Here is a 56,310-nt window from a genome sequence, read left to right as displayed (position 1 = left end):
GGGTTGGGTCGGGTTTGCCATGGGATTCCCGAGGCCTAGCAGCCGGGGGAATGACTGTCAAAGAACCAACCGGGGGATGCCACAGGGAAAAACCATTGGGCAAGGGGCCGGGGGTGTGGTTGCGTGGCGGGAGCAATGCGCTGCTTTTACTCGCAGGACCTGGAACTGAAACTGCCGGCGGGACACCCGTTTCCGATGGAGAAGTTCCGTATTTCCAAGGACATGCTCCTTGAGGGCGGGGTTCTGCGGCCGGAGGAAATCGTGGAGGTGAAGGTCGCCGATTCCCATCTGCTCAAGGCTGTCCATGAGACCGCCTACATCGAGCAGATCTACTCGGGCCTGCTTGGCCGCAAGGAGCAGATCCAGCTTGGCCTGCCGGTCACGCCCGAATTGTACAAGCGCAGCGCGACCGAGGTGGAGGCGACCCGTCAGACCTGCCATGCGGCCTTGGCCGAAGGGGTGGCCGTTTGTCTTGCCGGGGGGACGCATCATGCCTTCCGCGAGCACGGGGAGGGGTATTGTGTTTTCAATGACGTCGCCATTGCCATCCGCGACCTGCAAAACAGGCAGCCGGGGATCAAGGTGATGGTGGTGGATACGGATGCGCATCAGGGTAATGGCACCGCTGCGATCCTTGGTGATGATCCGCGGGTCTTCACCTACTCGATCCACGTTGGCCGCAACTACCCGACGAAGAAGGTAGCGAGCACCATGGACGTGGAGACCGTGCGTTACGTGGAAGGTGAGATGTACCTCAAGCAGCTCTTCAGCTCACTCGCGGCGGCGCTGGATACGTTCGCGCCGGATCTGGTGATCTGGATCGCTGGTGCGGATAATCACAGCAATGACCGCTTCGGGCAGATGCATCTTTCGGTAAAGGACCTGCAGCGCCGCGATGAGGTGTTGCTGCGGGCCTTCATCCGCAACCGGGTGCCGGTGGCTGTTCTTTACGGGGGTGGCTACAATCGCCAGCCGGAGTTTACGGCGAAGATCCACCGCAACACCGTGGCCACGGCCAAGAAGCTCGCGGTGGAGTATCGCGGGTTGTGAGGCTGCTGGGGCGACGCGGAAGGAGAGGCGGTACGGTGAGGTGCTTTGGCGGGCCAGCGGCCCGCGCTCCCAGCAGGGCTGAAGCCCTTATTTCGTTGCCAGGCAGCCGGGGCAATCCTGTACGAAATGCGCGGCGCCGTGCTCCGCTAGCGCCGGGCGCTTGTCGGTGAGGCATAGCTCCGATTTCCCGATGGTATTGCGGGGGCGGAAGGCGCAGCCGGCGGGCGGGTTCGAGAGATCCGGCGGGAGGCCGGGGATGGTGTAGAGGTCCTCTCCCTTCTTGTGGATGGCCGGGATGCTCTTCAGCAGCGAGCGGGTGTAGGCGTGCAGGGGGCGTGAGAAGAGCTCTGCTTTCGGCGCACTTTCGACGATGCGTCCGGCATACATCACGTTCACCTCATCGCAGACCTCGGATACGACTGCGAGGTCGTGGGTGATGAAGATGACCGCGGTACCAAGCTCGCGCTGGCGGTCGCGGATCAGGTCGAGCACTTGCTTCTGCACGGTGACATCGAGCGCGGTGGTCGGCTCGTCGCAGATCAGCAGCTCGGGCCGCGTGATCAGGGCCATGGCGATCATCACGCGCTGGCGCATGCCGCCGGAGAATTCGTGCGGATAGGATTGGATGCGCTTCTCGGGATCGGGGATGCCGACTTCCGCGAGCGATTGGATGGCGCGGTTGAGCGCCTTGGTGCCCTTGATTCCCTCGTGGAGTTCCAGCGGTTCGGTCAATTGATCGGCGATCCGCATGTAGGGATTCAGCGAGGTCATCGGATCCTGGAAGATCATCGAGATGCGCTTGCCGCGGATCCCGCGGAGCTGGCGTTCGCTGGCTTTGAGCAGATCGATGCCGTCGAACATCGCCGTGCCGGCGTGGATGCGTCCCGGCGGCTGCGGGATCAGCCCGAGCAGCGAGTAGCAGGTGACCGACTTGCCCGATCCCGACTCACCGACGATGCCGAGCGTCTCGCCGGCACTGACCGAGAATGATACGTCTTCCACCGCGTGGACGATGCCATTGCGGGTGTGGAAGCGGGTGGTGAGGTTGCGGACGTCGAGAAGCGGCATGGGGTGCTGGGGAAATTCAAACCTCCGGAAGGAAGGATGACACGGATTTTCTCCGAAGCCGTTTCGGTGCCATTCTCAAGGGGTCACCGCGGGGTGATGATCCGGACCGCTTCCTCGATAGCGGCGTTGGCGCGCTGCACGTCGGCGGCGTGGATGCCGGATTTCCGGCCGCGTTCCCAAGTGAAGTCCTTGAGGATGGTGTCGATTTTGGCGAGGGCGGCTTGCTGGGCGGAGGCAGGGGATTTGCCGGCCCATTCGCGGAGAAGGCGGAGCTTCTCGAAGTCTTCCATGCCATCCCGCATGCGCTCGAAGCGGACGGAACTGCGATTGCCGGGGTAGACGAGGAAGCAATCGCCGGAGGGCCACGAGGTGAAGTCGGTGGACTTCAGAGGGTCTTCCACCCACGAGTTGAAAGCCCAGCGGAGGAGGCCATCGAAGCCCTGCGCGTAGGCGAAGAGTCCGAGCCACTCGGATTCGGCGGGCGGGGAGAAGGTGAAGGAATTCGGCACGGGCGGACTCGTGCAAACATAGTAGGTCGTCTTCTTCCCTGCCTCGCGACGTGCGGCCAAGGATGTCGCATCGAATTCCCCGGAGGTCTGGATGCTGGGGGAAACGTCCTGCACCGCGCGGGTGATTTCGCTGGGGTGGTTGATGGCGGAGGCGATCTCCAATTCCGGGGCGTGCTTCTCCAAGGTGGCGATGGCACCGCGCATGAGCGCATCCGGGCGCTCGTCCATGCCGATGAGGGTGCGCTCCAGCCAGCCCTTCGCGCGGAGGTGGGCGGTGAAGTCCTTCAGGAAACGGCCCCAGTGTTCGTCGTATTCCGGCGTGCCGGGCTTCAGTCCGCCATCCACGGTCGCTTGCTTCGCCTCGTCGTAGTAGCGGAATTTCAGCGACCACGGGATCATGGTGTAGCAGTGGATGCGGGCGTCCTTCATCCCCACGTCGGTGCTCATGAAGGTGACCCACTTGTCGAAGGCGGAGTAGTCGTAGGACCAGGTGCCGTCCTTTTTCTTCGTCCACCCCACCATCGCGGGGAAGGCATCGTAGGTCTGGCCGCCCCAAGCCTCGTGGATGAGGGTGGTGGTGATGGTCTTTTGCCCGGCATCGGCGAGGCGCTTCATCAGCGGTTTCATCAGTGCGAAGTGCTCTGGCGACCACGCCGGGACATCATGCCAGCGCGCGACGGATTCCGGATGCTGCCAGAGATCGAGGTGCACTTTCCAATCGGCAGGCTTCGGGATCGCCGCGGGGAGAACCTCGACCGCCAGTGGAAAAGCGAGCGTGCCGGTGTTGCTGCGGACCGTCACGGCACCTTTGTAGAGTCCGGGTTTCGCATCGACCGGGACTTGGACGGAGAGCCAGATCGGGCGGTTGGTACCAGCGGCGAGAGGTAGGCTTTCCGCGGTATCGAGGATGTCACCTTGCGGCTTTCCATCGGCGAGGGTGTAGCGGATGAAGTTCGATGTCACCGGTAGCTGGCCGGGGCCGCGAAGGACGGCGGGCTCCACGTGCAGGTGCTCCTGAGCGGAACCGGCGGACACGACGATCTGGCTGCTCACGCGCTCGCCGCGCCAGGCGGTCAGCTTCAAGCCGGATGCTGCGGGAGAAAGCTCCACCTTGCCCGATGGGGGATAGCGGAGGTCCACGGTTCCGAAGCCACCTGTTAGGCCGGTGTCAGGCTGGGTCGCGTAGCCCTCGATTTCGACGAGATGGCCGCCATTGGCCGCGCCCTTCGAGTTCTTGAGGAAGGTGGTGCGGACGTAGCGCACTTGCTGGGGATCGAACGAGAAGAGATCGCCCTCAGGAGAGGCGGTGATCGAGTTGGCAGTCTTGTCTCCGAGTGTTTTCCAAGCGGTGCCATCGAGGGAGCCTTCGACCTTGTATTGATACACCCGCCCATCGCCCCAGTAGGGATAGGTCCGGATTGCTGAGATCGATTTCGGTGCGCCGAGGTCGATCTGGTGCCAGACCGGGAGATTCTCGCAGGCCCAGTGGTCGTCCGCTTGCTTGATGCCATTGACCGCGTGGTCGGCGGTCTGCTTCGACCACTCGCCGCTGGCGGTGACCTTCGCCTTCAGGAACAGATTTGGCTGCGCGCTCTCCGCCTTGGCCACGATGGCGGGCTCATAGGAAGGATGACGCGCCGGTGCCGCTTGGACGGGGATAAGGCCGGGAAGACTGAAAAGCGTCAGTAAAAGCGTGGATTTGGTCATGAAGGTGACGTGAGCGGACGCGGTTAACGGAGCAGGTTCGCTCCGTCTTTCAAGCTCCATCCGCCTTCGTTGATCCTCCAACTGCCTCGCCGCGGGGATTACCACTTCTCCGGCTCCCGCAGCAACGTCTGATACTAATCCCGGGGAGGGCCGTTCCATGGAAGCGTCGGAGCCGTTCCGGGAAGCAGCCGTCTGACGCATGAGGCGTCACGTTGTGACGCGGTGGTCTCCAGCATTCCACCCGGCACTTCGTGCCGGTCTATTATAAGCCGTCCCGTTGGGACGAAGAACACGTCGCCCCGATGCGACGGTATTTGTTTGGCTCCGCCCGCTTACTTCTTCCTTCGTCCGGGAGGTCCCCCGGAGGGTCTTCTACCAGCGGGCTTATTGCCGGCGGGTTTCTTGGTGGCAGGCTTGCCAGAGGGTTTGCCGGCGGATTTGCCAGAGGGCTTCCTGCTGACGGGCTTCTTACCGACGGGCTGTTTGCCGGGGCGGCCGGTGCCGGGGTCACGGTCTTCCCACTCCCGGCGGTCGCGGGAGCGGATCGAGAAGACGATGGGCACACCTGCTACTGGATTGAACTCGCGCAGGCGGTTCGAGAGATACTGCTCGTAGCTGGTGGGCATCAGCGACTTGTCATTCACGAAGAGGACGAAGGTCGGCACCGGGATGACGCTGTATTTCTCCTCCACCGCGGCGGTGGCGTAGTAGAGCTTCAGGCGCTTGGCGGACCTGCGGTCAGTCGGCGGCGGATTGATCTGGAAGGCATCCTGCAGCATGCGGTTGAGCTTGCCGGTGCTCGGGACTTTCTGTGCGCCCTTGCGGATCTTGAGCACTTCCTTCAGCACCTGATCGACCGCCTGGCCGCTCTTCGCGGAGACGGCGACGAAGGGGGCGTAGGCGAGGAAGAACAGCTCGCGCTTCACGTGCTCGGTGGCTTCTTCCATGCGGGCGCTCTTGGAGGCGCCGGGGTGGTAGAGGTCGAACTTGTTCAGGACGATCAGGCAGGGCTTGTTTTCCTCGAGCACCTTCTGGGCGATCTTGCGATCCTGGGCGCTGACCCCGGCGGCGAGGTCCACCACGAGGATGCAGAGATCGGCGCGACGGATGGCGCGCTCCGAGCGCATCGCGGAGAAAACTTCCACCGAGGTGTCCTGCTTCGAGCGCGGGCGGAGGCCGGCGGTATCGATGAGCGTGAACCTCTCCCCGGCGAATTCGCAGGGCAGGTCGATCGCATCGCGGGTGGTGCCGGCGATCTCGGAAACGATGGTGCGCTGGTCCTGGAGGATGGCATTCACCAGCGAGGACTTGCCGGCGTTCGGCTTGCCGATGATCGCCAGCTTGATGCCGGCGACTTCCGCTTCCGCGACGGCTTGCTCGATCTCCCCGGCGAGGGGCTTCATGAACTCGTCGATCTTCTCGGTGAGGAACTGCATGCCCTTGCCGTGCTCCGCGGAGACGCGGACGGCATCGCCGAAGCCGAGGCGGCTGAATTCATCGGCGTGCTTGGTGTGCTTGTCATCGTCCACCTTGTTGACGACCAGCATCACCGGCGGCTTGGCCTTGCGCAGCTTCGCGCCGAGGTCGAGGTCCACGGGGGTCAGGCCGCTCTGGGCGTCCACGACGAAAAGGATCAGATCCGCCGTCTGCATCGCGATGTCCGCCTCGATGGTCACGGCTTCGGCGAAGCCGTCTTCCAGCGTGCCGCCGATGCCGCCGGTATCGATGAGGGTGCAGGGAATTTCCGTGGCCATGCACGGCGCGGAGATGCGATCCCGCGTCACTCCGGGCTGGTCGTGGACGATCGCGATCTTCCGCTTGGCGAGGCGATTGAAGAGCGCGGACTTCCCGACATTCGGGCGGCCGACGATGGCGACGGTGGGCATGCGACGGGCTTTAGGGCAGCAATTCGCTCGCGGCAAGGGCTTTGCGGGGAGGGATCGACAACGAAACGAGCGAAATGGGCGAAAAAAGGAACGTGGCTGCTCCTTTCGGTGGTTTCGTCGGTTTCGTTGTTCCTCCTATCAAGTCGCCGCTCGCTGCCGGATCTGGCGGGAGGCTTCCAGATAGTAGTTTACTGCCGACCACAAGGTGAACACCGCGGCGAGAATGCATGGATAGAGCGGCGGGAGCACGTTCACCTTCAGCATCACCCAGCCGATCGCGATCATTTGGGTGACGGTGCAGACCTTTCCGGTCCAGTGCGGTGAGTAGTGGACCTCGTGGGCCGCCCGTTTCACCAGGATGATCCCGAGGCCGATCAGCAAGTCCCGCGTGATCACCAGGTACGCGAACCACGGCGGCATCCGCCAGTCTCCCGCGCCCCACGGGAAGGCGCTGAGGAAGATGATCGCGGTGATCAGGAGAAACTTGTCCGCAAGGGGGTCGATGAAGGCGCCGAACTTCGACTTCTGGTTGAAGCGCCGCGCGACCCAGCCGTCCACGCCATCGGTGGCGGAGGCGAAGATGAACAGCGCCAGCGCCGTCCAGCGCAGGTGCTCCTGCGGCGCGCCGTGGGCGACGCTCATGCCGTAGCGCGCCACGTACACGGCAAACACCGGCACCAGGGCGATGCGGCCGAGCGTGATCTTGCTGGCGAGGGTCATCCGCCGCTACTTTGGCACGTGCGGCACGTTTTTGCGAACCGGATCGTCTTCGTGCGTCTCACGGCAGATCGCCGGGCACCTTGGGGTCGGAGCGGTTGGCTTCGGTCCACGAGAGCAGGAAGAGGCCGCCGATGATGGAGACATTCTTCAGGAAGTGGAGGAGCTGCGCGTGCATCTCGGCACCACCATGATTCCAGAACTGGTGGGCGACGAAGGCATCCACCACCAGGAGCACGCCTAACAGCAGCGACAGCCGGCCCGCTTGCCAGCCAGCCATGATCGCGATGCCTGCCAGCACTTCGAAGATCGAAAAGAGAACGCCTGCGACACCCGGCGGATTCCGGCCGGTCAACACGCCGGCCTTTTCTAACAGACGCTCGGTGCCAAGGCCGACAAACACGCTGGCGATCAGCATGCGCGCCACCACATAAGGAATCGGTTGCTTCATGGGAAGGGGAGAGAGGCCGGAAGATATCCCGGCCGATGTGATAGAAAAGCATTCCGCGGGTTCTTAGGCAAACTTGCTTTCTCGGGATGTTTCGAGGTTTTGTCGCGGAATCGATTCAAATGCCGATTTTCCTGCGTATCCGGGCCAATGATCACGACTCTTCGGGTGGCCCTGCTGCTGGCTCTTTCGTCCATCCCTCTTCTCGCAGAGCCTGCCGGAGAAATCCGTGTGATGTCATGGAACCTCCATCACGGGGTGGGGGAGGACGAGAAGCTGGACTTGGAGCGGATCGCAGCGCGGATCCGCGAGCAGAAGCCCGACCTCGTGGTGCTCCAGGAGGTGGACAACAAATGCCGCCGCAGCAAATCGGTCGATCAGGCGGCGGAGCTGGCGAAACTGACCGGGCTAACAGGGGCCTTCGGCAAGGCGATGGACCACGACGGCGGCGAATACGGCCAGGCAGTTCTTTCCAAGCATCCGCTCGGAGAAACCAAGGTTCACCGGCTGCCCGGCGATGGCGAACCGCGCATAGCCTTCGAGGCGGTGGTGGATTTCAAGGGGAAGCCGCTGCGGTTGGTGAGCGTGCATTTGGATCATCAACAGGATGCGCGGCGGCTGAAGCAGGCGGAGACGTTGGTGAAGGAATTGGCGGCTTCCAAGGATCCGCTGATTCTGGCCGGCGACTTCAATGACGTGCCGGACTCGCCGGCGATGAAGGCTTTTGGCGACGGGTGGACGGCGGTGGAGAAGAGCGAACCTCGCCTGACTTGTCCCGCGGCCGAGCCGAAGGTGGAGATCGACCATGTGTTTTTGCGCGGCTTGAAAGCGGCGTCGCCGGTGACGGTGCTGCCGGAAGCGGTGGCCTCGGATCACCGGCCGCTGGTTTGGACGGTGAAGTTTGGGGAGGGCTCCTGAATCCGTATTGTGGCGCGGTGGTGACACCGCGGAAGTCGCTGGCCACGCTGGCATTCAGGGACCATTCCGCGTTGTCACCAACGCGCCTACGGAAGACCTTTAGCCCCCTCCTCAGACTTCCCCGTCTGGATAGAGCTGGTGATACTTGATCGCCTCCACGCCGACGGCGGCGGCGGTGCCGAAGATGGTTTCGACGCTGGCGGTCCGTGGCACTTGGGCGCAGGGCCGGGCGAGGCCGGCGAGGATCTGGCCGTAGTTCAGCGCTCCGGCGCAGTGCTGGAGCAGCTTCAGGGAAATGTGGGCGGCGTCGAGGTTCGGGAAGATCAGCACGTCGGCCGGTTCGCGGTGCGGCGCATCGGGCAGCTTGATTTCCGAGGCAGTCGGATCGAGCGCCACGTCGGCCTGGATTTCGCCGGTGATATTGAAGTCGAGGTAGGCTTCCTTGGCCTTGTCGATCGCCAGCGCGGCAGCGGCGGCCATCTTGCGGGCGTCCTCGGTGCCGGCGGAGCCTTTGGTCGAGTGGCTGAGCAGCGCGATGTGGGGCTCGCGGCCGAGGAAGTGCTTGGCGAGCTTGCCGGTCTCGATGGTAATCGCGGCGAGTTGGTCGACCGTCGGCTGGGGAAGCAGGCCGCAGTCTGCCAAGAAAAGGATGCCGTCCTTGCCGAAGTGCTGCAGGTGCGGTGCGACCAGCACCATCATGCCGAACATCTTCGGCACCGTTGGCAGCGGCTGGATGGTGTGGATGAGCGCGCGGAAAAGCGTGGCGGGCAGCGACTTGTTGCCGCCGACGAGGGCGTCCGCCTGGCCATACTGGATCATCATCGCGCCGAAGTAGTGCGGGCGGGATACCACGTCGGCCGGGTCGGCGGCGGTGTTGTTCCGGTAGCGCTCGACCTTGGCGAAGCGTTGGCAGAAAAGCCCGAGGTCGGACGATTTCGCGGGCTCGATGACGTTGGTGAATTTCAGGCTGATGCGGTTGTCGGCCGCCATCGCGCGGATCTTGTCGCGCGACCCGAGCAGCACGGGCACGGCGGCCTCCGCGGCCACGAGGCGCTCGGCGGCGTGCAGCACCCGCAGGTCCTCGCCCTCGGTGAAAACGATTCGCTTCGGGTGGCTCCGGAGCTTTGCGATCAGGTAGTCGGTGAACGGATTGCCCTCGGCGACGGGGCTGGAAAGGTCTTGGCTCATCGGAAATCCCGGCGGTGCTTGCGTGTGAGCGGCACTTTAGTATCCCTAACGAAAGTCAAGCAACCCGAATCCCTGCGACATTTCCGACGTGCCGGCCGATTATCACACTCACACCCCGCTTTGCCGCCATGCGGAGGGAGAACCGGAGCAATACATCGCCGCCGCGCTCGCCGCGGGATTGACCGAATACGGGATCTCCGATCACGCGCCGGCCCGGCCGGAACCTTTCGACGACTGGAGGATGCTGGAGACCGAGCTGCCGGCTTACTTCGAGTGGATCGACCGCGCCCGCGCCGTCGCCGGGGTGATGCCGGTGCGCGCCGGGATGGAATGCGACTGGCTGGCCGGCTGCGAGGGCTGGATCGAGGAACTCGCCGGGCGGTACCCGTGGGACTACCTGATCGGCTCGGTCCACTATCTCGGCGTCTGGGATTTCGACAACCCGAAGTGGCTCGGCCGCTGGGCGGAAGCGGATGTCGAGGCGGTCTGGGGCAGTTATTGGGAAACCTACGCGGCGATGGCCGAGAGCGGGCTGTTCGACATCCTCGGTCACCCGGATCTCATCAAGAAATTCTCCCACCGGCCGCCGGGTGACTTGGCGCGCTTTTATGAGCCGGCGATTGAGGCGATTGCGGCCGCGGGCGGGGTGATCGAGTTGAATACCGCGGGGTGGCACAAGCCGTGTGCCGAGGCTTATCCGCACCCGCAGTTTCTGGAGTTGGCGTGTCAGGCGGGGGTGCCGCTGGTGATTTCCTCCGATGCCCATGCGCCTAGTGACGTGGCGCGGGATTTTGGAAAGGCGATCGAGTGGGCGAAGTCGGCTGGCTACGTGGAGACGCAGCTTTTTGAGCGGCGGGCGCGGCGGGCGGAGCGGTTGCCGGAGTGAGAGAGGGCGTGTGTCCCCGGTGACCCTCTTCGTCCCAACGGGACGGTTCATAGTAGCCCGGCACGCATTGCCGGGAAACTCCGTCAAGGACTTGGTCTCCCAACGGGAGACCTTATGCGGGGTGCGGCGGTTTGACCCAAAGGTCCCGCCGATGGGCTGGCCCCGTATTTGTCCGACGCAGAGCGCCATCCGACGGAGGTCCGGAGCCGGGCCGGGAATGCAGCCGTTTGAAGCATGAGGCGTCACGTTGTGACTCGATCCGCTCGTCCGCCTTACTTGGCACTTCGTGCCAGGCTTTTATGAGCCGTCCCGTTGGGACGGAGAGGGCGTCGCCTTGAAGGAGGGAGCCGGGTGCCAGGATGCCTCTGGCACGGGAAAGAGGGGGTGTTGTGTGAGGGGGATAGCGGCGGCGGGGGCCTGCTTTGGTTGGGAGAGCAAGCCGCCCGGCGGATCGGGGGAATTGACCCGCCGGGCGGCTGACAACACACACTAACACACACACTGTCGGGGGAAATCTTCCGGCTTGTTCTCTGGGGGGAAGCAAGCCGGCTTTCTCGGACGAACCGGCCTTGGGATCGGGGGAATTCCCACGGTCGGTTCGTCTGACGCCTGAGTCTCTGGTCGGGGGGAACCTTCGCTTCAGGTTGTTCGCTGGGAACGGCGTGATCCAACACTCAATGCCTCGTCTCGACAAGGCCTTTCGTGGTACGTGATCACGTAGCAGGATATATGTTTCCCTTTTTCGGATTTTCAGGTTTGAGGGTGATTTGGTTCTGTAAAGTATTGAAAATCAGTCCAAATGCGAATTTGGTAAGGATATGTTAACAATCTAATTTGCGGTGATTTCGAGTCGTAGGTATGGTGGTTCAATGGAATTTCACCACATGGGTGTCAAAATCGGACTCGTTCGGATTCATTCGGGCGATTCTGGCTCTTTGACACAATTCGGGAGTCTTGGTTGATGCGGGTGCGACCGGAGCGAATTCCGGGGTCAGTGGGGCAGCTTGCCAAAAGCTTGTCGGCGGCCGTTTTGGCGATTGCCTTGATAATCAAGAAATGTTGCATTCTTTGCCGTGGCCGCGCGGCACCTTGGCCGGGGGTCTCGGGACACCGGATTTATGGAGCATTCAGGCGGGAAAACGTCGTTGGTAATCGCGTGCGGCGGCACGGGAGGTCATCTTTTCCCCGGATTGGCGGTGGCGGAAGAATGGACGGGTCGCGGCCGGGAGGTGCTGCTGCTGGTCTCCGAGAAGAAGATCGACCAGGAAGCGCGCCGGAAATACCCGCAGTACCGGTTTGAAACGGTCCCCGCGATCGGCAAGCCGGCGACCTTTTCGCCGAAGATGCTGCCCTTCCTGTGGAAGCTCTGGCGCACGACCGGTCGCTGCGGCTCCTTGCTGAAGGAGTTCAAGGCCGACGCCGTGCTCGGCATGGGAGGCTTCACCTCGTTGCCACCCTGCTGGGCGGCGAAGCGGGCCGGTCTTCCGGCCTTCGTGCACGACTCGAATGCACTCCCCGGCAAGGCGAACCGGCTGACAGCGAAATTTTGCCGCAAGGTCTTCATCGGGATGGAGCCGGCGCGGAGCTTTTTCCCGGGCAAGGATGTGGTTCCGACCGGCACGCCGGTGCGCGCGGAAATGCGGACCCTGCCAAGCCGGGCCGAAGCGGCGGCGAAGTTCGGGCTCGATCCGTCGCGGCCGACGCTGATGGTTACCGGCGGCAGCCAAGGTGCGCGGCGCTTGAATTCGCTGGTAGCGATGGCGTTCGGCGATTTTCCGAAAGGCACGCAGGTCCTGCACATCGCCGGGCCGCTGGACCAGCCACGGGTCGAGGAAGAAGCGGCCGGTCGCGATGGCTACCGCGTGGTGGGCTTCTGCGATGACATGCCGTCGGCATATGCGGTTTCAGACGCCGTGCTGTCGCGCTCCGGGGCCTCGAGCATGACCGAATTGTCCTTTCTCGGGCTGCCCTCGATCCTGGTGCCGTTTCCCTACGCCGCGGACGATCACCAGACCCGCAATGCGGAAGTTTTTGAAAAAGCCGGCGCCGCGTTTTTGGAGCCCGAAGGTGCGCTCGATGCTGCGAAATTGGCCGCGAGGGTCACCACGCTGATGAGCGACTTGCAAACCCGCGACCGCATGGCACAAGCGGCCCGTTCGCTCGCCGTGCCCGACGCTGCCGCGCGGGTCTGCGATGCGATCGAAGCGACCCTTTCCCGGAAATGAACGACCTGAGCCCCAAGCTGACCGACCGCGACCACCCGCTGCGCATCCACCTGATCGGGGTGGCTGGCTCGGGCATGAGTGGCCTGGCGCTGCTGCTGATGGGCATGGGCCACCGCGTCAGCGGCTCAGACCGCGTGACCTCGGGGGAAACCGAGCGCATGCAAAAGCTCGGGCTGGTCTTCTCGTCGCCCCACACCGCGGAAGCCGTGCAAGGCGCGGACGTGGTCGTTTACTCCTCGGCCATCCGTCCCGAGAACCCGGCCTACGCCGCGGCGAAAGCGGCTGAAGTTCCGGTGATCCGCCGCGCCGAGTGCCTCGCGGGTATCCTGCACACGCGGAAAGGCATCGTGGTCTCCGGCACCCACGGCAAGACCACCACCTCATCGATGGTCGCCCACGCGTTGCGCGAGGGTGGGCTGCAACCGAGCCACTATGTCGGCGCGGAAATCCCGGTGCTCGGCGCAAACGCCCGCTGGTCGGAAGACGGCGAGTGGATGGTGGCGGAAGGGGATGAAAGCGATGGCACGCTCGCGCTCTACCATCCCACCTGCTCGATCATCCTCAACATCGAGGCCGAGCATCTCGATCACTACAAGGACCTTGAGGAGATCAAGGCGGTCTTCGCTACGCTGGTCAGCCAGACCACGGGGCCGGTGGTGTATTGCAAGGAGTGCGCGGTGGCCACGGAAGTTGCGACGAAGTCCGACCAAGCCGTCAGCTACGGCTGGTCCGGTGCGGATTATACCGCCGCGGAAATCCGCGAGCTGCGCGGAGCTACGGCATTTACCGTAGTTCGCAACGGCGAGATTTTGGGCGATGTCGAACTCGGTATCCCCGGCCGTCACAACGTGCTCAATGCGCTCGCCGCGATCGCCACCGCCGACAAGCTCGGCGCGGATTTCCGGCTGGTGTCTCGTGCGCTGAATACCTTTGCGGGTGCCAAGCGCCGCTTCGAAACGAAGTATCTCTCGCAGCGCCTGCGGATCGTCGATGACTATGGCCACCACCCGACTGAGCTGGCGGCCACGCTGCAGACGGCGCGCTCGTTGAAGCCCGGCCGCGTGGTCGTGCTCTTCCAGCCGCACCGTTACACGCGGACGCAGGCCTTGGCTGATGACTTCGGCAAGGTGCTGCAAGCCGCCGACAAGGTCTTCGTCACCGATGTCTATCCCGCCAGCGAGTTGCCGATTCCCGGCGTGACTGGCGCGACGATCGTCGATGCGGCGAAGCGCCAGGGAGATGGCGATGTGGTCTCGCTGCCGTGTCTTGCCACCGCGCACCATGTGGTTGGCAATTTCCTCGAGCCCGGCGATCTGCTGATCACGCTCGGCGCGGGCAACGTCCATGAGGCCGGCACGCGGATCGCGAACGACCTCAAGGTGCTGGAGGAAATCCTGCGCCTCGCCCCGCGCGACGAGATCGATGCCAAGCTCTACGAACCGATGCGCCGCCATACCACGATGCTGGTCGGGGGCCCGGCGCAGTTCTGGATCGAGCCGCATAGCTTCGAGGCGTTTGCGGCGGTGGTGAATCATTGCCGCGAGCGGGGGATCGCGTTGCGCGTCGTGGGCCGCGGTTCGAATCTGCTGGTTCGCGATGGTGGCATCCGCGGCGCGGTGGTGCATCCCAGCGGTGGCGTCTTTTCCGAGTGCCGCGCCGAGGACGGCAAGGTCATCGCCGGGGCGGGCGTGCGCTTGAAGAAGGTGGCCAGCGTTGCGCAGGCCGCGGGTATCGGCGGCTTCGAGTGGATGGAAGGCATCCCCGGCAATGTCGGCGGGGCCTTGCGCATGAATGCCGGCGCGATGGGCACCGAGACTTTCGATCAGGTCGTGAGCGTCATCTTCCTCGATGAGGATGGAGAGATCCGCGTCCGCTCCCGCGATGAGATCGTGGCGAACTACCGAGATGTGCCCGAACTGCGCCGCAACTTCGCCTTGCAAGCCGTCTTCGAAGGCAAGCCCGATACTGCCGAGGCGATCCAAGGCCGTTGGGATGCGTCGCGCTCGAAGCGCCGCGCTTCTCAACCGGTGGCGGCAAGCGCCGGCTGCATCTTCAAGAACCCCGCCGAAACGCCCGCCGGCAAGCTGGTGGACGAGCTTGGCCTGAAAGGTTGCAACGAGGGCAAGGCCCGCGTTTCCGACGTGCATGGGAATTTCATCGTCAATGGCGGCGGCGCGACGGCAAGCGAAGTGCTTGCAGTCATCGAGCGCATCAAGGCCGTCGCCCGCGAATCCCGCGGCATTGAACTGGAGACCGAGGTGAAAGTCCTCGGCGCCGACGAATTCACCTTCTGAATATGATCGCGAAAGATCTTCTCATCGCCGTCCTGATGGGCGGCCCCGGCTCTGAACGCGAGGTTTCGCTCGCGTCCGGCAAGGCCGTGCTCAAGGCGCTACAAGCGGCCGGCTACAACGCGGTCGCGGTAGATGTCGCGGGCGCGGATTTCGAGCTGCCCGCCGGCTCCGGCCTCGCCTACAACGTGATCCACGGGACCTTCGGCGAGGATGGCCAGCTCCAGCAAATCCTGGAGGACAAGGGCGTGCCCTACACCGGCGCGGGTGTCACCAGCAGCCGCATCGCCTTCGACAAGAATCTCGCCAAGGAGAAGTTCCTCGCCGCGGGCGTGCCGACGCCGGCCTCCGAGATCGTCGATGTGTCGAATGGCCCCAAGCTGCCGACCATCCCGGTGCCATTCGTGGTGAAGCCGCCGCGCGAAGGATCGAGCGTCGGCGTGACGATCGTGAAGGAGGCCTCCGAGGCGATGGCCGCCATGGAGACCGCCGCGAAGTATGGCAATGACATCCTCGTCGAAGCCTTTGTCGAAGGGAAGGAACTCACCGTGGGCATCCTCGACGACACCGCCATGCCGATTGTCCACATCGCTCCGCGCGATGGCTTCTACGACATGGCCAACAAGTATCCATGGCTGAGCGGCGGGGTGGGCAGCGATTACTACTGCCCGGCCGATCTGGATGCGGAGACGACCCGCCGCGTGCTGGAAGCCGCGCTCGCCGGCCACCGTTCGCTGGGCATTGAAGTTTACTCGCGCGTCGATGTCCTGCTCGATGCGGCTGGCAATCCCTTCGTGCTCGAAGCCAACACCATCCCAGGCATGACGGAAACGAGCCTGCTGCCGAAGTCCGCCGCTGCCCATGGAATCGATTTCACCGCGCTTTGCCTCAAAATTGCGGAGCTTTCGTTGGCCTTGCGTGCCTGAAACCTGAACACTGGACCCCCACCCACCTCACCATGTTCATCAAGCGCCGTACCTCCCGCGTCCAACATCGCCGCCAAGTGATCGAGCTTCAGGCGAAGGTCGTTTCGCCGCGCATCGTCTGGTTCAGCGTCTTGAAGAGCTGCCGCAAGATGGTGCGGTTTGTCGTGATCCTCGCCTTCCTCGGCGGGACGGTGTGGGGCGTGAAGTACGGCATCCGTCGTGGATTGCTGGAGAACGAGGAGTTCCGGCTGCAGGCGATCGAGCTGACGCCGAACCCCGCGATTGACGAACGTCGGCTCGTCCAGGTGGCCGGCATTGATTTGAATGGCAGCCTTTTCGACTGCGATGTCGCCGTGATCGAGTCGAAGTTGCAGGCATTGCCCGAGATTGCCTATGCGAAGGTCCGCCGCGAATTCCCGGGCACGCTGATCGTTGACGCCGCGGCCCGGGAGCCGCGCGCATGGATATCCTCTCCGTCGCACGGCATTCCCGCGCGCGATCCGCAGCAGGGATTGGTCGTCAATCGGAGCGGTTTCGCTTTCCACTGCCCGCCTGCCCTGCTCGACAAGGCGGCCGGATTGCCGGTGCTCCAGCTTGGCGAAGGTGGCGAGATGCCAGTTGCCGGGAAGCAGGTGGTGCATCCCGAATTCGACCGCCTGATGCGTCTCTATCAGGTCGCCTGCACTGAGATCGAGGGTGCGGACCAGTGGATCGACACGCTCCGGCAAAGCCGCACGTGGTCGCTGGAGCTGGTTTCCCATGACGGGACCACCGCTTCCTTCGGCCTCGGCGATCACGAACGGCAGATGGGCGACCTGCGCTCCGCGTTGGAACACGCCCGCACTCAGGACCAGCAGATCGCGTCGATCGAACTCATCCCCGAGCGCAATATCCCGGTCATTCTCCGCGGGGAGGGCACGCCGCGTGCCATTTTGATCGACGAACCTGCGCCAGTCGCCACACCTGACCGCCGCTCGCGCGACTTGCAGAATCTCCTCAATCGCTGAATCACCCCATGCCTCGCTCGAAGATCCACGTCGGCCTTGAAATCGGCACCAGCAAGATCTGCATGGTGGTCGGAGAGGTGAAGTCGGACGGCTCCGTGAAAATCCTCGGGGTCGGCCAGTCGAAGTCCGTGGGCGTGCGCAAGGGCGAGATCTACGACTTCCCGCAGGTCCGCGCCTGCCTCAAGGATGCACTGGTGAAAGCCGAGGATGCCAGCGATGTCGAAATCGGCAGCGTCTATCTCTCGGTCACCGGTGCGCATATCCATGGGGTGAACAACCGCGGCAGCTTCCGCCTGCCCGATGACGAATCGGTCATCGCCCAGGCCCACGTCCAGGAGGCGAAGGAAATCGCCCGTGCCGTGGCGATCCCGGCGGACCACGTTTACCTCCACCACATCATCCGCCGCTTCGGCGTCGATGGCTTCGAGCACGCGACCTCGCCGGTCGGGCTTTCCGGCAAGACGGTGGATGCCGACTTCCACGTGATCCACGGGATCCGCTCGCGGATCGAGAACCAGATCAAGTGCGTCCGCGAGATGCCGCTGGACATCGATGACCTGGTCTTCGCTCCCATCGCCTCGGCCCAGGTCGCGCTCGACCGCGAGTCGAAGGAGCGCGGCGCGCTGGTCATCGATGTGGGCGGTGGTACGACGGACTACGTACTTTATCTCGACGGTGCGATCGAGGCGTCCGGCTGCATCCCGGTCGGCGGCGATCACATCACGAATGACATCCACCTCGTCACCGGCCTCGCCTTCTCAAAGGCCGAGATGCTCAAGGTCCGCGAGGGCGACGCTTCCGCTGACCCGGCTCGCTCGGTGGGCGTCATCAAGGTCTCGGACGACAAGGGCTTCGCCGAGGCGGAGGTGAAGCGCCAGCTTCTCAATGACATCATCCGCCAGCGCATGGAGGAAACGCTGAAGCTGCTGCTGCGCCGCCTGCCTGACGGGGCGATGGAGCGAGTAGGCACCGGCGTCTTCCTGTCCGGTGGCAGCAGCCTGATGCGCGGCTTCGGCGAGCTGGCGCACGATATTTTCAAGCGCGACATCTACCGTCCCGAGCCGCCGGAACTCAGCGGTGTGCAAGCGAATTTCAAGGACCCCCAGTTCACCACCGCGATCGGCCTGATCCGCTATGCACAGATCATCGAGGCCGAACGTGAACCGAAGCGCGGCTTCCTGCGCCGCCTCTGGCCCTTCTCAAAATAAACATACCCCGGCGGCGCGGCCGCCATCCCTGACATGATCGAATTCCCACGCGACCCCCAGAACACCATCCCATCGTCCTCCGTGAAAATCGTCGGCCTCGGCGGTGCCGGGACCAACATGCTCGACCGGGTCGTCCTCGACGGCATGGACGGCGCGGAGATGCTGGCGGTGAACACCGACATTCGCACGCTGTCCGGCTCGGTCGCCCGCGAGCGCATCCAGCTCGGCCGCAATCTGACCAAGGGCCTCGGCTGCGGCGGCGACCCGGAGCTCGGCCAGCAGGCAATCCTGGAAGCCGAAAGCGAGATCCGTGCCGCGCTGAAGGGCCGCAAGATCGTGTTCCTCTGCGTGGGCCTTGGCGGTGGCACGGGCTCCGGTGCCGCGCCCATCATCTGCCGCATCGCGCGGGAAGAAGGGGCGTTTGTCGTCGTCTTCGCCACGATGCCGTTCAGCTTTGAAGGTCGCCGTCGCCGCGATCAGGCGGATACCTCGCTCAACGAGTTGGCCGTGCTTTCGAATGCGCTGGTTACTTTCGACAATACCCGCATGGGCGATCTCGTGCTGGCGAAGCAAGGAATCCACGAAGCCTTCGCCGCCGCCGACCGGATGATCTCGGAGAGCATCAAGGCGGTGATCCGCCTGGTGATCCGCCCGGGTCTGATCAACGTGGGCCTCGACGACCTGATGACCGCGCTGCGCACCACGCGCTCGCGCTGTCTCTTCGGCTCGGGCATCGCCAGCGGCAAGGACCGCGCCCAGAAGGCGCTGCGCAATGCGCTCAACAGCCCGCTGCTCGACCAAGGGGCTTTGCTGCGCGATGCCGAGAGCGTGCTTGTCCACCTCTGCGGTGGTCAGGATCTAACGCTCTATGAAATCGAGCTGCTGATGCAGAGCCTCTCGAAGCACGTCCCGGACAAAGCACACGTGCTTTTCGGCGCGGCCGTCGATCCGACCATGGGCGAGAGCCTGAGCATCACGATGGTCAGCTCGCTGCCCGAGGATCGTCTGCATGCGACCCGCACTTCACCGATGGAGAGGCCTGCGCTGTTAGAGCCGACCGTTGGCTTCTCCATGGATGAACCCGAAGAGGAGGAAGAGGAGGAAGAGGAACCGGTCGCAGTCGCCGTGGCCCCGCCGCCGCCGGTTCGTGAACCCGTCCGTGAGGCGGTCCGTGCTCCTGAACCGGTCCGTGCTCCTGAACCGGTGCGTGCGCCCGAGCCGGCACCGGTGCCGGTGAAGAAGAGCGCGCCTCCCGCCTCCGTCGCCAAGGCAATCGCCGCGGCCAGCTTGTTCGAGGAGACCAAGCCGGTGGTGGCTGAATTTACGACCAAGCCGAAGCCTGCTCCTGCCCCGCCGGTGGAAGAGGCCACGCCGTTTGCCGAGCCTGAGCCATCGCCCTTTACCATCGATGCCAGTCCTGCAGCAGAACGCGCCGATAGCGACGACTTCGCCGGCAAGGTGGAGGAGATGGTGAATTACAAGTCCGTGGCGGAGCCTGCGGTGGAAGACGAATTCCCCGAGATGCCGGAGATGGAAGATGCACCAGAAGAGGAGTCGCCCGCCTTCTTCACCATCGAGGACGAAGAGCCTGCGGCTCCGGAGGAAGAACCCGAGGCCGAACCGGTCGTTCTTACCAAGGATGAGAAGCCGGTGGTCCTTCCCGGCGTTTTCGATGATCTCGACGATGTCTTCGCCGGCATGGAAGACCCCTCGGCCCCGGAGAAGCCGGTCGTGCCCGTGAAGGCTCGGGCCGGTGGCAAGGGACAGCCCGAGCTCAGCTTCGAAGGCGGCCCGCGTGGGAAGTTTGAGGGTGCATCGCCGAGTCTCTTTGAAGGGGAAGATCTCGATGTGCCGGCGTTCTTGAGGAAGAAGCGGTGAGTTGAATGGAAAGGGCTCTCGTTCCGACGGGACGTTCTTCGTCCCAACGGGACGATTCATAAAAGCCCGGCACGAAGTGCCGGGTCAGGCAAGGCAGTGGCTTGGTCTCCCCACGGGAGACTTCATGCGGGGTGGTGCGGTCTTATCGCAAAACTTCCGCGCGTCGGGGACGGTGCCGTGTTTGTCCGACGCAGAGCGCCATTCGATGGTTGCTCGGATCCGGGCCGGGAATGCAGCTGTTAGACGCATGAGGCGTCACGTTGTGACGCGTTGGTCGCGGGCGTTTTTGCCTGGCACTTCGTGCCAGGCTATTATGAGCCGTCCCGTTGGGACGAAGAATGAGCTGCCCTGTTGGGACGGGAAATAGAGCCTGCTGAACGGCTGTGTTCCAAAGCGGAAGGATCAGCGGTTCAGCGGTTCAGCCAGTCCTTGAAGCTGCCTTCGTCGGCGGGGAGTTGCACCGCGACTTTTTCGCGGTCGGCGAGGATGGCGAGGCGTTCGGGGATCTCGACGGAACCCTTGCCGATCTCCTGCTCCATCACGTCGAGGAACTTCGAAGGATGCGCGGTCTCCAGCGTGATCGTGGCATTGCCGGGGTTCGCGGAGCGCCACTTGCGGGCGGCGAGCCAGCCGACCGCGCCGTGTGGGTCGATCTCGTAGTTATAGAGCGACTTCACCTCGCGGATCGCCGCGCGGGTCTGGTCGTCGGTGAAGGAGGTGCCCTCGATCTTCCCGCGCATCGCTTCCCATGAACTGCCGAAGAGCGCTTGCATGCGGGCGAAGTTCGATGGCGCGCCGACGTCCATGGCGTTCGAGATCGTCGCGGTGCTCGACCGCGGCTGGTAGTTGCCGCTCTTGAGATAGGCGGGGACCACGTCGTTGGCGTTGGTGGCCGCGATGAATTTCTTCACCGGCAGGCCGAGCTGCATGGCGAGCAGACCGGCGGTGAGATTGCCGAAGTTGCCGGACGGGATGACGAACACCGGCTCGACTCCTTCCGGAAGCTGGCGAGCACTATGGATGTAGTAGAAGCTCTGCGGAACGAGGCGCGCGAGATTGATCGAGTTCGCCGAGGTCAGGTTGAGGCGCTCGGAGAGTTCGCGGTCGAGGAAGGCGGACTTCACAAGGCGCTGGCAGTCATCGAAGGTGCCGTCGATCTCCAGTGCGGTGACGTTGCCGCCGAGCGCGGTGAGTTGCTTCTCCTGCAGGCCCGAGACCTTGCCCTTCGGATAAAGGATGATGACGCGCGTGCCGGGGACCTGGTGGAAGGCCGAGGCGACAGCACCACCGGTGTCGCCGGAGGTGGCGACGAGGACTGTGAGCTCGCGGTTGTCACCTCGGACCAGCCAGCCCATCAGGCGGGCCATGAAGCGCGCGCCGAAGTCCTTGAAGGCGAGCGTCGGGCCGTGGAAGAGCTCGAGGATGTGATCGCCGGGAGCGAGCGGGACTACCGGGGCATCGAAGGCCAGCGTGCCCTCGACGATTTCCTTCAGCGCCGCGGCCGGCACGTCCTCATGGAAGAATGCATGTGCCACCGCGTAGCCGATTTCCTGGAAGGTCAGCTCGCGCCAGATCGCCCAGAATTCCGGCCCCAGCACCGGCAACGTGTCCGGCATGTAGAGGCCATTGTCCGGCGGCAGGGAGCGGAGGATCGCTTCCTTCAGGTCCACCCGGTGGGCGGGATTGTTGGTCGAGTGGTAGAGCATCGAAGTTCCAAGTAAGAAGTTCCAAGTGCCAAGGGCGTGCCCGCCGGAAGGCTTCGGAATGGCGGGGACGGAGTCGATGAGAAATCCCGACAACCGGCGAATTGACTGCCTCGGAGTATCACTTTAGTGTCACTTCATGAGGAGCGAATTGGTCACAACCTTGAAGCGCCGGGCGACGGAGATCATCGATGGGTTGGCTGAGCATCAGGAGCCCGTGTTGATCACCCAACACGGCTTGCCGGCAGCCTATCTGGTGGGTGTCGAGACCTTCTCCCGCATGCAAAAGAAACTGGAGATTCTTGAAGGGGTTGCTCGTGGAGAGAAGTCCATCCTAGAAGGCCGGGTAGTTCCTCATCAGGACGCGAAGCGGAGGATGGCGCGATGGCTCGAGTGATTTGGACCGAACCGGCGCTCGAAGACCTCGACGAGATTGCCGACTACATCTCGCTCGATGATCCTGCGGCTGCGAAGCGTTTGGTGAGACGGGTTTTCGAGCGGGTGGATCACCTGGAGACCTGTCCGGAGATGGGATCCTGTCCCATGGAACTCCGGGGCACGGAATACCGGCATTTGGTCATTCCGCCACTGCGCATCTTCTACCGCGTGGCAGGAGAACTTGTTTTCATGGTCTATGTGATGCGAACTGAGCGGCTTTTCCGACGCGATGATCTGAGCGGGCGAGATCGCGAGGAGTAATTCATCCGACGCGATGTCCTACGTGAGCTTGTCTACGGTCCAAGCTCAGTGCCGGGTCCTTTTGGAGGATACTGTCTTGGTTGGAGAGCCATGTCCGGAGGATGTCGCATGCCCGCTCACGAAGTTCCGCAAGGCTTTCACGGCCGCGTCGTGCTGCGCCCATGCCTGCTCGGAGCTGCGCCGCGGCATGTTCAAGCGAGCTTGACGCATTTCTTCGCATCGATCCTTCGGCATGTGGGAATGGTGGTCGAGAGGCAGGGCTTTGCCAGCCCGAATCCACCGTGTTACTTCGTCTTCTTCTCATTCACCACGTGCACGCCGTGGGGATTGATCTTCGAGACGTAGATCTGGTTGCCGAGCGGGATGGCGGAGAAGACCTTGGAGATGGCGTCGCCGACTTTCTTCGCGGTTTCCTCGCCTTCGCACAGGGCGAAGACGCTGGGGCCGGCGCCGGAGATCGAGAAGCCGAGTGCTCCGGCGGCGAGGGCGGCGCGCTTGGCCTTGTAGAATTCGGGGATGAGCTTCTGGCGGCGGGGCTCGGCGATGACGTCGTGGATCGAGCGGGAAATCAGGCCGTAGTCTTCCTGGATGATGCCGCAGAGCAGGCCGCCGAGGTTGCCGATCTGCTGGGTGGCATTCACCAGCGGGATGTCCTTTGGCAGGATCTCGCGGGCGACCTTGGTGAGCACCTCGATGTCCGGGTGGACGACGGCGGCCCAGAGATTCTTCGGGGCGGGGAGCTGGGCGACGTCGAGCTCGTCATTGCTGCGGATGAAGACGATGCCACCGAGCAGGCAGGGGCCGACGTTGTCCGCGTGCCAGGCACCGTCCGCGGAGGCCTCGCCGGCCATGGCGAAGGGCAGGAGTTGCTTCTTGGAAAGCGGTTCGCCGATGAGGTAGTTCACCGCGTAGGCACCGGCGACGGCGGAGGCGGCGGAGGAACCGAGGCCGGAGCCGAAGGGCATCTTCTTGTGGATCTCCATCTCGATGCCGCGATCGGTCATGCCGAGGTGGCGGAGCAGGTCGAGCGCGGCCACGCCGGCGGTGTTTTTCTCAGGATTCTTCGGCAGCTTGCCCTCGTCGCCGGTGATGGCGGTGATGTGGAGGCCGGGCTTGTCGCAGTGGCGGACGACGATCTCGTCCCCGGGGGCGTCGATGGCGAATCCGAGCACGTCGTAGCCGCAGGCGACATTGGCAACGGTGGCGGGCGCGAAAACGCGGACTTCCTGGATGGCTTCCTTCAGCATGAGCGCGGGGGAGGTAGCAGCCGGCGCCCGGAAGGGCGAGGGCGAATCGGGTCAGCAGCAAAGTGCCGGGAAAAGACAGGAGAAGTGCCGGGTGATCGGTGATCAGTGATCGGTGGAAATCCAAAATGCCCCGCAAAGGATGTCTTTCCACTGATCACCGATCACTGATCACCCGGCACTTGTAGCACCACTCGGCACTTGCATCCCGAGGCGGTTCCGTCGTCCCCTCCCGCCCATGCAGGTCGGCATTATCATGGGCAGCACGTCGGATTGGCCGACGATGGAGCACGCCGCGCGCACGCTGGAGGATTTCGGCGTGGCGTGGGAGGCGGAGGTCGTCAGCGCCCACCGCACCCCGGACAAGCTGTTTTCCTATGCGACCGAGGCTCGTGGCCGTGGCCTGAAATGCATCATCGCCGGTGCCGGCGGGGCCGCGCATTTGCCCGGCATGACCGCGGCGATCACCGATTTGCCGGTGCTCGGCGTGCCGGTGGAGTCGCACGCGCTGAAGGGCATGGACTCGCTGCTGTCGATCGTCCAGATGCCGGGCGGGATCCCGACGGCGACCTTTGCGATCGGCAAGGCCGGCGCGATCAATGCCGCGCTTTTCGCCGTGGCGATGCTGGCAGGGGAAGACGCCGCGCTCTTGGAAAAGCTCCAGGCATTCCGCAAGAAGCAGAACGAGACGGTGAAGGCTGCGGAACTTCCCGCATTGCCGGACGCGACCCACGGGTGATTGTTGTTTCCCATTCTTTTCCCGCGAAGTGACAGAGACTCCCATCATCCCGCCGGGCTCGGTGCTCGGCATCCTCGGCGGCGGCCAGCTCGGCCGCATGTTCTGCATGTCCGCCCGGCGCATGGGCTACCGCACGCTGGTCTGGACCGGTGGGCTGGAGGCCCCGGCGATCGTGGTGGCGGACGAGGCGATCGATCTTCCTTTCGACTCCGCGGAGGCGCTGGAACAGTTCGTTTCGAAGGCCGCGGTGGCGACCGTGGAATTCGAGAATATCCCGCGCGAAACCATGGAAGCGGTGGCGGCGAAGATCGCGCTGCATCCCTCGCCGAATGCGGTGGCGATTTGCCAGCATCGCGAGCGTGAGAAGACTTTCCTGAAGCAGCACGGCATCCCGTGTGCGCCTTTCGCGGTGGTCGCGTCCGCCGACGAGTTGGCCAAGGCGGTCGCGGAAATCGGGACGCCCGCCGTGCTGAAGACTGCGGCCTTCGGCTACGATGGCAAGGGCCAGCTCAAGCTTACTGGCGACGAAGATCTGGCGGACGTCTGGGCGAACTTCGGCACCGACCGCGCGGTGCTGGAGGCTTTCATTCATTTCGAGCGAGAGCTGTCCGTGATGGTCGCGCGCTCGGCCGATGGCTCGGTGGTGGCCTACGATCCGGCGGAGAATCGCCATCGACATCACATCCTCGATGTCTCGATCGTGCCGGCGAGGGTCAGTCCCGCGGTGGCGGCGGAGGCCAAGGTGATCGCCTGCCAGGTGGCGGATGCGCTCGACTACCGTGGCATCATGGGCGTGGAGTTTTTCCACCTCCCCGATGGCTCGCTGCTGGTCAATGAAATGGCCCCGCGCCCGCACAACTCCGGCCACCACACGCTGGATGCCTGCGCGACCTCGCAATTCGAGCAGCAGGTGCGCGTGACCTGTGGCCTCTCGGCGGGATCGCCGAAGCTGCTGTCGCCGGTGGTGATGCTGAACCTGTTAGGCGACATGTGGCCGGACGAGCAGGTGCCGCCGGATTGGTCGCCGCTGTTTGCCGATGGCTCGGCTTTCCTGCATCTCTACGGGAAGCGCCGTGCGGTCGGCCGCCGGAAGATGGGCCACGCGAATTTCCTCGCCGACGATGTGGAAGCCGCCCTCAAGCGAGCCGAGATCCTCAAGGCGGAGCTGCTAAGAGGTGGCCGTTCGTAGAAGCCGTCGCGTTACCACCACGCCCAGCTATGGCGGTCCCAGAAGGCGTTCAAGTCGCCTCGATCGCCCTTGAAGACATTCCGCTCCATCGGGTGTGCCATATTGCCGAAGTAGCGGGGGCTGCCCCATGAGTTGGTATTGTAGTGCTTCGGGGTGGAGCGGCCGTTTTGCCAGATGACGCCGCCGTATTGCCACATGGCCCACTCGTCCCAGATGCCGTACTGGGCCATCAGGCCGTTGGGGGTGAGATTGTTCGACTCCATCGAGCGCTCGGTGCCGGCGGGGCTGTAGAGGGCGATCCAGTAGGGGGAGCGGCGGATCACGGACTTCTGCGCCGGGCTGGCGTTGCTGAGGCTGGCGCGGAGGCGTGCGCTATTCTCCAGATACGTCACCGGGGTGACGCCGGTGCGTTGCTCGACGCGGCGGATGAATTTCACCAGCCGCTCCGGCGAGGAGGCGGTGTCGAAATCGCCGACCAGCAGGATTTTCCGCGAGGAGATCCCGCGGCTGCGGGCGGTTGCCCGGACCCGGTCGACGAAGGAATCTGCCTGATACGCCGGATCCTGATCCATGGTGACGAAATGGTAAGCGCCGAGCATGAGGCCCTGACGGTCGGCGGAGCGGAGGAAGTCGCCGAATTTGTCGTCGAGCAGCGGGCCCTTCGCGGAGCGGGCGATCAGGCCGAGCCCGCCGTTTCGCCGGAGCGCGGAGACATCGTGCTGCGAGTAGGCGTCGCCACCCCGCTGGCGTTCCTTCGGATCCCAGCCGGAGACATTGAGGACGGCGGGCGAGCCGGAGACGCTGGTGCCGCCGAAGCCGCCGCGGGGGAAGCCGCTGACGCCGCCGCCGCCGCCACCGCATGAGACGAGCAGCATTCCAGCGAGGAAAAGGGCAGGGGTTTTCATGCCTGTAGCCAAGCACGCTGGTGCCGATTGTGTCGAGAAAGTGCCGCAAAGCCGTCGCTCGACAACCGGGAATTCCGCCCCTAGCGTCCGCCCCGCTATGAAATTCCACCTCATTCCCGGCGTACTGGCTTTCGGTCTCGCCACCCTGATCCCGGCGGCCGCCCAGAACGAAGCGCCGGCGGATAAGACGACGGATCCAACTCCCGTGCCGCCTGCCGCGCCGGTGGATCCTGCGAAGGTGAAGACCCAGTCCTCCTATGGATTGGGCTTCCGCGCTGGCGGTGAATTTGCCCAGCAATACGGCCAGTTTGGCATCACGCCGGCAGACCTCGAAACCGAGTCCTTCCTCAAGGGCTTCCTGGCCGCCTTCAAGGGCGACAAGCCGGAAGTGTCCGAGGAGGAGCTGAAGGGTGCCATGCAGGCGCTCGGCGAAGTGCTCCAGGCTCGTGAGAAGGAAGGCGCCAACAAGAATCTCGAAGCCGGCAAGAAGTTCCTCGAGGAGAACGGCAAGCGCGAAGGCGTGACCACCACCAAGAGCGGCCTCCAGTACGAAGTGCTCAAGAAGGGCGGCGAGGAGAAGTACGTCGCGCCGAAGGAAGGTGCCCCCGAGAAGCAATTCATGGTGCACTACAAGGGCACCCTCATCGATGGCACCGAATTTGACGCCTCGCCGGAAGGTGAGCCCGTGCCGATGGGCATGCAGGTGATTGAAGGCTTCAAGGAAGCGCTCACCACCATGCCGGTCGGCTCCAAGTGGAAGCTCTTCATCCCGAGCGGAATGGCCTACGGCGAGCAACGCCGCAGCGCCGAGATCGCGCCGAACAGCGTGCTGATCTTCGACCTCGAGCTGGTGAAGATCCAGGACGCGCCGAAGGCCGATCCGCACGGCGGCCTCCCATTCCCGATGCCTGAGGAAGGCCAAGGCGAATAAGGGGAAGCAAACATCGCTTTTATCCGGCCTGCGGGGATCTCCGATTCCCGCGGGCCCTTTTGTTTTTTGGATCGCCCGCTCTAAACAGTAGAGCTGGTTGCTGTTCTGGCGCATGCGAGACGCCGCCCGGCGAATGGCCTCCGGGTGTTGATGGCTGCCGCTCCTACTTCTCCTGAGGGGTCACAACCCAGGAAATCAAGCCGCCGAGGCCGACGAGGCATCCGATGCCCATGACCGTCACTGCAGTGTCGTGGGACCTGATGTGCCCGCCGCTTGCGATGAGGAGTGCGGCGGCGAGGACGATGATCGATGCGCTGAGGGGTTTCATCGATTTCCTGTTAGCGCTTTTCTGGCCGGTCGCGAATTATAAATGCCCCAGTGGATTCGCAGCCCGCCAAGGCCCTCCAATTTGTGTGAGGCTGATTTCGTCCGTGGGATTTTCCCACTACTTCCCCATCAGCACCTTCACGTTGTCCTCGGTTCCCTTCCACCGGTCGATCACGCCCTTTTGCTCCACTTGGATGGAGTCGTTCGGCAGGAGCTCGATGTTCTTGTGCGCCAGCTTCTGGAAATCGAGGCAGTATTGCTTGCCTGCACGCAGGAGCATCACGTTCCGGCTGCCGAAGTCATTGCGGCCGCCTGCGGCGTCGAGGGCCTGGATGACGGTCATGCCCTTGCGGAAGGGAGTTCCGCCGGCTTTGCGCACTTGGCCGCCGATGCTGACGACGGCTTGATTCGGATCCACCTCGGGTCCCTTCAGTACCTCCGCCACGATGGAGGGCTTGGTGTAGATCTCCTCGGCCCGGTAGGCGGCTTCGATCGCGCGGGAGAGTTGCTCGGCATTCAGGCCGCGGGCGGTGACGGGATTGTCCAAGAGGGGCATCGAGATCGTGCCGGATTCGCCGACGCGGTATTCGCCATTCACCTTGGTTTGCTCGGCGCCATCCACGCCGAGGAGGCTGATCTTCACGGTGTCGCCGGGCTCTAGGCCGGCGAGGACGGGGGAGACGGACAGGACCATCGCTAGAAGGAAGTTTGCTTTCATCGGATTAAACTTTGTGGAGCAAAGTTTAATCAGGCAAGCCAATCTTTCCGCCTCGTCATCCGTTCGATGATGGAAAGATTCTTGTCACAATCCGCTGCTCTGGCCGCAACCACGGTTGAAGAGCCATGCAAGCACTCGCCTTATCCCCACCCGAACCGATGGACCGGCAACGCTTCACCGACCTTGTCCGCCTGCATCACCTGACGCTGCTGTCTTACGCCCGGGCTTTGGCCGGAGCGGAGAATACGGCGCGCGAGCTGGTGCAGGATGCCTTTGTCGCCGCGTGGCAGAACCTCGGGAAATTCGAAGTCACCCGCGACTTCGCCGCGTGGATGCGCGGCATCGTCCGCAACAAGTGGCGCGAACACTGCCGCCTCCATGCCCGCGAGGTCCCCTTCGATGAAGCGGCCCTCTCGCGCCTGGAGGAAACCCTCGCCCCCTATCCCGCAGGCGATCCCGCGATCTTCGCCCGGCTCGCCGAGTGCCGCGACAAGTTGCCGCCACCGATGGCCGAGGCGCTGCGTGCGACCTACGATGAAGGTCGTACCAGCGACGATGCGGCGGCGCTGCTGTCGCTCAATCCCGCGGCCTTGCGCAAGCGCCTCGAACGCGCCCGCGAAGCGCTGCGGCTGTGCCTATCGAAAAACAACTGACCCTTTTCCCAATTCTTTTCCCATGAATCCTTCTGAAGATCCGAACGATCGTCTGCTCGACTCGCTGCTGCGCGAACAAGCGCGCCGAGGGGCGGATGAAGAACTTTTGCAGGCGATCGACGCCCGGCTGGATGCCGGGAAAGTGCCTGCTCACCGGCGGAGGCGGAGTTCGAGAGCGATGATCTGGTCCGCGGCTGCGGCTGCAGTGGTGGTGCTTTCTGTCGGCGTGATTACCTGGCAGACATATCGACTCCCCGACAGGCCGGAGCTCGTGATGGACGGCTCCGTGGCGCTGTCGGAGCCACCTATGGCGAAACTGCGCGACCCCGCCGTGGAAGCCCACATGAGAATGGCGGATGAGTCGGGCTCGGCCAGGCGGATTGCCAGCAGCAGTTCGGCCGAATTTCTTCTGCCGGATGTGGCACCGGCTGCCCCCGCAAGCCCACTGGCCGAAGCTCCTATCGAGGAAGCCATTCCGCAGGAGATCGCAGCGCTGGATGCTGCGCCGGCACCTGCTGCGGGCCTTGGCCTCGGCGGAGGTGCCGGTGGGGGCAGGGGAAGAGGAATCGGGACGGGGAGCGGACCAGCCTCGGGGCCCGGAAGACAGGGAGGCCTTGCCGAAAAGGAAACGATCCGGCGAGCGCGTCTCACTCCGGAGGAACTAAAGGCTTCCGGTGCTCACGTGGGGGCCGATGCGGTTCTCGACAAGAGCGGTCCCAATGAACTCTCACTCGTGCCCTCGGCTCCTCCCGTGCCCGGTAAGGGGAAGGGAGTGAAAGACGATGGCATGGCCCGCGAGAACTACGGCCGCCTTGTCGATCAGCCGTGGAAGTCGCCGTGGCAGGATGCGCTTTCGACGTTCTCCATCGATGTCGATACGGCCTCCTACACGAACGTCCGCCGGATGCTGCTCGATGGCCGCACAGTGCCGGCCGATGCGGTGCGGATCGAGGAACTGGTGAACTACTTCGACTATCGTTACGAGGGTCCGAAGGGCGATGGTCCCTTCGCGGTCCACGGTACGCTGGCGACTTGCCCGTGGAAGCCGCAGCACCTGCTCGCCCGCGTGGCGATCAAGGGCCGCGAGATCGATGCCAAGGCACGGCCGGCTTCGAACCTGGTCTTCCTGATCGATGTCTCGGGCTCCATGCAGGACCCTGCCAAGCTGCCGCTGCTGAAGCGCTCGATGCGCATTTTGTTAGACCAGCTCGATGAACGCGACCGGCTCGGGATCGTGGTCTATGCGGGTAGCGAGGGCGTGGTGCTGGAACCGACGACGCTGGATGAACGCGGCCTGTCCGCGGCGATCCAAGCCCTGGAGAAACTCGAAGCGGGTGGCTCGACCAATGGCGGGGCAGGCATCAAGCGTGCCTATGAAATGGCTGCGAAGCATCTCGTGGCCGGTGGGGTGAACCGGGTGATCCTTGCGACCGATGGCGACTTCAATGTGGGCACCACCGGCCAGGGCGATCTGGTGAAGCTGGTGAAGGAAGGTGCCGCGAAGGGCATGAGCCTCAGCGTGGTTGGCTTCGGCACCGGCAATCTCAATGACGCGATGCTGGAAGCCATCACCAACGACGGGAACGGAAACTACTTCTACATCGACGGCGACCATGAGGCGCGCCGCGTCTTCCTGCAGAAGCTGACCGGCACGCTGGTGACCATCGCCAAGGACGTGAAGATCCAGGTGGAGTTTAATCCCGGCAAGGTCCAGGCCTATCGCCTGATCGGCTATGCCAACCGCATCCTGCGCCACGAGGACTTCAACAATGACAAGGTCGATGCCGGCGACATCGGTGCGGGCCACACCGTGACTGCGTTTTATGAAATCGTCCCGCCCGGCGTGGCGATGCCGGATACCGGCAAGGTGGATGGCTTGCGCTATCAAAAGCCGGCGGAGAAGGAAACCGTGGCGAGCGATGACTGGCTCACGCTGAAGCTGCGCTACAAGCATCCCGAGGGCGAGGTCAGCAGCTTGATCGAGAGCCCGTTGAAGGGCGAGCCCCAGCCGTGGGAAAAGGCAGGCCATGACTTTCGCTTCGCCTCCGCCGTCGCCTTGTTTGGAATGAAGCTGCGCCAGATGTCCGATGTGTCCGACATGCCGTGGCAGAAGGTCGTGGAGATCGCGCGGCCCGCGGTGGCGGATGATCCACGCGAGCAGCGGTCGGAGTTCGTCGAGATGGTCGCACGGCATGGCCGCTTCCCGCTGCCGCCGGTGATGGCGGAGGAAGCGGCTCCCGCGCCGATCCCGATGCCGGTGGCTGGTGTGGATGCGCTGGCTGGCCTGCGCTATCTCAACGACGAGTCGATCATGTGGTATGTGCAATTCGGCCTGGAGTCGGGTGGCAAGTGGGCACCGCGCTTTATCGGGCTGACGCCGAGCAAGAAGAAGCTGCAGAACCGGGTGAGTGCGGTGGAGATGCTGTCGCTGGGCGATACGTTCTTCCGGGAAGGCGAGTTCGCCAATCGCTTCAAGTTCACCGGGTTTGAGGAGCGGGAGCTCAGGAGTGAGCGGACGGGTTTGACGCAGCGAGTGAAGATCGCGATCTATGAAGATCTGAAGCCGAACAAGGCGGGTGCCAAGTATGAGTCCCAGGCCGGCTTGCCCGATGCGGAACTTGAGTCGAAGGCCTACTATGACCGTAGTGCGGTCTTGAAGTCCGGGGATCAGGAAGTGCTCGTGGAGGAGCAGACGATGTTCAAGCTGCCGGGTGATCCGAGCGGAAAGGAATACCTTCTGAAGAAGGTGACGCCGCAAGGCATCGTGGTCGAAGCCAAGGCTGCGGATGGCAAGGTGGTTACGGTGGAGATTCCGAAGGGTGGTGGGGAGTAGTTGATGGTGGTGTTTGTTAGGAGCGGAGGACGGCGCGGTGCTGTTCTCCGCTTCTGATGGGACTACTCATGGAGGCTTGGCACGAAAGTTTACATGGTTCGCTCCGAGGTCCCAACGGGACCACTCATAAAAGCCCGGCACGAAAGTGCCGGGTTTGCGGTCTGGTGGTTCCGTTGTCCCAACGGGACACTTCATGCAGGGTGGAGCGTAAGGCGGATTCGCGGTCGCCCTAGTTGCTCATGACCCTTCCCAGCATGAGGTGTCCCGTTGGGACACGATCCGCGCACACTTCTACCTGGCACTTCGTGCCAGGCTATTATGAGCCGTCCCTTTGGGACGAAGAAGGATAGGGCGTTCCCTTTGGGACGAAGAAGCTCGGGAGATGTCTCACCTCGTCACTCCGGCATTTCGTAGCGGGTGACGGCATGCGACACGAGGCCGATGACCCACAGTTCCTTGCCACCGCGGGCGAGGATGTGCATGATATTTTCGTCGGTCTTCGGTGTGGTGGCGATGACCTTGCCATTGCGGTCGTGGATGCGGACGACACGCTCGGCGGCGAGGGTGATGTGGCGGCCGGTGTAGCCGCCGAGTCTCGCGTGGCCATCGGTCTGTGCGCGGACGGTGGTGAGGGGCTTGCCGGTCGGATCGAAGAAGGTGAGGTGATTCTCCCGAAGCCGTTGCGAGCTCGAATTGATGACGAACGAACCGTCCCCCGCGAATGCCGCGCCGCTGAGATACTCGAACCACCGGCGGTCGGCTTGGCGCTCGATCTTCTCCAACTGCTTGCCCGCGGGATCGACGAGATGGGCGGCATCGTAGCCGAGCACGAGGGTGTTGCCGGTGGCCGGCTGGCAGTACCACTCCTCCTTGATGTCATCGAGGCCGAGCCGCTTGATGCCCTTGCGTGAGCCATCGGGACCGAAGGCGAGGTAGCGTTCGCCTTCGTCGTTACTGTCCATCTGCACGAGCACGCCGCCATCGTTGGTGACGGTGAGGTGAGTTAACCAAGTGTTTGTCGAGAAGTCGTCCTTGGCGGGCTTGCAGACGCGGAGCTTCGCGCCATCGGGGCTGAAGACGTGGACGGCGGCGGTGCGGCGGTCGATGGCGTAGAGGGAGCCTGCCGCGTCGGCGGTGACGGCGGCGATGTCGCCCAGGGTGTCATCGTCCGCGGTCGAGCCGATGTCGCGGAGGGCGGCGCCCTGGTCGGAGAGCTGGATGAAGGCGTCGCCATCGCAGGCCCACAAAGTGCCGTCGGGGGCGGCGCGTAGTCCGACGTAGGCATCGATGACCCGGCCATCGGGACGCTTCGGGGTGAGCTCGTTGACGACGGTGCCATCGGGGCGCATGCGGACGAAGGGCGGGGTGCTCTCGAAGTCCTGGACGATGACGCCGCCGGCGGTATCGGGCGTGATGTTGGTGACGTAGTCGGGCTTGCGCTTCCAGGCTTGTTCGAGTTCGGTGGTGCGGAGGTGGTTGCCATCGAGGGCGAACCACTTGATCTGGTTGCGGATGTTGTCGAGGACGGCGATTTCACCGCGGGTGGTGACGGTGAGGTCCTCGGGGCTGAGCAGGGTGGCGGGTTTCTTGTCGCTGGAGGCCTCGTGCGTCCATGCCTGTTTGCCGGTGGCGTCGAAGCGGATGATGTAGTCGGTGGAGCTGAATTCCTGGTGGCGTGTGGCGAGGGCCACGAAGCCGCCATCGGGAGTGGCGCGCACGGCATTGATGGCGGGCGCGTCGAAGCCGGCGATCTCATCGAGCGAGCGCTTCCCGACATCGAGCCACCAGGCGCGGGCTTTGGCACCGGGGTCAGAGGTGGAGTCGGTGAGGATCCAGCGGGTGGTGCTGAGCGGGGCGATGTGGTACTCGGCGGTGCTGTCGGCCTTCTGTTTTGGCAGCGGAATCTCGGCGAGCACGGTGGCCTTCGTGTCGACGAGGACGAAGGTGATGGCATTGTCGGGCTCGCGGCGGAGGAAGCCGATGCGGCCTTCGGGATCGAAGGCGAATTCGTCGATGCCGCGGATGGCTCCGGAAGTGGGGCGGTCCTGGAGCTCGAAGGCGCCGAGGGGGGTGAGCTGGGGAACGGCGATGGCGGCTTCTGGTGCGGGAGCGGGCTTCTCTTCGTCGTCCTCTTTCTTGGGTGGCGTGTAGGGTTTGTTAGAGACGCGGCTGACTTTCCAGCCGGGGTCGGTATTGCCGTCGCGGGTGACGTGGTAGTCGGCCTGCACGGCTTCGGCGACGAGGCGGAGGGTGAAGGTGCCGGCTTCGCCGATGGAGAGGATGGCGCTGTCACTCTGGATCTCGTCGTGGAGGCGGTCCTCGGCTTTTTCGTCGCCGGGGATGGTGTAGTCGCGCGGGAGGGGGAGGGACCAGACGGGCTTGCCCTGGAGATCGACGAGGGAAAAGAGCGTGCCGGAGTCTTCGTCGGAGTACCACCACTGGACGAGGATGAGGGGGAGGCCATGGAGCGGGCGGGCATCGATGATGAAGCGCGCGGCCTCGGGGGCTTGGGTGGTGGCGTGGAGGTCGAAGGTGTCGAGTTTCTTGCCGGTGGAGAGCTCGTAGGTGCGCCAGCTTTCCTTGAGGAACGCATGCCAGAAGCGCAGGACGAAGCGGTCGGCTTCGGGGATGAAGATGATGTCGCTGGCGTTGGGGATGGGAGCGGTATCGGGAGGGCGGGGGGCATCGCGCGGGATGGCGTCGTCGAGGAGGACGCTGCCGCGGGGGTCGATGAGGAGGGTATTGAGGGTGCCGGGGCCATTGCCGTTGACGAAGCCCAGTGTGCCGTGACTGTAGCCGAAGCCGGCGGTGATGCCGGTGTCGGTGACGGTGGCGTGGTGGAGGGTGACGGGGAGTTCGGTTTCCCAAGCGACCTTGCCTTCGTGGGTCATGCGGTAGTGGCCGGGACCGCTGCCCTCGCGGTTGGTGGGGTCCACTTCGAGCCGCCACTTGGCGGACGGGGAGGTGTAGGTCTCGACGTGGAGGATGGGGAGCTCGCCGATCGAGGCTGACGCGGTCCATGGGAGCAGGCCGGCGAGCAGGGACAGGAGGGCCTTCTTCATGGGGTGGGATGAAAGCAGTGGCGGGGGCGGGGGAGAAACTTTATTCAGGGGGATTGAGATGACTCTTGGGTCCCAACGGGACCACTCATAAAAGCCTGGCACGAAGTGCCAGGTCGGCCGGGCCGGTGCATCGTGTCCCAACGGGACACCTCATACGGCTTGCGGCATAAGATATCCTTACGCCATGCCCCAATCCCTCGCGCGTATTTTGGTTCACGTGGTTTTCTCCACCAAGAACCGCGAACCCGTCCTATCGCCCGAAATCCGGCCGCATCTGTTCGGCTACCTTGCCACCGTTGGTCGCGATCTCGGCTGCGAGGTCTTCCGCGTGGGTGGCGTGGCGGATCACGTTCACCTCGCCATCGATCTCGGACGAACGGTGACGATCGCGAATTTCGTTCAAAAGGTGAAACAGACCAGTTCCGGGTGGTTGAAGGAGCAAGAGGGCGGCCCGCGTCATTTCGAATGGCAGACGGGCTACGGGTCGTTCTCGGTCGGCCAGTCACAATTGGAGGCACTGCTTAACTACGTCTCCAATCAGGAAGAGCATCATCGAAAGATCACGTTTCAAGACGAGTATCGCGCCTTGCTGAAAAAATACGGCGTCGATGTGGATGAGCGGTACGTGTGGGAATAGACGGCCGCACCCCGCATGAGGTGTCACGTTGTGACACGATCCGCGCGCACTCTTACCTGGCACTTCGTGCCAGGCTATTATGAGCCGTCCCTTTGGGACGAAGAAGCATGAGGTGTCCTATCGCGACTAGGAAGCGTGAGGTGTCCTGTTGGACGAAGTAGCATCACCCGTCCTATTGGACGAGGAATGAAATCTCCCGTTGGGACGGAGAAGCTCGGGCGATGCCTCACATCGCGGTCTCGCAGAGCTTCTCGCGGCGGTCCTTGACGAGCTTCACGACAAGCGAGGTCCAGCCGGTCTGATGCGACGCGCCGAGGCCTTCGCCGGTCTCGGCGTGGAAGTATTCGTGGAAGAGCAGGAGGTCCTGCCAGTGCGGCACGTCGCGATAGCGGTCCGCAGCGCCGAAGCACGGGCGGGTGCCGTCCGGGCCGGGGCAGAAGAGGGAGATGAGACGGTCGCAGAGGTCGATGGCCACTTCGCGCAGGGTCTTCTCCACGCCGGAGCGGGTGGGATACTCGATCTTGAAGCTGTCGCCGTAGAAGTGGTGGTAGCGCTCGAGCGCCTCGATGATGAGGAAGTTCGTCGGGAACCAGATCGGTCCGCGCCAGTTGGAGTTGCCGCCGAACATGCCGGAGTCCGACTCGCCGGGGGTGTAGGTCACTTCATTGCGTTCGCCGCCGTGCTCGAAGACGAAGGGCTCCTTGCCGTGGGCCTTGCTCAGGGAGCGGATGCCGTAGTTCGAAAGGAATTCCTCCGGGTCTAACATGCGGCGCAGGGTCTTGCGAAGCTGGACCTCCGACGGGATGGCGAGCAGGCATAGCGCGGACTTCTTGTCCTCATTCGGGCGGCGGACGCTGATGTATTTCAAGATGTCCGGCCGGCTGGAGAGGAACCAGTCCATGCGCTTGCGGAAGCCCTTGAGCTTTTCGATCTTCGTCTGCTTCAGCACGGTGACGGCGCACATCGGCAGCAGGCCGACGAGAGAGCGGATGCGCAGCGGCAGCGGCTCGTCGTGATTCACGATGAGCTGGTCGTAGTAGAAGCCATCGCGTTCGTCCCAGAGGCCGGTGCCGCCGAGCGAATTAATCGCATCGGTGATGTTGACGAAGTGCTCGAAGAACTTCGACGCGATGTCCTCGTAGGCAGGCTTTTCCTCGGCGAGCTCCAGTGCCATGGCGAGCATGAGCAGGCAGTAGGAAGCCATCCATGCGGTGCCATCGGCTTGGTGGAGCTTGCCGCCATCGGGCAGCGCGTGCGAGCGATCGAAGACGCCGATATTATCCAGCCCGAGGAAGCCGCCGCCGAAGACGTGGCGGCCTTCCATGTCCTTGCGGTTCACCCACCAGGTGAAGTTCATCAGCAGCTTCTGGAAGCAGCGCTCCAAGAAGAGCAGGTCGCGGCTGCCCTTCGGGTCGGCGATCTTGTAAACGCGCCAGACGGCCCAGGCGTGGACCGGCGGATTCACGTCGGAGAAATTCCACTCGTAGGCGGGCATCTGGCCATTCGGGTGCATGTACCATTCCCGTAGTAGCAGCAGGAGCTGCTCCTTCGCGAAGTGCGGATCGACCGCGGCGAAGGGGATCATGTGGAAGGCGGAGTCCCACGCGGCGAACCACGGGTATTCCCACTTGTCCGGCATGGAGAGAATGTCGCGGGCGAAGAAGTGGTACCAGTCGTGATTGCGGCCATCGAGCCGCGAGGCTGGCGCCGCGGGGCCATCCGAGTCGCCCTTCAGCCAGTCCTCAATGACGTAGTGATAGAATTGCTTCGTCCACAGGAGTCCCGCGTAGCCTTGGCGGCAGATCAGGTATTCTTCCGGGGACAGATCCTTAGGGATGACGCGCTCGTAGAATTCATCGCATTCGGCCACGCGTGCGGCGAAGGTTTCGTCGAATTGGTCGAGCCCGCCGAGGCCGTTGTCATTCTTCACCGTGTGGAGGCGGCAGCGGATGGTGATGCTCTTGCCCGGCGGCACGTTGAAGACGAAGTGGGCGGCGGCCTTCGTGCCGGCGGGAAACGGGGCGACGGCATTCCGGTCGCCGTGGATGAGGAGCTTGTGAAAGGCGTCCTTCACCTGCCCGGCCGGGGAGCCGAAGCCGTAGACGGAATTGTAGTCGGTTTCGTTTTCGGTGAAGAGCCAGCTCGTGTCGCTCTCCACGTCCGGGGAGTCGGCGTGGAAGTAGTAGTCGCCGAGCGATTCATGGGAGACATGGATGCAGCCGTCCTTCAGCTCCAGCGATGGCTTCCTGAGCGGCGTCTCGCGGTCGCTGCCCCATTTCCAGATATTGCGGAACCAGAGCATGGGCAGCACGTGGATGGGCGCGTGATCGGGGCCGTGATTGGTCACGGTGATGCGCCACAGCAGGTCTTCCGGCGAGCGCTTGGCGACCTCCTGAACCACGTCGAAATAGCGGCCGTTGTCGAACATGCCCATGTCGGCGAGCTCCAGCTCCGGGCCCTCGCGGCCGAGCTGGGCATTCCGCTCGCGGATCTCGGAGTAGGGGAACTTCGCGTGAGGGTATTTGTAGAGGACCTTGGTGTACGAGTGGGTGGGGGTGGACTCGAGGTAGTAGTAGCACTCCTTCACGTCCTCGCCGTGGTTGCCCTCGTTGCCGCCGAGGCCGAAGAGGCGCTCCTTGAGGATGGTGTCCTTGCCATTCCACAGGGCGGGGGCGAAGCAGAGGCGTCCCTGGCGGTCGCACCAGCCATTCAGCCCGTCCTCGCCCCAGCGGTAGGCGCGGCGGCGGGCGTGGTCGTGGGGGAATTCGCTCCAGCTATGGCCGTGCTCGGAGTAGTCCTCGCGGACGGTGCCCCACTGGCGCTCGCTGAGGTAGGGGCCCCAGCGCTTCCAGTTCTTGGCGCGGCCTTCATCCTCCTGGAGGCGTTCGTGTTCACGGGTCACGCGCGGTATAAAGCAGGAACCGTGCGCTACCGCGAGAAAGAGTGTGTGAGACTTTGGACCCGAACGAGAAACAACGGATTGTAGGGGGCGAAAATTCCGTTAGGCTGACAAGTGATGAGCCCATCTCCCGCGATTCCGCCCGTCATCGTCCCACCTGCCGATGCCAGGACCCACCACGCCTTTGGCGATACGACGGCCTTCCTCCTGACCGGCGAGCAGACCGGCGGGCGCTACACGATGTCGGCGAACGTCATCGACCCCGGCGGTGGTCCGCCGCCGCACTGGCACGATCACCAGGATGAGTGGTTTTACGTAGTGGATGGGCGGGCCGAGTTCTTCAAGGACGGCGTCTGGACGGAAGTCCCGGTGGGCACCGCGGTTTTCATTCCGCGCGGCGCTGTTCACGCCTTCCGCAATGCTGGCGACACGCCGATGAAGCTAACGATCCACACCGCGCCCTCGGGGTTTGAGGCGTTCTTCGCGCGCATCGCGGAGGAGTTCAATCGCGACGGCGGTCCGGACATGGGGAGGGTGGTCGAGATCAGCGCGGAGCATGGGATTCACTATGTGTGACGGGGGTGTCCCGTGATGCTCAAGAGGGGTCGCTCAGGTCTTTCCGCTGGTTTCAAGGAAGTCGTATTTTTTGGTTCATGTTCCGGCGCAGGTAGTTTTGCAGATACCGAAACTTGCCTCTGGCTGCGCTATCGTACTCGGGAGTTAGCTGATCGAGTCGTTGTAGAAAGTCGGCGTCGGCGACGGCGGTTGCGAGCGAGCAGTAGTTCCTGAACTCGCGGCGGTTTTTTCCTGTGGCGATATTCCAGACGACAATCCGCAGACGACTTCGATCTTGCTCGGTAAGGTTGGCCGACTTGAGGCCGCGGATCAGGCGCTCCTTGAGGTAGCCCGATCTGAAATACCACGGGTCCGCCTCCAAATAGAGGATCGCGTCATCAATTGCCGGTCGCTGAGAGGACCGCAAGTCGGCCAAGAACTCATCTTCCCACAGGATGTCCGTGGGGCAAGTCCGGCAATGCCAGTCCGAAGTCGCCTCGTCCCAAGCGTCCCACTTCTCGGCACTCTCGTGGCGTAAGGCGAACGTATCGTAAATCCTCGCGTGAAGCTCGTTCTCGACGCGCTCGACCTCGGCGATGATCTCTCGTGTGAGCATTCTAGATTGGAACGCCTGACAATGCTCTGGCTCCCGGCGAAGGATCAAGCTCGGGAAATCCAATGCGTCGATGCAGGATGAGCCTGAAATGAATTTGCCTTGAGGCCCTGAGGGTCGCTGGCAGAGAAGGGACCCGCAATTCACCATGAACCGCATCGACCGACTCACCGGGATGATCCTGCTGCTGCAAGGGCAGCGGGTGATCACCGCGGAGCAGATCGCGGGGCATTTCGAGATCAGCGTGCGGACAGTCTATCGGGATCTCTCGGCGTTGGGCGAGGCGGGCGTGCCGATCATTGCGGAGGCCGGGGTGGGTTACAGCCTGGTGCGCGGCTATCACATGCCGCCGGTGATGTTCACGGAGGATGAGGGGGCGGCGCTTTTCATGAGCGGCGAGGTGACCGAGCAGATTGCGGATGAGTCGCTGAAGCAGTCGCTGCGGTCGGCCTTGCTGAAGGTGCGCTCGGTCTTGCCGCAGGAGAAGCGGGATTACCTGCACCGGCTGAAGGATGCCGTGGGCGTGTGGTTCCGGCGGCCGGACGATGGAGCTGCGCGGCGCGAGTCGTTGATGCCGATTCAGGATGCGATCGTGCGGCGCCTTTGCCTGGCGATCTGCTACAATACGGCCAACCGCGGCGCGCTCACCGATCGCGTGGTGGAGCCGCTCGGGCTGATCTTCTATTCGCGCCAGTGGCACCTGATCGCATGGTGTCGGGTGCGGCGGGATTTCCGGGACTTCCGGCTCGACCGCGTGGCACGCTGGGAGGTGCTTGGCGAGTGCTTCGAAGGGCACGCGGGTTTTTCGGTGAAGGAATTTTTGCGCGAGAATATCGAGTGCCACGAGCTGACGCCCGCGACGGTGCTGGTGGAGCGCGAGGTGTTGGAGCGCTTCCGCATGGAGATGCCGTGCACGCCGGTGTCGGATGAGGTGCAGCGCGACGGCCGCGTGAAACTGGAGCTGCTGAGCTTCTCGATTCCGTGGATGGCGGAGTGGCTGTTAGGTTTCGGCCGGCGGGTGGAGGCGGTGCATCCGCCGGAATTGCGCGAGCAGATGGGGGAGATCGCGCTGGCGATGGTGGAGCGGTATGTGGAGGAGGGCGTGGGGGTGTGAGGAGATGGGAGATGGGAGATGGGAGATGGGAGATGGGAGATGGGAGTGGTGTGCTGCTGGGGACCATTCCTCGCTTTTACCAGAAAGGCATTTGGTATGCGCCGGACGCTTTTGTGGGCGCGGCACTCCGGGAGCACGGGAGTAGCCGGCTGCCGTGGACCATTCCGCACTGTTACCAGTGCGCCTACGGGCAAATCCTCGACTAGCTGTTAGAACCCCGCTTCCATGACGTGAAACCGCGAGCCGAGGTGGCCGGGGTGGGTCAGGGTCTGGAAGGCCCGTAGCTCTTTCTTGGCGTCGTCGTCGGTGCGGCCTTCCATTTCGAGCAGCCATGGGCGGGCGACATGGGTGAGGAAGCGGCCTTGCGGCTCGAAGCGCACGACTTGGCCGCCGACCGCATCGAGATCTGCGGCGAGGCCGGTGAAATCGACGTGCGCGGTGATGTCGATCTCGCCGGGTGAATCGAGCGGGTCCTCGCCGGCTCGGTGCCGGGAAAAGGTCCGCAGCGTGCCGGTGGTGCGGGACTCGTGGTAGTAGTCATCGCGCGTGAAGCCGTAGTCGACCCACAGCATGCGCCCGCCCTTGGTCATGGCGGCGGCGAGCGGCTTCAGGAAATCCCGGACGCCGCTGCGGACCTCGGTGCGATAGCCAGCGGGCATGACCGGCAGGTGCCCGGCGACCTCCGCCGCCGCGGGGCCGAGCGGTTGCCAGATGAAGACCCCGCTTTCGGCGTCCACCGCCACGCCCAGCTCGAGCCAGACGGTGCCGTCTGACTCGATGACGTGGAAAGGCAACGCGTCGATGACCTCATTCCCGAGAACGAAGGAGGGCAGGGGATCGTCCGCTAGGGCGGTGGCGCTTTCGAGCACGGCGGCTTCCACGAGGCGTTTGCGCTGGATCCGGGCGAGCTGGGGCAGGGGCTCGATGATCACGTATTCCAGCCCGGCATCGGTGGAGAGGCGGGCCAGCCCGGCGAGGATATCGGCGGCTAGAGCGCCGTCGTTCGCGCCTGTTTCAATCACCCGCCATCGTTCCGGGGAGCCGCATTGGCGGTGCCACGCGGCGATGTGCCGGGCCAGCAGGCGGCCGAAGAGCGGCCCCACGCTGACGCTGGTGAAAAAGTCGCCGGCCTTGCCCACTTGGCCGGCCGACCGGGCGTAGTAGCCCTCCTGAGGGTCGTAAAGTGCGGCCGCCATGAAGTCCGGGAAGGAAATCGTACCGGACCCGCGTATTTTCTCCCGGAGCCTGTCCGCCAAGCCGGGTATTGCGCGATCGCCTTCCGGCGGGTATGCGGATGGGGCCCCGGAGGTCGTCCGGGACCAGTCACGATCGGATTCCTGCATGGCCACGAGCGAAAAAAACACGCGGAACAAGCCGAAGAAGAGGCGCTTCTACAAGCGCAAACGCTTCTGGTTCTCCCTCCTTCTCTTCGGCCTGCTGGTCGCCGGAATCGGCTTCGTGGCGGTCGAGCGCTACACCCGACCTTACCGGGAGCGCGCCGAGACCTACGATCTCGCCCGGATCAATGACCTTGAAATCCCGAGCCTGATCATGGACCGGAATGGCAAGGAAATCGGCCGCGTCTTCGTCCAAAACCGCAGCGTGATCCCGATCTCGCAGGTGCCGCAGCTTTTCGTCGATGCCCTGCGTGCGGGGGAGGACCAGCGCTTCGAGACGCACGATGGAGTGGACTACATCGGCGTCGTCCGCGCCGTGTGGCTGAACTACAAGGCCGGCGAGACGACGCAGGGCGCGAGCACCGTCACCCAGCAGCTCGCGCGGAATGCCTATGACCTGGAATCCGAACGCAAGGCGAAGGGCGAGACGGGAATTGAGCGGAAGCTGGTGGAGGCTTTCCTCGCCCAGCGGATCGAGAAGCGCTACAAGAAGAAGGAGATCCTGGAGTTCTACCTGAACCGCATCTATTTCGGCAGCGGCTTCTACGGGATCCGCTCGGCGGCGCTTGGCTACTTCGGCAAGGAACCGAAGGATCTGGATGCGCTGGAGTGCGCCGCGATCGTCGGCTGCATCAAGAACCCAACCAATCTTTCCCCGCTCAACAACCCGGCGGCGAACCAGACTTCGCGCAACCTGGTGCTCGGCCGCATGGTCGATCTCGGCGCACTGCGCAGCAGCGAGAACGCCAAGCTGCGGGTGACGCCGCTGAAGCTGAATCCGAAGCCGCTGCAACGCGGCACCACCCACCTCTACGAGCGCGTCGCGGATGAGATCCGCCGGGTGCTCGGCGAGGATGCCCTCGCGGCCGGTGGTTTCCGCATCCAGACGTCCATCGATGGCGAGGTGCAGCGTGCGCTGGAGCAGAGCCTGCAGCGGAATTTGGAAAAAGCCGAGCAGCGTCCCGGCTACGCCAACCAGAAACGCTCGCAGTACAAGAAATCCTCCGGAGTGGCCCCCGAGTTCCTCCAAGGAGCGGGCCTGATGATCGACCACCAGACCGGCGAGGTCCTCGCCCACGTCGGTGGCCGCAGTTATGAAGACGCGCCGTATGATGTGATCGAGCTCGGCCGCCGTCCGCTGGGCACCGCCTTCCTGCCATTCCTCTACGCCGCCGGCCTGATGCAGGGCCTCGGCCCGGCCACGATCGTGGAGGACGAGCCGATGGACAACCGCTCGGTCATGGTCGGCGGTCGCGAAGGCATCCTCGGCGAGTGGGGCATGGAAGTCGCCAAGCCGAGCTACGAGGGCAAGATCACCGCACGCCGCGCGCTCGAGGCATCGAAGATCGCCGCCTCCGTCCGCTTCGCTGGCATGGCAGGTCTCGAGAATGTCCGGAAGACCGTGGAGCGCTTCGGCCTGCCGATGAAGGACGCCGAGCTGCTGCCACGACTGGCCGCAGGCTGGGAGGCAGCCTCGCTGAAGGAAGCGGTGCGCGGCATTTCCGCCTTCGCCCACGGTGGATCGACCGCGCCGATGCAGCTCACCATCGTCGATCGCATCGATAACTCCGCGGGGGCGACCGTCTACCGTCGCGATATCCGCCCGCCGGTACGGCTTGAGGCCACCGATGACGCCACCGCCTTCATGGTGCATAGCATGATGCGCGGCAGCATGGAGCGGGGGAATATCGCCGGTCTCGCCGACCGCATGGTCGAGAAGCCCTTCACCGGCGCGGGCAAGACCGGGACCACCCACGACTTCTCGGACAATTGGTTCCTGGGCTACAATGGCCGCGTTTCCTGCGGCGTGTGGATCGGCTTCCTGCAGTCCGGCAAGTCAATCTACGAGGGCGCCTTTTCCAAGGACCTCGCCATGCCGGTGTGGGAAGATGCCATGAATACCGCCGCCACGAACTTCGGCGGCAAGATCATCTCCCAGCCGGAGTCGGTGGTGCAGGCGGAAATCTGCCGCGTGTCCGGCCAGCGTGCGACGCCCTATTGCTACGATACCTACACCGATCCCGCGACCGGCGCGACCCTCACCGGCCCCTCGAAGATCGCGGAATATTTCCGCCGGGGCAGCGAAAACCTGCCCTTCTGCCCGCTGCACTCCGGCGAGACCGCTGCCGACGCAGGCGCCGCCTCGATCGGCCTGTCCCAACTCGCGATCATCGATACCACCCCGGTCCGGTCCAAGGCAGCCGTGCTGCTCGGCGAGGACCCCTACTACACCGAGCAGGTCATGCTGGATGGCGCGGTGCAGCCTTCCATGCGGAATCGCACCAACGTGCTCGATAGCTTCGACCTCGGCGATGGCGAGGCCCGCATGAAATTGCCGTGGCCGGACCGCCTCGATATCGACCCGGAGTGAGGCGGCGGTGTGCCCGATGAAACCCTTGCACGCCCGCCGCGCAACCCGCAGTTTCCCCGCGTGTCGGACACGGTGACCACAGCCAGACGCTGGAATAGCTTCGTGTGCCCGGGATGCCGCTGCGTCTTCCGGGTGCCGCAGGATCACGATGGCACGGGAGTCGTCTGCCCGGCTTGCCGCGTCATGCTCCGGCTACCGGGTCCGGATGATGAACTGCCGCCGCTGATCTCTGCATCGGCTGCCCTCGCCAAACCGGTCGATGCCGGGGACTACGATGACGAGGACATGGACTCCGATGAGGCCGTGACCGCCGCCCGCAGCGACCGGAATTTCATCGCCATCCTGGTCATGGCCGCGGTCGTTCTGGTCGGCATCGTCGCCTGGTGGATCATGCCGGAGAAGAAGCCCGTAGGCCCGGTGGTGGAGGCGGATACTCCCGTGCAACCGGCCCCGCAGCTCACGCCCGCTGCCACTCCGGGTGGCGGGACCGCCGTGGAGCCGCCCAAGCCGCTACTGGTCGAGATCGAATCCGTGGTGAAGGCCTTCCTTGATGCTCCCACCCGCGAGGAGGCGCTCGCACAAGTGCTGGATCCCGCTGCGACCGCCCTCAAGTGGGACGCCTGGCTCGCTGGGAAAAGCTATGTGGCACCCGGTTTCCAAGGCGTCCTCGGCGAGTCGAAGACCACCGGCACCGGGGAGGGCGCGGTCTCCCTGCTTCATGTCCGCATCGGCGACTACACGTTTCGCGAAATCGCCCTGATCAAACGCGATGGCCGCCTCAAGGTCGACTGGGAGAGCTGGGCCGGCTGGTCCGAAATGTCGTGGCAAGAGTTCCGCAAGAAGAAGCCCGTGGAGCCCACGCTCTTCCGCGTCCAGCTCTCAAGGGTGGAATACTTCAACTTCGCCTTCACCGATGACCGCGAGTGGTCCTCCTATCGCCTCGACTCGCCGGATGGCGTGGATTCCATCTACGGCTATGTCCCGCGCAACGGCCTGCTCGACCAGCGGCTGCGGCCGGTCGATGCCAATGCGAAACCGAAGTGGCTGCTCAAGCTGAAGTTCCCCCGCGATGCTACCCAGGACAGCCAGGTGCTGATCGACAGTGTCGTAGATGAAGGCTGGGTGATGCCGCAGAATGCGGGGGAGTGAGGGCGCGTTCCGACCGTGGCTGAGGGCTTCCCGCCGCAAGCCTATCCAAGTGACGCCGCCGCATTGAGCACCCTGGGTAGGCACTCCTGTCCTCCATTTCAAAACCAGGATGACAAAAGCGTCATTCCTCCTCATGCAGGGCCGTGAACGTGTCAGCCTTGACTCCGTCTTGAAAAGGCATGGCTTCTTAACTGCCAAGGATTGACCAGCATCACGTTGGCCACAGAATCCGACTTACCAACTGATGGTGAGGATCTTGAAATGCCTTTCCAGGACTTTGCGGCTGGTCAGCAATGTTCGCGGCCGGTTTCGCTTGGGAGTTTTGGCTCCACTTGTTGATGCCGGGTGGCACGAAGGCCGGAACTGGGAGCTCGAGCGCCTCGAGGAATATTTGTCTGGATTCGACACCGTTTTTCCACCGGCTGCCGGCAGGGTGTTGTCCGAGTTTGGAGGATTGGATATCGGGCTGGGGGGGGCGGACGATCATTTTTGGCTACATCACTGAGAGGTTGTGCGCCTCGCAGAAGGTCATGAGTTCACTCATTGGCGAGCCATTGTTTCCTGTGGGCTGGACGAACTACTTCGAGGATGGCGGCCTTGGAGTGCTCATGGATGAGTCCGGGCAGTTGTACGTTGATGGCGCTACCGGCTACGACTCTCCACGAGATTACCGCGTCGATCTGATGGCAACCGACATCAATGATTTCCTAACCCGATTGTTTGCAAAAGGGTGCATGGGGAGAAGCAATCGTGGTACTATGGCGAGTCAGATCTGAATGGCACGGGATTAAGCCTGTCTTCTCACATTGGATGTAACCGCTGAGACGCAAAGGTCGCAGAGGAACGCGGAGAACCCTTTGGGGGAGGTGTGAACCCAAGGCGATTGCTAGATTCGTCATCCTTCCCCTCATTCTCTGCGTCCCTCTGCGACCTCCGCGCCTCAGCGGTCAACTCCATCAGCCCCGGGGATGACGGGACCGGGCTTCCGAATGGGCTTAATCCCGTGCCATTCGAGTCAGATCTCGATTGAGGATCATCACGACCGAACAAAGGAGAGCAAGGCCGGTGGTGTCGTCCCTATCGCCTCAAGCCTGATCCGTGGCGGATGCCGCGCTCACCCGACCACCGCCGCCGTCTCACCCGCTGCCTGCAACACCACCGGCGGGGAAGGGGAGGCGAAGGCGGATCCGGACTCGCTAATGATGTCCATGATCCGCAGGTAGAGTTCTTCGCGCACCATGAGGAATTCATTCATGTCGCGCGTGACGACATACGCGAAGACTTCGAGGTTCAGCGCGGACTCGGTGAACTCGATGAACCTCACCCGGCTCCCGGGTGCGATGTCCGGCCGTTCTTCTAACAGGGCCCGCATGTTTTCCAGGATCGACCGCATCTGCGCAGGGGTGGTTTCATAGCGCAGCGCCAGCACCGCCTTGAGCAGGATGCGGTCGCGCACGGTCACGTTCTCGATCGGAAGTTCGCAGAGCTTGGCATTCGGAATCGTCAGCAGCGTGCGATCGAGCGTGCGGATCCGTGTCGAGCGGATGCCAATGTCCTCGATGGTGCCAGCGCTGGTGCCGAACTTGCAGAAGTCGCCGACCCGCGCGGGTTGATCCACCACCAGTGTCACGCCGGCGAAGAGATCCTCCACCGTCTGCTTCCCCGCGAGCGCGAGTGCGAGACCACCAATGCCGAGCCCCGCGAGGATCGCACCGACATTGATCCCGAGATTCTGCAACAAGAACACGATGCCGAAGATGATGACGGCTCCCTTCACCACCTTCCTCACCAGCGGAATGGCGGCCTTCGCATGCGAGCGGCCGGTGCGATCAAGCGTGCCGGCCAGGAACTTCGATCCCGTGTCGGTCAGTCGCAGCATCAGCCACAGGATGGCCAGCGTGCCCACGGCGAGCTCAAGGTAGTGGAGGAATCCCTGCAACCCGGCCGACAGCGGTAGCGGCTTGCGGCCAAGGTGGAAGAGCGCAGTGCCCACGCACCATTGGGCGGGTTTGCGTGAAAGAGCCACGAAGCTCCGGAAGCGCGACCGCTTCGTCTTAACGTTCTCCTTCACCTTCTCCTCATCATTCCGTCCGGCGTTCGAGCCCGCGAGCATGCCGATCAACTTCGCCGCGAGCCACGCGAGGCAAGCCACCACCGGCAAGGCCAGCGATGCCCACACGGGCGTCCCACCGAGCGAAGTGGTGAGCCAAGCGGGCATGCTGGAAGCGAGGATCGGCGTGAAAGGGTGGAGCGGGCTCATTGGCAGGAACGAGGGACCGGGTAGATGGCCTGTCAACCGGAGGCATTCACAAGCCCGAGGCGAAATCGTGGCCATGTGCCCGGCACTCCGTCCCAGGCCTTTGCCGTTTCCTCATCAACCGCTGCCCGATTCGCCGCATGCGCCAGATAAGTTGGAGCTTCCGGAAATCCGCGGGAGGATGCAGCCGTAGTCTGATGCCGACTTCGATGTCACCGCCATGAAATTGTCCCTTCGCCTTACCCTTGCCCCCCTCTGCGCCGCGGTTCTTTCGCTCCCTGTCGCCATCGCCCAGGACCGGCCACGACTCCAGGTGATCAATGGCAGCAAGCAGACGATCGATCTCTTCTGGCTGAAGTCGGACAGCGAGCATGTGGCGAATGGCAGCATCGCAGCGGGCGAGGACAAGATCTTCACGACCTCGCCGGGCCACCGCTTCCAGATGATCGGCCGCGATGACAAGAGCGAGGCCACCGTCACCGCGCAGGTGCGGGTGCAGGGTTTCCGATTCGACCCGCCGGACAAGGAAGGCATCCCCGCCTTCTACACGCAGGTCGTGCGGCTGCGCGGGTTTCCCATCGTGGCCTCCGCGAAGGTGAATCCGTATGCGCTGAAAGAGGCCGCCTTCCTCGGCGAGCTGATGCTGGCGAAGCGTCCGGACGTGCTGGAGGCGATGGTGAAAAGCGGCGCACGCCTCTGCATCATGGCGCACGATGAATACACCACCGACCTGCCGGAGTTCGTGCGCCTCGGCAAGGATCCGATGTCGGGCTTCGAGAGTTTTCCGGGCAAGGACTACTGGGATGCCCGCGCCCGCGGCACCGGCGGCAGCGAGACCGACCCGTATTGCACGTGCGCCGAGGAGAATGTGCTAGGTTACGAGGGCGACCCGTATTCCACGGAGAACATCCTGATCCACGAATTCGCGCACAACATCCACCTGCGCGGGCTGAACAACGTCGATCCCACCTTCGACAAGCGGCTTAAGGAAACCTACGCCGCCGCGATGAAGGCGGGCTTGTGGAAGGGTAAGTATGCCAGCATGAATCACCATGAGTACTTCGCGGAAGGCGTGCAATCGTGGTTCGACGACAACCGCGAGAACGATCACGACCACAACCACGTGAACACCCGCGCGGAGCTGTTAGAGTATGACCCCGGCCTCGCCGCGATGTGCCGCGAGGTCTTCAAGGACACCCAATTCAAATACACCAAGCCTGCAACGCGCCTGACCGGCCCCATGGAAGGCTACGAGCCATCGAAAGCCCCGCGCTTCGTCTGGCCGGCACGACTGGATGCGGTCAGAGCGGCGATCCGCGACAAGGCCACTGCGAGGGACAAGGCCGCAAACGGGGGATGAGGTGCGCGGCGCATCGTGGCTGATCTCACTCCGGCCATGCCACCTTCGGCTCCTTGCCCTTCCAGAACGACTGCTTGGGATCGAGGATGCTTTTGCCGTCCACCATGACATCGCCGTCCGGGGTGATCGTGTGGACGGTGACGGCTCCATCGACCCGCAGGATCACCGCCTTGCCGGCGAGAGGGACGGGGTCAAACTTCAGCTTGCCGGGAGCCAACGGCGCGAACGCCAGCGGGGTATCCGGACTAGAGTTGGTTGCGAGCCCGGGTACGTAGGAGATGCCACATTCGCCCTTGGCCAGCGCCTTCGAGTCGTCCTTGAAATCGTCGTCGGGAAGTTTCGCGCCGCCGATCTGGAAGACTTTTTCCGTCTTCACTGCCGCAGCGGCAAGTAGTTGGCGGAAGCAAGCGTTCGAGGTGCCGCCTTTGAAGGTGAGCTTCGTCCCGGTGGCATCCGTGACATCCACGGCGGTCTCGTCGTTCGGGAACGCACCGTAGTCGGTGTCGAACTCAACGAGCGCCAAGTAGAGTTGGCGCAGGTTTGCAATCGTGGTCGTCACCTTTGGGTCGGCGGCGGGCTTCGTTTCGGGGTCGGCATGGATCGGCGCGACAAACGCGGCCAAAAGACAGGCGGAAAGGAAGGTCTTCATGAGGGTTTTCAAACTCCTTCGATTTGGCCTCCCCTCGCACGCTGCCGCAAGAACCAAGGATGACGGCTCCTTGGCCACTCACCGCCGGGAAACAAAAAAGCCTTCCGGATCCGGAAGGCTTTCTTTGATGAAAATGGAGCGGGCGATGAGATTCGAACTCACGACATCCACCTTGGCAAGGTGGGTTTTGTGGGCCGTATCACGTCATATCGCGCATTCCATGGGTGATTTCGGGCGATATTGGGGCGCATAGTGGCACTCGTAATGGCACAGAAAGGGCACCGGGCGGCGTGCCGGTGACCTGTCCGCATGCCCATCAGCCGAAGCGTGCCGTCTTCTTGGAATGGCAGGAATGGCAGAGCGGTTGGTGATTGGCGGGGTCATACTTCGCGCCCCCTGAATTGAGGGGCTGCACGTGGTCGGTGTGACATGCCGGGGCCACTGCCCCAGACGGACCGAAGGAAACAACGGCGGGGCCACCGCTGGACCACACCCTAACAGCATCGCATGAGCAAATCGGATGAGTCCTGAGGTAGCGACGGGAGTAGGCCTGCCACGCATGGTCATAGGTCCTCGCATCCCTCATGGACCTGAATGTTCCACCCTTCTGAACTGTTCGCTTGAACGTTGCATTTCGCTTCATCGGATGGTCAGGAAAGGTTGATTATCGGACCCCATGGGGGGGAGGGGGGTAAATCTCTGCCGCCTCCAAAACAGGAGAGCGCCCCCAAAGTAAAATAATCGCTCTGTTAGTTTTGAGGGGGGTGGGGTCAACGGGGCGAAATTGAGGTCCAGCGGTTTCTTTTCGAACTTTGTAACCGGCAGATTCGGGCCGATGGCGGCCAGCAATGCCGCCCGATGCCGATGGGAGCCCGTGGGACCAAGCCGAAAGAGAACCTGTCCGCGATGGCGGGCATGCTCGCGCCGTTGTCGGCGAAGGCTCCGGAGGGAATCCGGGGGGGCACCGAGGCCGAGGATGAGTATGAGCGGCTGGCCAAGGAGCTGATCAAGCTGGGGCACCTCTCGGCGATTCATCGGCAGATCCTGGTGGACTACGTCGAGGCGTGGGAGATCGCGCGCACTGCCTTGGACGAAATCAAGTCGGACGGTCCCACGCTGGAGAATGCCGAGACGGGAAACAAATACCTGAACCCGTCCATGACGGTCTGGTCGATGGCACGGAGCGCCATGGAGACTGCTGCGAAGGCGCTGGGGATGACGCCGCTGGCCTTGCAGTCGATCAAGAACGTGAAGCCGCAGAAGCCGGAGAAGAAGGAGAACGGTCCTAGCAACTTCCTGACCGGCGGCGAATGACATGGCACCTCCATCTAACAGGGCCGAGCGGCGCGGTTCGGATCGGGTAGCAAAGAAGGCCGCCAAAAAGGCCGCGAAGAAGGCGACCAAGCGGGGCGGCCCTGTGCCGGCCGTGGCGATCGAGCACGCGGCCTTCGACTACGCGCGAGAGGTGGTGGATGGGGAGCGGATTGCGTGCCGGTGGGTGAAGCTGGCTTGTGAGCGGTTCATCCGCGACCTGGGGCGGTGCGACATCCGGTTCGATGTCGCGGCGGCGGACCGTGCGATCGGGTTCATGGAGACCTTTCGCCACTACAAGGGGGAGTGGGCGGGCCAGCGGATGAAGCTGGAGGCCTGGCAGAAGTTCGTCATCTCCAACATCTTCGGGTGGAAGTGGGTCGAAAGCGGCCTCCGGCGGTTCAAATATGCCCATATCGAGGTGCCGCGGAAGAACGGGAAGACACTGCTTGCCGCCGGCATTGCCCTCTAGCGGACGACTTCTGATCGGGGGCCGTTGACCATTACGGCAACATCGAACGGCTGGCCGTTCTGGGCCAAGACTACGGAGGGGCCAACCGGATCCGTGGAGATGGTTTCCGTGCCCGGTGCATCAAACATATCGGCGAAGATGCCCACGGCCATGGGTGGAAAAGGCGTTTTCCCGGGATCCAAGGCGAGCGAAACGACGAGGGCTTCGCCGCGGTTGATGGCGTAGATCTCTGCCGGCGTGGGGAGCCAAAAGGAGGCAACACCGCGGGCGTGGATGTGGACGGGAAGCTTGCCGACACTTCCCTCGTCGCCTGGTGCTGGGCCGAGGGTAAAGTTGCAAGTGGGATGGATAGCGGGGAACATGATGGGAATTATCGTTTTGGTGCGCGGCGGACGCCGACGTAGATGGCCTTGCGGGTGAAGAGGAGGACGGGCAGGCGGTTGGCGCTGCGCTGTTCCTCGATGAGGGTGAGGACGGTGGTGAGCTCGCCGGGGTAGCAGGCGTCGGTGAGTATCTCGACGTCGGACGGGCAGGCGTTCTTGTGATGGTGGGGATGTTCCTTGAGCAGGGCTTCGAAGGCGGCGGGGCGGTTGTAGGATGCGGGCCGATCGACTGGGCCGCGGAGTGCGGGGAAGAGCTGGAGGACGCGGGTGCGGAGGGACCAGGAGGGGGGCGAGTGGGAGATTGAGTGATTCTGTGATTGGGTTTTGAGGGCACGGTGGCGGTTGCGATCGCGTTCCTTTTTGAGCGCCCGTGAAAGTGGCGAGAGAATGGCGAAGTGTTTGGCGGAGAGCAGGATGACGTGGCGAGAGATCAGCGAGCCTAGGAGGTTGTCCGCGTGCGTCGGGGTGATGGAGAGATGCGTGACGAGAAGGTCGCAGGCGGGGTGCATGCAAAGCCCGTCATCGGCGGCGAATGACTGTAGGCAGTCGAGCGCCAAGGCCTCGGCGAGCGGCAGCTTGGGGGCGCGACGGTAGGGGCGTGGAAGTTTGAGGCTCATGGAGCGTGGATCAGGCGACGTCTTGCTTTGGTTCAGCGGGTGGCGGGTCGAGGCGGGGGTTGCATTCGCGGAAGAACTTGAGGGCTTCGTCGGGGTCCTCGATCACGTCGGCGGATGGGACGGGGTCGGGAACTACGACGGGTGCCGTAGGTCGCGATGACTGGTGGCGATTCCACCATTGGCGGCCGCCGCCGGTCCTCCACCAGGTGCGGATGGCTTCGATGGCTTCGCCGGCATTGGCGACGAACTCGGCACGGTTGCGCGGCCAGAGCTTGCGGCCACGGATGCGGTCAGGGCAGAGGATCCAGGCGCGGCAGGCGAGCCAGTCCTCCGGGGTCAACTCGTCCAGCACGGCGAGCGAGCTGAACAGGTCGTGGCTTTCCTGCCCGGTCATGTGCTTCGGTGCATCGGGCCAGACGGTCGCCAGCTCGATCTTCACCCGATCAATCGGCATCAATTGGGAGGGAGAGAGAGTTGGCTTTGCTGCCGGCGCGGGACGCGGGGGTTCTCTCTCTTCTGACTTCTGAATTATGCCTTCTGACTTGGTATTGGGGGCTGCAATGGGGGGAGGAATAGGGGGGCTATTGGTCACCCTATTGCTTTCCCCATTCTTATTGCCCCAACGCTTCGCCGCGCCCTTCTGTCCGGCGGCAACCGCCGCTTGTTTCTCGGCTTCCATCTTGGCCCAGTCGCGGACCATGCGACGGGAGGTAATGGTGACCCTATCGCCCTCCCATTCGACATCGCCCACCCTGCAATCCTTGATCTCCTCAATGATGCCCTTGGCGGCCTGCTCATTCGCACCGAGCAGGCGTGCCACCGCTGACAAGCGGTAGCACAGCACGCCGCGACGATCCGGGTGCCACATGCTGCACAGCATGCGCGCCCAGGCGCCTTGCGCCGTGAGGGAGAGGATTTCCGTGTCGCGGAGGTAGTCCGCAACGTAGAGCTGCATGTAGGGGAGTTCTGCCATGGAAGTCGATCAGGCGGGGCGAAGTGCTGCCATGGCCTCGGTGTAGGCTTGCTCGTAGCCCTCGCCGAAGCGGCGGTAGAGAGCGGCCTTAGTCACGGCGGGAAGCCGGCGGTAGCAGGACGGGCAGAAGCTCTGGCGCGCCTTCTTGGTGGCACTGCATTGGCAGGTGGTACCGCGAAGCTCTTCCAGCATGTGAGAGCGGGTGACGGCAGCGGGTGGGGATGGTGGGTCGGGGTTCATGGGATGGGGTCTCTATCCTTTCGGTTTGATGAGCCCGCTGGCCATGCCGGGGGATGGCCGTTTGAAGAGCGTGAAGATATCCGCGGGGATGTCGGCCGCCCGGCTGTGCTTCCATCGGTTGGCGACGAGGCCTTCGCCGCCGGAGAAGCGGATGAGCAGGTAGTCGGTGGCCCCATCGAGCCGAGCTTCCACGGCGGGCAGCCGGGCGATGAGCTGCAGGAGTGCGAGCGGGATCCGGATCGCCTCGCCGGTCCACACCGGTTTAGCGTGGGTCAGGCGGCCGGCGTGCCATAGCTCTTCCAGCCCGTAGGCATAGAGATTGGCGCGGACGTCATCGAACTTCGCCCAGGTGTGCGGGACGAGCCGGTGAGGGTGTGGCTCGAACCTTACCCACGGCAGAGCGTCCACGCGGCCGAGGAAGGCCTCACACGCCGGCGGGAGAGTGTCGTCGTGGGTGAGCGGGCCGCGTGCGAGGCGGAGGGCTACGCAGCCATTGGCGGCCATCACGGTGCCGGAGGGATGACGTACGACATTGCCCAGCACGCGGCAGCGCGGATGGGTGAAGTTCGCCAGCGCATCGACGGCGAGGGGATGGCGGAACGGGGTTCTGGAGGGGACGTAGGTCAAGCCGCCCCCTTTCGTTCCTCTGCTGCGACCAGTTGCGTAACGTCCTCGCACTGGGAAAGCGCTGCACCCACCAGCGCGCGGGCCAAGCGCCGCGGCACGGCGTTCCCGATCTGCTTCACCTGGTCAGTCTTGTTCCCGGTGAAGATGTAGCCTGCGGGGAAGCCTTGGGCCAAGGCGAGTTCGTGCGGTTGGAGCATGCGGAAGCGGATGTCGAGCAGGTAGCGGGTGCCATCGATCTCGATCACCGGCCGGACCAAGCCGAAGCGGTCCTTGCAGGTCACGGTGGGGGCTGGCTCCGCGATATCGTGCGCCTGTCCATTGCCGTAGAAGCTGACGAGGAACGGTTGCACCAAGGCGATCGCTCCCGCCGTCGCCACCGTGGGCGCGGGCTCACTGACCGGCCGCAAGCGTCCGTCGCTTTGCTGTGGGAGCAAGTGAGGCTCGATCAATGCTACGTCGCCACGATTGCCGCAGACGGTCGGCATCGGATCTTCGAGCGACTTCACCCGAGAATCTTCGGCACCGGATCCGTTGGCAGTCTTCACGAGGAACGGCTCCGCCATGTAGAGGTGGGGGGCGTGTGCGGTGATGGTGGGTGCGGGCCGGTCAAGGTCTGCCGCGTCACTCTCGCCCTTCATGTTCACGAGGAACGGCTGCGCAAGGCCGAGGTGGGTTCCTCCCGCGGTGACCGTGGGAGCTGGCTTGTCGATATCGGCGGCATCATTGGTGCCGCGCAGCTTCACCAGAAACGGCTCTGCGACCCCGTGCCGGGCCTTGGTCACCACCGTCGAGAGCGGATCATCAATCGGAGTGATTCCAGCGCTCGGGCCGCCGCTGGTTTGATCCCACGCGACGATGTAAGGCTCGACTAGGCCATGCCTTACACCGCCCGCGGTGACGGTCGAAAGCGGGTTGTCCACGGATGCCGATCGGTATTGGTCCTCGCCGCCGTTGGCGACGGTCACCAGGTAAGGCATGACCAGCTTCGGCCCGCTGCCTTCGGCGAGTAACGTGCCTAGCGGCTCATCCACACTCTTCGGCGTCGGGTTAGAGCACTGGGGAACGATGAACGGCTGAACCAGCGCACCGGCACCGTGGCTCGTCACCGCGGGTGCTGGCTGTTCGAGATCGTGCGTCCGCGGCTCCTGCCCCGGCCGCTCGCCGAATTGCGGCACGATGAACCCTTTCAGGCCGAACTTGCGCAACCCCGCCTCGATCCGTGCCAGCGTCTTTGGCGACAGTGGTTTCTTCCGCTCGAAGATCGATCCCGCCGGCAAGGACCAGTCGATGATGTCCCGGGCCGGTGCCCAGCGTCGCGTGGCGAGCAGGTCGCCATCGCGCGAGTGGGTGGCATCCGGCCACACGATCCGCCGCCGGCCGCGGACTGCTTGCACGAAGAGCCTGGTGCGCGTGGTCGGGTCGCCGTAGTCGGCCGCGCACAAGAGACGGTAGTCGACCTTATATCCAAAGCTCCGGAGCGTGGCGATCCACTGCTGGAAGATCTCCCCCTTGCGGCTCTTCAATGGCCGGCCGTTGTGGCCCACCGGTCCCCACGTCGCGAACTCGGGCACGTTCTCCACAAGCACGATCGGCGGCAGCAGCTTCTCCACCCAATTCAGCACGTGCCAGGCAGTCGAGCGGCTCTGGTCATTGATCGGCTTCCCGCCGCGGGCGATGCTGTGATGGGTGCACTCCGGCGATGCCCACAGCAGATCCAGCCCGCCGCGCTCGAAATGATCGAGCGGGTTCACTGAGTCGATCCCGGTGCACA

General features: G+C 63.7%; 51 protein-coding genes and 1 tRNA gene (2 of these 52 cut by a window edge). 26 read left to right on the top strand and 26 right to left on the bottom strand.

What is annotated here, in order from left to right:
- Window positions 1-21 carry the 5' end (the start) of a DUF485 domain-containing protein gene (locus OKA05_RS09300; RefSeq protein ID WP_264486856.1) on the bottom strand. The gene continues 303 nt to the left of window position 1, outside the view, so 21 of the gene's 324 nt are visible here — the first part of the coding sequence; its start codon is at window positions 19-21; its stop codon lies beyond the left edge, outside the window.
- A 174-nt stretch (window positions 22-195) separates the two neighbouring features.
- Here OKA05_RS09300 and OKA05_RS09295 point away from each other — a divergent pair, with 174 nt between their 5' ends.
- Window positions 196-1,050 (top strand): histone deacetylase family protein, encoded by an 855-nt coding sequence (locus OKA05_RS09295; RefSeq protein WP_264486855.1) that lies wholly within the window; start codon window positions 196-198, stop codon window positions 1,048-1,050.
- 87 nt (window positions 1,051-1,137) lie between these two features.
- On the opposite strand, the gene OKA05_RS09290 is transcribed toward OKA05_RS09295, so the two are convergent.
- The 5 genes from OKA05_RS09290 to OKA05_RS09270 form a co-directional block, all read right to left on the bottom strand.
- Window positions 1,138-2,118, bottom strand: a complete 981-nt coding sequence (locus OKA05_RS09290) for an ABC transporter ATP-binding protein (RefSeq protein ID WP_264486854.1) — start codon at window positions 2,116-2,118, stop codon at window positions 1,138-1,140.
- An 83-nt stretch (window positions 2,119-2,201) separates the two neighbouring features.
- On the bottom strand, window positions 2,202-4,334 hold the full coding sequence (locus tag OKA05_RS09285; RefSeq protein ID WP_264486853.1) for a glycoside hydrolase domain-containing protein: 2,133 nt from the start codon (window positions 4,332-4,334) through the stop codon (window positions 2,202-2,204).
- A gap of 332 nt (window positions 4,335-4,666) precedes the next feature.
- On the bottom strand, window positions 4,667-6,220 hold the full coding sequence (gene der / locus OKA05_RS09280; protein WP_343226958.1) for a ribosome biogenesis GTPase Der: 1,554 nt from the start codon (window positions 6,218-6,220) through the stop codon (window positions 4,667-4,669).
- A gap of 138 nt (window positions 6,221-6,358) precedes the next feature.
- Window positions 6,359-6,940 (bottom strand): CDP-diacylglycerol--glycerol-3-phosphate 3-phosphatidyltransferase, encoded by a 582-nt coding sequence (gene pgsA / locus OKA05_RS09275; protein WP_264486852.1) that lies wholly within the window; start codon window positions 6,938-6,940, stop codon window positions 6,359-6,361.
- A gap of 58 nt (window positions 6,941-6,998) precedes the next feature.
- A complete protein-coding gene (locus tag OKA05_RS09270; RefSeq protein WP_264486851.1) occupies window positions 6,999-7,388 on the bottom strand; it encodes a DoxX family protein in 390 nt (129 codons plus the stop codon).
- Window positions 7,389-7,535: 147 nt separating this feature from the next.
- On the opposite strand from OKA05_RS09270, the gene OKA05_RS09265 reads away from it, so the two are divergent.
- Window positions 7,536-8,303 (top strand): endonuclease/exonuclease/phosphatase family protein, encoded by a 768-nt coding sequence (locus OKA05_RS09265; RefSeq protein WP_264486850.1) that lies wholly within the window; start codon window positions 7,536-7,538, stop codon window positions 8,301-8,303.
- A 111-nt stretch (window positions 8,304-8,414) separates the two neighbouring features.
- Here OKA05_RS09265 and OKA05_RS09260 read toward each other — a convergent pair whose 3' ends face one another.
- Window positions 8,415-9,491, bottom strand: coding sequence for a phosphate acyltransferase (locus OKA05_RS09260; RefSeq protein ID WP_264486849.1), 1,077 nt, complete (start codon window positions 9,489-9,491; stop codon window positions 8,415-8,417).
- Between the two features lie 88 nt (window positions 9,492-9,579).
- Between OKA05_RS09260 and OKA05_RS09255 the strand changes: the two genes are divergently transcribed.
- The 7 genes from OKA05_RS09255 to OKA05_RS09225 all read left to right on the top strand — a co-directional run bounded on the left by OKA05_RS09255 (window position 9,580) and on the right by OKA05_RS09225 (window position 19,912).
- Entirely contained in the window at window positions 9,580-10,377 is a 798-nt protein-coding gene (locus OKA05_RS09255; protein ID WP_264486848.1) for a histidinol-phosphatase HisJ family protein, read from the top strand.
- 1,118 nt (window positions 10,378-11,495) lie between these two features.
- Window positions 11,496-12,602, top strand: a complete 1,107-nt coding sequence (gene murG, locus OKA05_RS09250) for an undecaprenyldiphospho-muramoylpentapeptide beta-N-acetylglucosaminyltransferase (RefSeq protein WP_264486847.1) — start codon at window positions 11,496-11,498, stop codon at window positions 12,600-12,602.
- A complete protein-coding gene (gene murC, locus OKA05_RS09245) occupies window positions 12,599-14,896 on the top strand; it encodes a UDP-N-acetylmuramate--L-alanine ligase (RefSeq protein ID WP_264486846.1) in 2,298 nt (765 codons plus the stop codon). Before murG ends, murC begins: the two co-directional genes overlap by 4 nt.
- A 2-nt stretch (window positions 14,897-14,898) precedes the next feature.
- Window positions 14,899-15,819, top strand: a complete 921-nt coding sequence (locus OKA05_RS09240; protein WP_264486845.1) for a D-alanine--D-alanine ligase — start codon at window positions 14,899-14,901, stop codon at window positions 15,817-15,819.
- A 32-nt stretch (window positions 15,820-15,851) separates the two neighbouring features.
- Entirely contained in the window at window positions 15,852-16,826 is a 975-nt protein-coding gene (locus OKA05_RS09235) for a cell division protein FtsQ/DivIB (RefSeq protein ID WP_264486844.1), read from the top strand.
- An 8-nt stretch (window positions 16,827-16,834) separates the two neighbouring features.
- On the top strand, window positions 16,835-18,034 hold the full coding sequence (gene ftsA, locus OKA05_RS09230) for a cell division protein FtsA (RefSeq protein WP_264486843.1): 1,200 nt from the start codon (window positions 16,835-16,837) through the stop codon (window positions 18,032-18,034).
- A gap of 33 nt (window positions 18,035-18,067) precedes the next feature.
- Window positions 18,068-19,912: a cell division protein FtsZ gene (locus OKA05_RS09225; protein WP_264486842.1), complete on the top strand. Its 1,845-nt coding sequence runs from the start codon at window positions 18,068-18,070 to the stop codon at window positions 19,910-19,912.
- A gap of 410 nt (window positions 19,913-20,322) precedes the next feature.
- On the opposite strand, the gene thrC is transcribed toward OKA05_RS09225, so the two are convergent.
- Window positions 20,323-21,618, bottom strand: a complete 1,296-nt coding sequence (gene thrC / locus OKA05_RS09220; RefSeq protein WP_264486841.1) for a threonine synthase — start codon at window positions 21,616-21,618, stop codon at window positions 20,323-20,325.
- 136 nt (window positions 21,619-21,754) lie between these two features.
- Between thrC and OKA05_RS09215 the strand changes: the two genes are divergently transcribed.
- On the top strand, window positions 21,755-22,012 hold the full coding sequence (locus OKA05_RS09215; RefSeq protein ID WP_264486840.1) for a type II toxin-antitoxin system prevent-host-death family antitoxin: 258 nt from the start codon (window positions 21,755-21,757) through the stop codon (window positions 22,010-22,012).
- Complete coding sequence (locus OKA05_RS09210; protein ID WP_264486839.1) at window positions 22,000-22,314, top strand: type II toxin-antitoxin system RelE/ParE family toxin; 315 nt, start codon at window positions 22,000-22,002, stop codon at window positions 22,312-22,314. The genes OKA05_RS09215 and OKA05_RS09210 overlap by 13 nt, the downstream gene beginning before the upstream one ends.
- Before the next feature lie 284 nt (window positions 22,315-22,598).
- Here the strand turns inward: OKA05_RS09210 and OKA05_RS09205 are convergent, their stop codons facing one another.
- A complete protein-coding gene (locus OKA05_RS09205; protein ID WP_264486838.1) occupies window positions 22,599-23,561 on the bottom strand; it encodes a homoserine kinase in 963 nt (320 codons plus the stop codon).
- Between the two features lie 235 nt (window positions 23,562-23,796).
- Here OKA05_RS09205 and purE point away from each other — a divergent pair, with 235 nt between their 5' ends.
- Window positions 23,797-24,297, top strand: coding sequence for a 5-(carboxyamino)imidazole ribonucleotide mutase (gene purE, locus OKA05_RS09200; protein ID WP_264486837.1), 501 nt, complete (start codon window positions 23,797-23,799; stop codon window positions 24,295-24,297).
- Between the two features lie 28 nt (window positions 24,298-24,325).
- Window positions 24,326-25,486 carry a 5-(carboxyamino)imidazole ribonucleotide synthase gene (locus tag OKA05_RS09195; RefSeq protein ID WP_264486836.1) on the top strand — a complete coding sequence of 387 codons (1,161 nt, stop codon included), beginning with the start codon at window positions 24,326-24,328 and terminating at the stop codon, window positions 25,484-25,486.
- Window positions 25,487-25,497: 11 nt separating this feature from the next.
- On the opposite strand, the gene OKA05_RS09190 is transcribed toward OKA05_RS09195, so the two are convergent.
- The gene (locus tag OKA05_RS09190; protein ID WP_264486835.1) at window positions 25,498-26,391 is read right to left on the bottom strand and encodes a GH25 family lysozyme; all 894 of its coding nucleotides are present in this window, start codon (window positions 26,389-26,391) and stop codon (window positions 25,498-25,500) included.
- Window positions 26,392-26,488: 97 nt separating this feature from the next.
- Here OKA05_RS09190 and OKA05_RS09185 point away from each other — a divergent pair, with 97 nt between their 5' ends.
- The gene (locus OKA05_RS09185; RefSeq protein WP_264486834.1) at window positions 26,489-27,322 is read left to right on the top strand and encodes an FKBP-type peptidyl-prolyl cis-trans isomerase N-terminal domain-containing protein; all 834 of its coding nucleotides are present in this window, start codon (window positions 26,489-26,491) and stop codon (window positions 27,320-27,322) included.
- A 163-nt stretch (window positions 27,323-27,485) separates the two neighbouring features.
- Here OKA05_RS09185 and OKA05_RS09180 read toward each other — a convergent pair whose 3' ends face one another.
- Window positions 27,486-27,650: a hypothetical protein gene (locus tag OKA05_RS09180; protein ID WP_264486833.1), complete on the bottom strand. Its 165-nt coding sequence runs from the start codon at window positions 27,648-27,650 to the stop codon at window positions 27,486-27,488.
- Between the two features lie 117 nt (window positions 27,651-27,767).
- Window positions 27,768-28,367, bottom strand: coding sequence for a polysaccharide biosynthesis/export family protein (locus tag OKA05_RS09175; protein ID WP_264486832.1), 600 nt, complete (start codon window positions 28,365-28,367; stop codon window positions 27,768-27,770).
- A gap of 125 nt (window positions 28,368-28,492) precedes the next feature.
- On the opposite strand from OKA05_RS09175, the gene OKA05_RS09170 reads away from it, so the two are divergent.
- Both OKA05_RS09170 and OKA05_RS09165 read left to right on the top strand, forming a co-directional pair.
- The gene (locus OKA05_RS09170; protein WP_264486831.1) at window positions 28,493-29,020 is read left to right on the top strand and encodes an RNA polymerase sigma factor; all 528 of its coding nucleotides are present in this window, start codon (window positions 28,493-28,495) and stop codon (window positions 29,018-29,020) included.
- Window positions 29,021-29,042: 22 nt separating this feature from the next.
- Window positions 29,043-31,853 (top strand): Amuc_1099 family pilus-like system protein, encoded by a 2,811-nt coding sequence (locus OKA05_RS09165; RefSeq protein WP_264486830.1) that lies wholly within the window; start codon window positions 29,043-29,045, stop codon window positions 31,851-31,853.
- A gap of 395 nt (window positions 31,854-32,248) precedes the next feature.
- On the opposite strand, the gene OKA05_RS09160 is transcribed toward OKA05_RS09165, so the two are convergent.
- Entirely contained in the window at window positions 32,249-34,915 is a 2,667-nt protein-coding gene (locus OKA05_RS09160) for an NHL repeat-containing protein (protein ID WP_264486829.1), read from the bottom strand.
- Between the two features lie 184 nt (window positions 34,916-35,099).
- Here OKA05_RS09160 and tnpA point away from each other — a divergent pair, with 184 nt between their 5' ends.
- Window positions 35,100-35,552: an IS200/IS605 family transposase gene (gene tnpA, locus OKA05_RS09155; RefSeq protein ID WP_264486828.1), complete on the top strand. Its 453-nt coding sequence runs from the start codon at window positions 35,100-35,102 to the stop codon at window positions 35,550-35,552.
- 226 nt (window positions 35,553-35,778) lie between these two features.
- Here tnpA and OKA05_RS09150 read toward each other — a convergent pair whose 3' ends face one another.
- Window positions 35,779-38,454: an MGH1-like glycoside hydrolase domain-containing protein gene (locus tag OKA05_RS09150; protein WP_264486827.1), complete on the bottom strand. Its 2,676-nt coding sequence runs from the start codon at window positions 38,452-38,454 to the stop codon at window positions 35,779-35,781.
- 114 nt (window positions 38,455-38,568) lie between these two features.
- On the opposite strand from OKA05_RS09150, the gene OKA05_RS09145 reads away from it, so the two are divergent.
- A complete protein-coding gene (locus OKA05_RS09145) occupies window positions 38,569-39,027 on the top strand; it encodes a cupin domain-containing protein (RefSeq protein WP_264486826.1) in 459 nt (152 codons plus the stop codon).
- 52 nt (window positions 39,028-39,079) lie between these two features.
- On the opposite strand, the gene OKA05_RS09140 is transcribed toward OKA05_RS09145, so the two are convergent.
- Entirely contained in the window at window positions 39,080-39,622 is a 543-nt protein-coding gene (locus OKA05_RS09140; RefSeq protein WP_264486825.1) for a hypothetical protein, read from the bottom strand.
- A gap of 145 nt (window positions 39,623-39,767) precedes the next feature.
- Here OKA05_RS09140 and OKA05_RS09135 point away from each other — a divergent pair, with 145 nt between their 5' ends.
- Window positions 39,768-40,733, top strand: coding sequence for a helix-turn-helix transcriptional regulator (locus tag OKA05_RS09135; RefSeq protein ID WP_264486824.1), 966 nt, complete (start codon window positions 39,768-39,770; stop codon window positions 40,731-40,733).
- Window positions 40,734-40,942: 209 nt separating this feature from the next.
- Here the strand turns inward: OKA05_RS09135 and OKA05_RS09130 are convergent, their stop codons facing one another.
- Window positions 40,943-41,929, bottom strand: a complete 987-nt coding sequence (locus tag OKA05_RS09130; protein WP_264486823.1) for a class I SAM-dependent methyltransferase — start codon at window positions 41,927-41,929, stop codon at window positions 40,943-40,945.
- 145 nt (window positions 41,930-42,074) lie between these two features.
- Here OKA05_RS09130 and OKA05_RS09125 point away from each other — a divergent pair, with 145 nt between their 5' ends.
- The 4 genes from OKA05_RS09125 (at window position 42,075) to OKA05_RS09115 (ending at window position 46,426) form a co-directional block, all read left to right on the top strand.
- Window positions 42,075-44,501, top strand: coding sequence for a transglycosylase domain-containing protein (locus OKA05_RS09125; protein ID WP_264486822.1), 2,427 nt, complete (start codon window positions 42,075-42,077; stop codon window positions 44,499-44,501).
- A gap of 60 nt (window positions 44,502-44,561) precedes the next feature.
- The gene (locus tag OKA05_RS09120) at window positions 44,562-45,650 is read left to right on the top strand and encodes a hypothetical protein (RefSeq protein ID WP_264486821.1); all 1,089 of its coding nucleotides are present in this window, start codon (window positions 44,562-44,564) and stop codon (window positions 45,648-45,650) included.
- Between the two features lie 244 nt (window positions 45,651-45,894).
- Window positions 45,895-46,155 (top strand): SUKH-3 domain-containing protein, encoded by a 261-nt coding sequence (locus tag OKA05_RS29420; RefSeq protein WP_369335602.1) that lies wholly within the window; start codon window positions 45,895-45,897, stop codon window positions 46,153-46,155.
- A 25-nt stretch (window positions 46,156-46,180) separates the two neighbouring features.
- Entirely contained in the window at window positions 46,181-46,426 is a 246-nt protein-coding gene (locus OKA05_RS09115) for a hypothetical protein (protein ID WP_264486820.1), read from the top strand.
- 338 nt (window positions 46,427-46,764) lie between these two features.
- Here the strand turns inward: OKA05_RS09115 and OKA05_RS09110 are convergent, their stop codons facing one another.
- Window positions 46,765-47,910 carry a mechanosensitive ion channel family protein gene (locus tag OKA05_RS09110; protein ID WP_264486819.1) on the bottom strand — a complete coding sequence of 382 codons (1,146 nt, stop codon included), beginning with the start codon at window positions 47,908-47,910 and terminating at the stop codon, window positions 46,765-46,767.
- 217 nt (window positions 47,911-48,127) lie between these two features.
- Here OKA05_RS09110 and OKA05_RS09105 point away from each other — a divergent pair, with 217 nt between their 5' ends.
- On the top strand, window positions 48,128-49,267 hold the full coding sequence (locus OKA05_RS09105) for a hypothetical protein (protein WP_264486818.1): 1,140 nt from the start codon (window positions 48,128-48,130) through the stop codon (window positions 49,265-49,267).
- A gap of 25 nt (window positions 49,268-49,292) precedes the next feature.
- Here OKA05_RS09105 and OKA05_RS09100 read toward each other — a convergent pair whose 3' ends face one another.
- From OKA05_RS09100 to OKA05_RS29415, 3 genes are all read right to left on the bottom strand, one after another.
- Window positions 49,293-49,916: a hypothetical protein gene (locus OKA05_RS09100; protein ID WP_264486817.1), complete on the bottom strand. Its 624-nt coding sequence runs from the start codon at window positions 49,914-49,916 to the stop codon at window positions 49,293-49,295.
- A gap of 134 nt (window positions 49,917-50,050) precedes the next feature.
- Window positions 50,051-50,129 (bottom strand) — tRNA-Ser (locus OKA05_RS09095).
- A 103-nt stretch (window positions 50,130-50,232) separates the two neighbouring features.
- Window positions 50,233-50,502: an HNH endonuclease gene (locus tag OKA05_RS29415; RefSeq protein ID WP_369335601.1), complete on the bottom strand. Its 270-nt coding sequence runs from the start codon at window positions 50,500-50,502 to the stop codon at window positions 50,233-50,235.
- Between the two features lie 272 nt (window positions 50,503-50,774).
- Between OKA05_RS29415 and OKA05_RS09090 the strand changes: the two genes are divergently transcribed.
- Window positions 50,775-51,230, top strand: coding sequence for a phage terminase small subunit P27 family (locus OKA05_RS09090; RefSeq protein ID WP_264486816.1), 456 nt, complete (start codon window positions 50,775-50,777; stop codon window positions 51,228-51,230).
- 1 nt (window position 51,231) lies between these two features.
- A complete protein-coding gene (locus OKA05_RS09085) occupies window positions 51,232-51,699 on the top strand; it encodes a terminase large subunit domain-containing protein (RefSeq protein ID WP_264486815.1) in 468 nt (155 codons plus the stop codon).
- Here OKA05_RS09085 and OKA05_RS09080 read toward each other — a convergent pair.
- The 6 genes in view from OKA05_RS09080 to OKA05_RS09055 are tightly spaced (at most 12 nt apart) and all read right to left on the bottom strand, a layout consistent with a single transcriptional unit that may run on beyond the window.
- A complete protein-coding gene (locus OKA05_RS09080) occupies window positions 51,696-52,061 on the bottom strand; it encodes a hypothetical protein (RefSeq protein WP_264486814.1) in 366 nt (121 codons plus the stop codon). The genes OKA05_RS09085 and OKA05_RS09080 overlap by 4 nt on opposite strands.
- Window positions 52,062-52,069: 8 nt before the next feature.
- Window positions 52,070-52,699 (bottom strand): hypothetical protein, encoded by a 630-nt coding sequence (locus OKA05_RS09075; protein ID WP_264486813.1) that lies wholly within the window; start codon window positions 52,697-52,699, stop codon window positions 52,070-52,072.
- Window positions 52,700-52,709: 10 nt separating this feature from the next.
- Window positions 52,710-53,672: a hypothetical protein gene (locus OKA05_RS09070; RefSeq protein ID WP_264486812.1), complete on the bottom strand. Its 963-nt coding sequence runs from the start codon at window positions 53,670-53,672 to the stop codon at window positions 52,710-52,712.
- 9 nt (window positions 53,673-53,681) lie between these two features.
- Window positions 53,682-53,912, bottom strand: a complete 231-nt coding sequence (locus OKA05_RS09065) for a hypothetical protein (RefSeq protein ID WP_264486811.1) — start codon at window positions 53,910-53,912, stop codon at window positions 53,682-53,684.
- A gap of 12 nt (window positions 53,913-53,924) precedes the next feature.
- Entirely contained in the window at window positions 53,925-54,539 is a 615-nt protein-coding gene (locus OKA05_RS09060) for a hypothetical protein (protein WP_264486810.1), read from the bottom strand.
- Window positions 54,536-56,310, bottom strand: partial view of a DNA cytosine methyltransferase gene (locus OKA05_RS09055; RefSeq protein ID WP_264486809.1) — the 3' portion only. Its footprint extends 163 nt past the window's final position; 1,775 of the gene's 1,938 nt are visible here — the last part of the coding sequence; its start codon lies beyond the right edge, outside the window; it ends in the stop codon at window positions 54,536-54,538. Before OKA05_RS09055 ends, OKA05_RS09060 begins: the two co-directional genes overlap by 4 nt.

Source organism: Luteolibacter arcticus (assembly GCF_025950235.1).
In the GTDB taxonomy this organism is placed as follows: domain Bacteria; phylum Verrucomicrobiota; class Verrucomicrobiia; order Verrucomicrobiales; family Akkermansiaceae; genus Haloferula; species Haloferula arctica.
This window is presented reverse-complemented; position numbering and strand designations above follow the sequence as displayed.

Bases quoted from the DNA above. Each gene is read 5' to 3' on its own strand.
- OKA05_RS09125 (WP_264486822.1), top strand. From the start codon at position 42,075: ATGGCCACGAGCGAAAAAAACACGCGGAACAAGCCGAAGAAGAGGCGC.
- OKA05_RS09210 (WP_264486839.1), top strand. From the start codon at position 22,000: ATGGCTCGAGTGATTTGGACCGAACCGGCGCTCGAAGACCTCGACGAG.
- murC (WP_264486846.1), top strand. From the start codon at position 12,599: ATGAACGACCTGAGCCCCAAGCTGACCGACCGCGACCACCCGCTGCGC.
- OKA05_RS09070 (WP_264486812.1), bottom strand. From the start codon at position 53,672: ATGGCAGAACTCCCCTACATGCAGCTCTACGTTGCGGACTACCTCCGC.
- OKA05_RS09090 (WP_264486816.1), top strand. From the start codon at position 50,775: ATGCCGATGGGAGCCCGTGGGACCAAGCCGAAAGAGAACCTGTCCGCG.
- OKA05_RS09110 (WP_264486819.1), bottom strand. From the start codon at position 47,910: ATGAGCCCGCTCCACCCTTTCACGCCGATCCTCGCTTCCAGCATGCCC.
- OKA05_RS09075 (WP_264486813.1), bottom strand. From the start codon at position 52,699: ATGAGCCTCAAACTTCCACGCCCCTACCGTCGCGCCCCCAAGCTGCCG.
- OKA05_RS09105 (WP_264486818.1), top strand. From the start codon at position 48,128: ATGAAATTGTCCCTTCGCCTTACCCTTGCCCCCCTCTGCGCCGCGGTT.
- OKA05_RS09130 (WP_264486823.1), bottom strand. From the start codon at position 41,929: ATGGCGGCCGCACTTTACGACCCTCAGGAGGGCTACTACGCCCGGTCG.
- OKA05_RS09180 (WP_264486833.1), bottom strand. From the start codon at position 27,650: ATGAAACCCCTCAGCGCATCGATCATCGTCCTCGCCGCCGCACTCCTC.
- OKA05_RS09205 (WP_264486838.1), bottom strand. From the start codon at position 23,561: ATGCTGAAGGAAGCCATCCAGGAAGTCCGCGTTTTCGCGCCCGCCACC.
- OKA05_RS09100 (WP_264486817.1), bottom strand. From the start codon at position 49,916: ATGAAGACCTTCCTTTCCGCCTGTCTTTTGGCCGCGTTTGTCGCGCCG.
- OKA05_RS09260 (WP_264486849.1), bottom strand. From the start codon at position 9,491: ATGAGCCAAGACCTTTCCAGCCCCGTCGCCGAGGGCAATCCGTTCACC.
- OKA05_RS09145 (WP_264486826.1), top strand. From the start codon at position 38,569: ATGAGCCCATCTCCCGCGATTCCGCCCGTCATCGTCCCACCTGCCGAT.
- OKA05_RS29420 (WP_369335602.1), top strand. From the start codon at position 45,895: ATGGTGAGGATCTTGAAATGCCTTTCCAGGACTTTGCGGCTGGTCAGC.
- OKA05_RS09115 (WP_264486820.1), top strand. From the start codon at position 46,181: ATGAGTTCACTCATTGGCGAGCCATTGTTTCCTGTGGGCTGGACGAAC.
- OKA05_RS09235 (WP_264486844.1), top strand. From the start codon at position 15,852: ATGTTCATCAAGCGCCGTACCTCCCGCGTCCAACATCGCCGCCAAGTG.
- der (WP_343226958.1), bottom strand. From the start codon at position 6,220: ATGCCCACCGTCGCCATCGTCGGCCGCCCGAATGTCGGGAAGTCCGCG.
- OKA05_RS09285 (WP_264486853.1), bottom strand. From the start codon at position 4,334: ATGACCAAATCCACGCTTTTACTGACGCTTTTCAGTCTTCCCGGCCTT.
- OKA05_RS29415 (WP_369335601.1), bottom strand. From the start codon at position 50,502: ATGAGGGATGCGAGGACCTATGACCATGCGTGGCAGGCCTACTCCCGT.
- OKA05_RS09065 (WP_264486811.1), bottom strand. From the start codon at position 53,912: ATGAACCCCGACCCACCATCCCCACCCGCTGCCGTCACCCGCTCTCAC.
- OKA05_RS09190 (WP_264486835.1), bottom strand. From the start codon at position 26,391: ATGAAAACCCCTGCCCTTTTCCTCGCTGGAATGCTGCTCGTCTCATGC.
- OKA05_RS09265 (WP_264486850.1), top strand. From the start codon at position 7,536: ATGATCACGACTCTTCGGGTGGCCCTGCTGCTGGCTCTTTCGTCCATC.
- pgsA (WP_264486852.1), bottom strand. From the start codon at position 6,940: ATGACCCTCGCCAGCAAGATCACGCTCGGCCGCATCGCCCTGGTGCCG.
- OKA05_RS09080 (WP_264486814.1), bottom strand. From the start codon at position 52,061: ATGTTCCCCGCTATCCATCCCACTTGCAACTTTACCCTCGGCCCAGCA.
- OKA05_RS09225 (WP_264486842.1), top strand. From the start codon at position 18,068: ATGATCGAATTCCCACGCGACCCCCAGAACACCATCCCATCGTCCTCC.
- OKA05_RS09135 (WP_264486824.1), top strand. From the start codon at position 39,768: ATGAACCGCATCGACCGACTCACCGGGATGATCCTGCTGCTGCAAGGG.
- murG (WP_264486847.1), top strand. From the start codon at position 11,496: ATGGAGCATTCAGGCGGGAAAACGTCGTTGGTAATCGCGTGCGGCGGC.
- OKA05_RS09175 (WP_264486832.1), bottom strand. From the start codon at position 28,367: ATGAAAGCAAACTTCCTTCTAGCGATGGTCCTGTCCGTCTCCCCCGTC.
- OKA05_RS09085 (WP_264486815.1), top strand. From the start codon at position 51,232: ATGGCACCTCCATCTAACAGGGCCGAGCGGCGCGGTTCGGATCGGGTA.
- OKA05_RS09170 (WP_264486831.1), top strand. From the start codon at position 28,493: ATGCAAGCACTCGCCTTATCCCCACCCGAACCGATGGACCGGCAACGC.
- OKA05_RS09295 (WP_264486855.1), top strand. From the start codon at position 196: ATGGAGAAGTTCCGTATTTCCAAGGACATGCTCCTTGAGGGCGGGGTT.
- thrC (WP_264486841.1), bottom strand. From the start codon at position 21,618: ATGCTCTACCACTCGACCAACAATCCCGCCCACCGGGTGGACCTGAAG.
- OKA05_RS09240 (WP_264486845.1), top strand. From the start codon at position 14,899: ATGATCGCGAAAGATCTTCTCATCGCCGTCCTGATGGGCGGCCCCGGC.
- OKA05_RS09160 (WP_264486829.1), bottom strand. From the start codon at position 34,915: ATGAAGAAGGCCCTCCTGTCCCTGCTCGCCGGCCTGCTCCCATGGACC.
- OKA05_RS09185 (WP_264486834.1), top strand. From the start codon at position 26,489: ATGAAATTCCACCTCATTCCCGGCGTACTGGCTTTCGGTCTCGCCACC.
- OKA05_RS09290 (WP_264486854.1), bottom strand. From the start codon at position 2,118: ATGCCGCTTCTCGACGTCCGCAACCTCACCACCCGCTTCCACACCCGC.
- OKA05_RS09140 (WP_264486825.1), bottom strand. From the start codon at position 39,622: ATGCTCACACGAGAGATCATCGCCGAGGTCGAGCGCGTCGAGAACGAG.
- OKA05_RS09270 (WP_264486851.1), bottom strand. From the start codon at position 7,388: ATGAAGCAACCGATTCCTTATGTGGTGGCGCGCATGCTGATCGCCAGC.
- OKA05_RS09215 (WP_264486840.1), top strand. From the start codon at position 21,755: ATGAGGAGCGAATTGGTCACAACCTTGAAGCGCCGGGCGACGGAGATC.
- purE (WP_264486837.1), top strand. From the start codon at position 23,797: ATGCAGGTCGGCATTATCATGGGCAGCACGTCGGATTGGCCGACGATG.
- ftsA (WP_264486843.1), top strand. From the start codon at position 16,835: ATGCCTCGCTCGAAGATCCACGTCGGCCTTGAAATCGGCACCAGCAAG.
- tnpA (WP_264486828.1), top strand. From the start codon at position 35,100: ATGCCCCAATCCCTCGCGCGTATTTTGGTTCACGTGGTTTTCTCCACC.
- OKA05_RS09165 (WP_264486830.1), top strand. From the start codon at position 29,043: ATGAATCCTTCTGAAGATCCGAACGATCGTCTGCTCGACTCGCTGCTG.